The sequence below is a fragment of the Salmonella sp. NW645 genome (genome assembly GCF_051703725.1).
Lineage (GTDB): Bacteria > Pseudomonadota > Gammaproteobacteria > Enterobacterales > Enterobacteriaceae > Salmonella > Salmonella enterica.
Window position 1 is genome coordinate 1 of the sequence record NZ_JAMMKR010000014.1, and the last position, 40,871, is coordinate 40,871.

General features: G+C 52.4%; 31 protein-coding genes and 1 pseudogene. 20 read left to right on the forward strand and 12 right to left on the reverse strand.

Going from position 1 to position 40,871, the window contains the following annotated elements; genetic code table 11:
* Positions 1–172: 172 nt before the first annotated feature.
* From glpC to glpA, 3 genes are read right to left on the reverse strand one after another with little or no spacing between them, the layout of a single operon-like run.
* Positions 173–1,363, reverse strand: coding sequence for an anaerobic glycerol-3-phosphate dehydrogenase subunit GlpC (glpC, locus tag NA389_RS21020; RefSeq protein WP_001285726.1), 1,191 nt, complete (start codon positions 1,361–1,363; stop codon positions 173–175).
* Positions 1,360–2,619, reverse strand: a complete 1,260-nt coding sequence (gene glpB / locus NA389_RS21025; RefSeq protein ID WP_000667163.1) for a glycerol-3-phosphate dehydrogenase subunit GlpB — start codon at positions 2,617–2,619, stop codon at positions 1,360–1,362. The genes glpC and glpB overlap by 4 nt, the downstream gene beginning before the upstream one ends.
* Complete coding sequence (glpA, locus tag NA389_RS21030) at positions 2,609–4,237, reverse strand: anaerobic glycerol-3-phosphate dehydrogenase subunit A (RefSeq protein WP_000857205.1); 1,629 nt, start codon at positions 4,235–4,237, stop codon at positions 2,609–2,611. The genes glpB and glpA overlap by 11 nt, the downstream gene beginning before the upstream one ends.
* A gap of 272 nt (positions 4,238–4,509) precedes the next feature.
* Here glpA and glpT point away from each other — a divergent pair, with 272 nt between their 5' ends.
* Positions 4,510–5,868 carry a glycerol-3-phosphate transporter gene (gene glpT / locus NA389_RS21035; protein ID WP_000948739.1) on the forward strand — a complete coding sequence of 453 codons (1,359 nt, stop codon included), beginning with the start codon at positions 4,510–4,512 and terminating at the stop codon, positions 5,866–5,868.
* A 4-nt stretch (positions 5,869–5,872) separates the two neighbouring features.
* Positions 5,873–6,943 (forward strand): glycerophosphodiester phosphodiesterase, encoded by a 1,071-nt coding sequence (gene glpQ, locus NA389_RS21040; protein ID WP_000858944.1) that lies wholly within the window; start codon positions 5,873–5,875, stop codon positions 6,941–6,943.
* Positions 6,944–7,058: 115 nt separating this feature from the next.
* Here glpQ and NA389_RS21045 read toward each other — a convergent pair whose 3' ends face one another.
* Complete coding sequence (locus tag NA389_RS21045) at positions 7,059–7,937, reverse strand: LysR family transcriptional regulator (RefSeq protein ID WP_000176726.1); 879 nt, start codon at positions 7,935–7,937, stop codon at positions 7,059–7,061.
* Between the two features lie 161 nt (positions 7,938–8,098).
* On the opposite strand from NA389_RS21045, the gene NA389_RS21050 reads away from it, so the two are divergent.
* Positions 8,099–9,289 (forward strand): MFS transporter, encoded by a 1,191-nt coding sequence (locus NA389_RS21050; RefSeq protein WP_000660247.1) that lies wholly within the window; start codon positions 8,099–8,101, stop codon positions 9,287–9,289.
* Between the two features lies 1 nt (position 9,290).
* On the opposite strand, the gene yfaE is transcribed toward NA389_RS21050, so the two are convergent.
* The 5 genes from yfaE to NA389_RS21075 form a co-directional block, all read right to left on the reverse strand.
* Entirely contained in the window at positions 9,291–9,545 is a 255-nt protein-coding gene (yfaE, locus tag NA389_RS21055; protein WP_000533921.1) for a ferredoxin-like diferric-tyrosyl radical cofactor maintenance protein YfaE, read from the reverse strand.
* Complete coding sequence (nrdB, locus tag NA389_RS21060) at positions 9,545–10,675, reverse strand: class Ia ribonucleoside-diphosphate reductase subunit beta (RefSeq protein WP_000332026.1); 1,131 nt, start codon at positions 10,673–10,675, stop codon at positions 9,545–9,547. The genes yfaE and nrdB overlap by 1 nt, the downstream gene beginning before the upstream one ends.
* Positions 10,676–10,787: 112 nt before the next feature.
* Positions 10,788–13,073: a class 1a ribonucleoside-diphosphate reductase subunit alpha gene (nrdA, locus tag NA389_RS21065; RefSeq protein ID WP_001076491.1), complete on the reverse strand. Its 2,286-nt coding sequence runs from the start codon at positions 13,071–13,073 to the stop codon at positions 10,788–10,790.
* Between the two features lie 356 nt (positions 13,074–13,429).
* Positions 13,430–14,158, reverse strand: coding sequence for a bifunctional 2-polyprenyl-6-hydroxyphenol methylase/3-demethylubiquinol 3-O-methyltransferase UbiG (gene ubiG, locus NA389_RS21070; protein ID WP_001091009.1), 729 nt, complete (start codon positions 14,156–14,158; stop codon positions 13,430–13,432).
* An 82-nt stretch (positions 14,159–14,240) separates the two neighbouring features.
* Complete coding sequence (locus NA389_RS21075) at positions 14,241–15,125, reverse strand: GntR family transcriptional regulator (protein WP_000944714.1); 885 nt, start codon at positions 15,123–15,125, stop codon at positions 14,241–14,243.
* Positions 15,126–15,174: 49 nt separating this feature from the next.
* On the opposite strand from NA389_RS21075, the gene NA389_RS21080 reads away from it, so the two are divergent.
* From NA389_RS21080 to rcsC, 4 genes are all read left to right on the forward strand, one after another.
* A complete protein-coding gene (locus NA389_RS21080; RefSeq protein ID WP_000098077.1) occupies positions 15,175–16,500 on the forward strand; it encodes an MFS transporter in 1,326 nt (441 codons plus the stop codon).
* 14 nt (positions 16,501–16,514) lie between these two features.
* The gene (locus NA389_RS21085; protein WP_000705581.1) at positions 16,515–17,717 is read left to right on the forward strand and encodes a mandelate racemase/muconate lactonizing enzyme family protein; all 1,203 of its coding nucleotides are present in this window, start codon (positions 16,515–16,517) and stop codon (positions 17,715–17,717) included.
* Positions 17,718–18,126: 409 nt separating this feature from the next.
* Positions 18,127–20,763 (forward strand): DNA topoisomerase (ATP-hydrolyzing) subunit A, encoded by a 2,637-nt coding sequence (gene gyrA, locus NA389_RS21090; RefSeq protein WP_001281271.1) that lies wholly within the window; start codon positions 18,127–18,129, stop codon positions 20,761–20,763.
* A 117-nt stretch (positions 20,764–20,880) separates the two neighbouring features.
* Entirely contained in the window at positions 20,881–23,727 is a 2,847-nt protein-coding gene (gene rcsC, locus NA389_RS21095; protein WP_000876070.1) for a two-component system sensor histidine kinase RcsC, read from the forward strand.
* A 103-nt stretch (positions 23,728–23,830) separates the two neighbouring features.
* On the opposite strand, the gene rcsB is transcribed toward rcsC, so the two are convergent.
* Together rcsB and rcsD are read right to left on the reverse strand one after the other, a co-directional pair.
* Complete coding sequence (rcsB, locus tag NA389_RS21100) at positions 23,831–24,481, reverse strand: response regulator transcription factor RcsB (protein ID WP_001061919.1); 651 nt, start codon at positions 24,479–24,481, stop codon at positions 23,831–23,833.
* Between the two features lie 16 nt (positions 24,482–24,497).
* Positions 24,498–27,167 carry a phosphotransferase RcsD gene (rcsD, locus tag NA389_RS21105; protein WP_000083204.1) on the reverse strand — a complete coding sequence of 890 codons (2,670 nt, stop codon included), beginning with the start codon at positions 27,165–27,167 and terminating at the stop codon, positions 24,498–24,500.
* A gap of 727 nt (positions 27,168–27,894) precedes the next feature.
* Here rcsD and NA389_RS21110 point away from each other — a divergent pair.
* The 5 genes from NA389_RS21110 (at position 27,895) to NA389_RS21130 (ending at position 33,712) form a co-directional block, all read left to right on the forward strand.
* Complete coding sequence (locus tag NA389_RS21110; protein ID WP_000865520.1) at positions 27,895–29,031, forward strand: porin OmpC; 1,137 nt, start codon at positions 27,895–27,897, stop codon at positions 29,029–29,031.
* A gap of 114 nt (positions 29,032–29,145) precedes the next feature.
* Positions 29,146–30,198, forward strand: a complete 1,053-nt coding sequence (gene apbE / locus NA389_RS21115) for an FAD:protein FMN transferase ApbE (protein WP_000784297.1) — start codon at positions 29,146–29,148, stop codon at positions 30,196–30,198.
* 80 nt (positions 30,199–30,278) lie between these two features.
* A complete protein-coding gene (gene ada / locus NA389_RS21120) occupies positions 30,279–31,340 on the forward strand; it encodes a bifunctional DNA-binding transcriptional regulator/O6-methylguanine-DNA methyltransferase Ada (protein ID WP_000975971.1) in 1,062 nt (353 codons plus the stop codon).
* A gap of 2 nt (positions 31,341–31,342) precedes the next feature.
* Positions 31,343–31,993, forward strand: coding sequence for a DNA oxidative demethylase AlkB (gene alkB, locus NA389_RS21125; RefSeq protein WP_000884989.1), 651 nt, complete (start codon positions 31,343–31,345; stop codon positions 31,991–31,993).
* 75 nt (positions 31,994–32,068) lie between these two features.
* Complete coding sequence (locus tag NA389_RS21130) at positions 32,069–33,712, forward strand: multidrug ABC transporter permease/ATP-binding protein (protein WP_000421585.1); 1,644 nt, start codon at positions 32,069–32,071, stop codon at positions 33,710–33,712.
* 191 nt (positions 33,713–33,903) lie between these two features.
* Here the strand turns inward: NA389_RS21130 and eco are convergent, their stop codons facing one another.
* Positions 33,904–34,398, reverse strand: coding sequence for a serine protease inhibitor ecotin (eco, locus tag NA389_RS21135; protein ID WP_001542438.1), 495 nt, complete (start codon positions 34,396–34,398; stop codon positions 33,904–33,906).
* A 413-nt stretch (positions 34,399–34,811) separates the two neighbouring features.
* Here eco and napF point away from each other — a divergent pair, with 413 nt between their 5' ends.
* The 8 genes and pseudogenes from napF to NA389_RS21175 all read left to right on the forward strand — a co-directional run.
* Entirely contained in the window at positions 34,812–35,303 is a 492-nt protein-coding gene (gene napF / locus NA389_RS21140; protein WP_000228072.1) for a ferredoxin-type protein NapF, read from the forward strand.
* Positions 35,293–35,556: a chaperone NapD gene (gene napD / locus NA389_RS21145; RefSeq protein ID WP_001260056.1), complete on the forward strand. Its 264-nt coding sequence runs from the start codon at positions 35,293–35,295 to the stop codon at positions 35,554–35,556. The genes napF and napD overlap by 11 nt, the downstream gene beginning before the upstream one ends.
* Positions 35,553–38,039 carry a nitrate reductase catalytic subunit NapA gene (napA, locus tag NA389_RS21150; RefSeq protein ID WP_000778097.1) on the forward strand — a complete coding sequence of 829 codons (2,487 nt, stop codon included), beginning with the start codon at positions 35,553–35,555 and terminating at the stop codon, positions 38,037–38,039. Before napD ends, napA begins: the two co-directional genes overlap by 4 nt.
* 6 nt (positions 38,040–38,045) lie before the next feature.
* Complete coding sequence (gene napG, locus NA389_RS21155; protein ID WP_000091679.1) at positions 38,046–38,741, forward strand: ferredoxin-type protein NapG; 696 nt, start codon at positions 38,046–38,048, stop codon at positions 38,739–38,741.
* Entirely contained in the window at positions 38,728–39,597 is an 870-nt protein-coding gene (napH, locus tag NA389_RS21160) for a quinol dehydrogenase ferredoxin subunit NapH (protein WP_000013531.1), read from the forward strand. Before napG ends, napH begins: the two co-directional genes overlap by 14 nt.
* A gap of 115 nt (positions 39,598–39,712) precedes the next feature.
* Positions 39,713–40,162, forward strand: coding sequence for a nitrate reductase cytochrome c-type subunit (napB, locus tag NA389_RS21165; RefSeq protein WP_000835182.1), 450 nt, complete (start codon positions 39,713–39,715; stop codon positions 40,160–40,162).
* Positions 40,163–40,171: 9 nt separating this feature from the next.
* Positions 40,172–40,774 (forward strand): cytochrome c-type protein NapC, encoded by a 603-nt coding sequence (napC, locus tag NA389_RS21170; RefSeq protein ID WP_000431778.1) that lies wholly within the window; start codon positions 40,172–40,174, stop codon positions 40,772–40,774.
* 20 nt (positions 40,775–40,794) lie between these two features.
* Positions 40,795–40,871: pseudogene (locus tag NA389_RS21175) on the forward strand (cytochrome c biogenesis heme-transporting ATPase CcmA); the annotation flags it as partial.

The window sequence follows — 40,871 nt, forward strand, 5'->3', positions numbered from 1 at the left end:
CTGATAGAAACAGAAGCCACTGGAGCACCTCAAAAACACCATCATACACTAAATCAGTAAGTTGGCAGCATCACCCACATAAGCAACTTGAAGTATGAAGGGTATATGTCTGATGGAAAATCGGCCCTGGTGAGTAGGGTAATGGCGCCGGAGGGGCTCCGGCGCTTTTTACTTAGCCGAGCGCCTGGGCCAGTAGCGTAATGGGGTGTTCGCAGCGTTTGCTTGTAGACATCTCAATTTGCCACTTACAGGTTTCACAATCGGTGACGACAATGTCGGCGCCGCTCTCTTCAATCTGGCGGAACAGCGGCGCGCCGATGGACTGTGATGTCGGATAGTTTTCCTTTTTAAATCCATACGTACCGGCAATGCCGCAGCACTGTGAATCAAGTACCGTCAATTCAAGCCCCGGAATTTGCCGCAATAGTTCAAGCGTGTAAAGCGTCCAGCCCATTTTTTCCATATGACACGGCGTATGGTAGACCACTTTCAGCGGCAAAGGATTAAGCGGCAGCGTTTTCCCGGCATCCAGTTTGCGCCATAGCCAGCGGGTGGCCAACTCGATATGTTCGCGCAGCCCGGCGTTGTCCACGTCCAGCACTTCAGGATATTCATCGCGCAACGCAAACGTACAGGTGGATGACGTGGCGATGACCGGAATACCTTTGACGGCAATCGCCTCGCGTAGCGACTCCACATTGCTGATAGCCTGCTTGCGAGCTTTATCCGTAAAACCGTTAGCGATCAGCGGTACGCCGCAACACTTCTCTTTACTCAGTAACTGTACGCCGGTACCCATTGCGTTCAGCACCTTAATCAGATCTTTTCCGAGCTGCGGATGGTTGTAATTCACAAAACAGCCATGGAAAAAGGCGACCTGATCTTTGTATTTAGCCTGCTGCGCCGCCACGCTACGATACCAGCGGCGGAAGGTGCCGAAAGAGTATTTTGGTAAGGTGCGGCGATGATCGATTTTGAGCGCGTAATCAAGCAACTGGCGCACTGGCTTTAATGCGGTGGCGGTATTGACCACCGGCGCGAACGGCGTTGAAACGCTGCCCATCAGATCGGTATGGCTGAGAATAAAGTTACGCAATGACGGGCGCGTCGTATCGTATTTCGCGCGGGCGCGCTGGATGATATCGCCAATCTTCACGTCCGACGGACAGGCGACCTCACACCGTTTGCAGTTAATGCAATATTTCAGCGCCTCATCATACAGGGCGCCGTCTTTCAGACGCAGGCGTTCGCCATCCGGTCCGGCCTGTTTAGGGCCAGGGTAGCCAGGATTAACGCGGCTGACCGGGCACGCGGTGGTGCACACCGTACATTTAATACAACTTTCAAAACGTGTGTCGCTCATTGCTGTTCTCCTGCACGCTCAGCGATATGGTGCGCGGCCTGGAGGGCGCTGACTGCGCAGACGCCGCCGCCGCATCCCTCAGCTATAGGATCGAATCCCGCCAGCACAGAACCTATTGCATACAGATTTTCTACCGTGTTGCCCGCAAGGGAGGGGCGGAAAGCGTCATCCGTCACGACGCCAAACTGCTGCCAGGGCTGTGGGTCGAAGAAATGTTGTTGATACCATTCGGCGCGGGTGGCCGTTTGCTGTACGTCGAGCCCTAAAATAGGTTCGCGGATCCCTTCGCGCTCGGCAACCAGACCGCTACTAAAGAAGCTACCGCTGGCAAGTACGGCAAAACGCGGGCGCAGTGGGATATCGGCATGGTTGCGGGTCCATATTTCGCTCACGGTACCGCGACGGCAGGTGACTTTCTTCACTTCATCGCCCGGCATCCAGATGCCGCCCTGACGGACAAACTGGCGCTGGAGCTGATTGTGCAGACGAATACCGAGCACCGATGGCGGCAGCGTCGGCAGCAGCGTGAGCGCGCAGGGCAGACGTTCGTTAAGCCAGCGCCACAGCGTATCGTTCGCCAGCCCGAAACAGGCGGGCATGATGATCATGTCGCAGTTTGTCGCTATTGGCGACAGCGCGTCGTACAGCAGCGGCCATTTTTCTTCGTTATCAAGCAGACGCGCAATATTGACCGCGCGAAATTCCGTCGGGTTATCACGCAGTACGTCCAGTTCCGGAAGGTCGATTTCTGCGGTTTCCACGTTGAGAGCGCGTTGACGCAGCGACGCTGCCGCAAGGTGCGCCTGGAAATCCAGTAATCCGCTAACGCCGACGACGCAAATTCGCTGTGCGGATAACGGCCAGACCGGTACTTCCGGCGAGCTAAGCCAGGTTGAACGCAATGTGCCAAGCGGCGTGACACGCTGGTGCGCCTGCTGTACGTCGCCGTATAACTGCGCGCCGCTGGCGTTAAGTAGCGTTTGCGCCTGTTGCGCCAGCGTGAGGACTTTTTGCGTGCCTAAACGCGAATAAGGATGTTCAGGCGCCTGGCGGCGCAGTGCATCAAGCCCGGCGGTAATGTCGGTCACCGGTTGGCCGTCGGGCAGGGTGCTGAGTAGATCCAGCGAGCCGGAGGAAAAATGCAGCGCGCTTTGTCCGCGGGTGACGATGGCGCAGCGTAATCCATGCTGCTGGAGTTGCAGTCCGCACAGCAAACCGGCGAGACCGCCGCCCATAATAACCGTATCAAATTTCATCCTGGTGCTCCTTCTCCAGACCGCATAATCCCTGATAAACCCAGCGCGTGAATTCGCTTTCGCGCAGCGCGTCTCCCCAGGCGACAGGTTGTACGCCTTTCCAGCGCTCATTCAGAAATTCAGAGAGTTGCGTAATAGATTGCGCCGCGGTCGTCACATTAAAACGCTGCAATAGCCCGGCCGCGCGGCAGGCGCACAGCTCGCCCTGGCAAGTGCCCATCCCTACGCGGGTGCGACGACGCAGATCCAGCAGGCTATTCACGGTTAAGTTTTCGACGGCATACTGCACTTCTCCCGCCGTGACGGCCTCGCATTCACAGACCAGGCTACGGTGTTGGCGGCCTTCGCTCAGCCACCCCGGCGTGCGATCGCCATGCCGATAAACCGCCGATCCGCGTAGCGGCGCGGGAAGCGAGATAATGCGTTTCAGCGTATGTTCCGTAGACTCTTTTGAGCCAGGCAACGGCGTATCCGCCGTGATGCAGGGGCGAGTATTGCCCAACTTGCGGCACACGGCGTCGGTCGCCCATTCCGCCATCAGGCGGTAAGTCATTAGCTTCCCGCCGGTAATGGTAATGAAGCCATCAAGCCCGTCGCGTTCGGCGTGGTCGAACAACACAATACCGCGGCTGACGTTACGACCGCTGGGATCGTCATCGCTGGCCACCAGCGGGCGGACGCCGGAATACGCGCGCAGAATACGCGTCTTCGCCATGACAGGGGCCAGTTTTTCCCCTTCACGCAGCAGGATATCGACTTCATCTGCGGTGACGCGGTTGCTGTCTATCTCATTGTAATCAATATGGGTAGAGGTGGTGCCGATCAGTGAAATCGTATCGCCAGGTACCAGAATGTCGGCATCCGATGGTTTCCGGCAGCGGTTAATGACATGCTGGTTGATCCGATGGTCCATGATCAACAGCGAGCCTTTAGCCGGGAACATGCGAATACTCAGGTCGGCGTATTCGGCGATCCGTTGCCCCCAGATACCTGCCGCATTGACCACCACCGGCGCGTGAAGCGTCTGGGTTTCGCCAGTGAGATGGTTGCGCACATGGACGCCGCAGACCGTTGCGCCTTCACGAATGAGCCCGGTCACTTCATGCGCCGTTAACACGATTGCGCCATGTTCTCTGGCATCCAGCATATTGGCGGCGGTAAGGCGGAAAGGGTCCACGGTGCCATCCGGCACTTTTACCGCACCGATGAGCGCAGGGTTAACGGAAGGTTCGATGATGCGAGCCTGCTGCGGATCGATGGCTTCAGCGCGAATGCCTGCCGCTTCACAGGCGCGAATAAAGGTGGCCTGAAACGCAAGATCATCTTCCGGTAACGTAATAAACAGACCATCCGTCGGTTCGACGCAATGGCGGGCGATCCGTTTTAAAATCTGGTTTTCACTAATGCACTCGCGCGCGGATTCCGCGTCGGTAACCGCATAACGAGCGCCGCTGTGCAGCAGTCCGTGGTTACGCCCGGTCGCGCCGGTCGCTATATCATGCCGCTCCACCAGAATGACACGTAAACCGCGCAGCGCGCAGTCGCGGGCGATCCCTGCGCCTGTTGCTCCACCGCCAATGATAATCACGTCACTTGCTTGCGAGTCGCGAGTTTTCATTGTTTTTCCTCACAGTTCGTTTTTTATCATTTAGCCATACAAATCATATGGAATGTTTGATTTCGCGCATAATCGCTCATTATTCGAAAATGAAACGTGATTTCGTGCGCCTTTCTGAACATTAGTCATAAAACTGTAACAATATGTGCTGTAATTCACATTAACGTGACGTATCTTTACTTAACATCGCGGCCACACTGGGAGCAGCGGGGTTGTTTGAACAAACTGCGGTGTTTACCTCTAAATAAAATACGGGCCACGGAGGCTACAATATGTTGAGTATTTTTAAACCAGCGCCGCATAAAGCGCGCTTGCCAGCGGCGGAGATTGATCCGACCTATCGCCGATTACGCTGGCAGATTTTCCTGGGGATATTCTTTGGCTATGCCGCGTATTATCTGGTGCGCAAGAACTTTGCCCTCGCGATGCCCTACCTGGTAGAACAGGGTTTTTCACGCGGCGATCTGGGCTTTGCGCTGTCCGGGATTTCCATCGCTTATGGTTTTTCGAAATTTATAATGGGTTCGGTGTCCGATCGCTCGAATCCGCGCGTTTTCCTGCCGGCAGGGTTGATTCTGGCCGCAGCAGTCATGTTGTTTATGGGCTTTGTACCGTGGGCGACATCCAGCATCGCCGTGATGTTTGTACTGTTGTTCCTTTGCGGCTGGTTCCAGGGGATGGGGTGGCCGCCGTGCGGACGTACGATGGTTCACTGGTGGTCGCAGAAAGAACGCGGCGGCATTGTGTCGGTCTGGAACTGTGCGCATAACGTCGGCGGCGGGATCCCGCCACTGCTGTTCCTGCTGGGGATGGCGTGGTTTAACGACTGGAAAGCGGCGCTCTATATGCCAGCCTTTGGCGCGATTGTGGTGGCGCTGTTCGCTTTCGCAATGATGCGCGATACGCCGCAATCCTGCGGTCTGCCGCCTATCGAAGAGTATAAAAACGACTATCCGGATGACTACAACGAAAAAGCGGAAGAAGAGCTGACTGCGAAGCAAATCTTCATGCAGTACGTACTGCCGAACAAATTACTGTGGTATATCGCTATCGCCAACGTGTTCGTCTACCTGCTGCGTTACGGTATCCTCGACTGGTCGCCGACCTACCTGAAAGAAGTGAAGCATTTCGCACTGGATAAATCCTCCTGGGCATATTTCCTGTATGAATACGCGGGTATTCCGGGCACGCTGCTGTGTGGCTGGATGTCGGATAAAGTCTTCCGCGGCAACCGCGGTGCGACGGGCGTGTTCTTTATGACCCTGGTGACTATCGCGACCATCGTTTACTGGATGAACCCGGCAGGAAACCCGAACGTTGATATGGCTTGTATGATTATCATCGGCTTCCTGATCTACGGCCCGGTAATGTTGATCGGTCTGCACGCGCTGGAACTGGCGCCGAAAAAAGCGGCGGGTACGGCGGCGGGCTTCACCGGTCTGTTTGGTTACCTGGGCGGTTCTGTCGCTGCAAGCGCCATTGTGGGTTATACCGTTGACTTCTTCGGTTGGGATGGCGGCTTTATGGTGATGATTGGCGGCAGCATTCTGGCGGTAATCCTGCTGGTGGTCGTGATGATTGGCGAAAAACGCCATCATGATGAGCTGCAGTTAAAACGCAACGGAGGCTAATAACATGAAAACCACACTGAAAAACCTTAGCGTGGCGTTGATGTTGGCAGGAATGGCCATCGGAAGCTGTGCCGTGGCGGCTGAAAAAGTCGTTATCGCCCACCGTGGTGCCAGCGGTTATCTGCCGGAGCATACGCTACCGGCGAAAGCGATGGCGTATGCGCAAGGGGCAGATTATCTGGAACAAGATTTAGTGATGACAAAGGACGACCATCTGGTCGTCCTCCATGACCACTACCTTGATCGGGTGACTGACGTCGCTGACCGTTTTCCGAACCGGGCGCGTAAAGATGGGCGCTATTACGCTATCGATTTTACGCTGGATGAAATTAAATCCCTGAAGTTTACCGAAGGGTTTGATATTGAAAACGGCAAAAAAGTACAAACTTATCCGGGCCGTTTCCCGATGGGAAAATCTGATTTCCGCATTCATACCTTTGAAGAGGAAATTGAATTCGTTCAGGGATTAAATCACTCTACCGGTAAAAATATCGGTATTTATCCGGAAATTAAAGCGCCGTGGTTCCATCATCAGGAAGGGAAAGATATTGCCGCGAAAACGCTGGAAGTGCTGAAGAAGTATGGTTACACCGGCAAGCAGGACAATGTCTATTTGCAGTGTTTTGATGTCGCTGAACTGAAACGTATTAAGAATGAACTGGAACCCAAAATGGGGATGGATCTCAATCTGGTTCAGCTTATTGCGTATACCGACTGGAATGAAACACAGCAGAAACAGCCGGACGGTCGTTGGGTAAATTACAACTACGACTGGATGTTTAAGCCGGGCGCTATGAAGCAGGTGGCGGAATATGCGGACGGTATTGGTCCGGATTACCATATGCTGGTCGCGGAAGGCTCAACGAAAGGGAATATCAAGCTGACTGGAATGGTGCAAGACGCGCATCAGAATAAGATGGTAGTGCATCCTTACACTGTGCGTGCCGATCAATTGCCGGACTATGCCACAGACGTTAATCAGTTGTACGACATCCTGTATAACAAGGCGGGCGTCGACGGGCTGTTCACTGACTTCCCGGATAAGGCGGTCATGTTCCTGCAAAAAAATGACTAAAGGTTTGCCATAGTAGAAGTGACGCGCCGGATGAGGGCATAAACGCCTCATCCGGCCTGGCGCAACGTTTGCCAGCGTAAGTCTGGTAAACGCAATGCCATCGGGCGGTGTTGTTTTATAGCAACCTCTCATCGGTCAGTGTTTCCATACATTTTTGTAATAAAAATAGCGGGCTTCCTTCTACTGGCGGTTCTTTTGCTAACAGGGAAATTTGTCGATAAAAGGTGGGTTCCAGCGCCACGGAACATAATTTTCCTGTCGTGGCTTTTAAGGTTAATTCTGGCAATAAGGCGATACCTAATCCCTGGCGAATAAAATTCAGCGCAGTATCGGGATGGTTAAATTCATATTTAAATATCGGCTCAATACCCTTTTCTTTAAACAACGCCATAATGCTTAATTCATAACGACCTTTACTGACAATAAGGGGTTCGTCCATCAGTTCTTCAACCGTTACTGTACTATTGGCCGCCAGGGGATGATTTTCAGGCACCACTACGGTGAATTTATCCCGGTAAATGGGGACGCAATACATACCGTTGACCGGAAAAGGAACGAAACCGGCATCAATACTTCTGTCCTGCAGCGAATCAATAATAGCCGTACTGTTCTCTTCATAGGGGATAATTTTTACATTTGGATGATGGCTTTCAAAATAGCGAATGACGCCGGGTAAAATGCAGGCGCAGGCGCTGGGAAAACAGCCAATCCGTAGCGTACGGGCCGGGTTCTTTTTTTCTTGTTCGGCAATCTCTTTTACCGCGTTGACGTCGCGCTGGATCGCGCGTAAGTGCCTGACGATGCGGCTACCGGCGGCGGTAAGCTCAATCTCTTTACGACGCTCACGAATCAATATGTCAACGCCGAGCTCCTCCTCAAGCGCGGAGATGGCCTGGCTGACGGCGGATTGTGTCATGTATAGCCGTTTGCTGGCTTCGGTAAATCCGCCGTACTCCAGTACGGCAAGCAGGGCGTGGATTTGGGTTAGTGTCATTAGTAAAACCTAATTAATATAATTAAAACGATTAATTTTTCTAATAGAGTGCACTTGTTTATACTGCGATTCTATCGAATACATCACATTTTGACGCACCTGATAGGTGTTCAGTTGAGCTGAGCGTTGCCTGCGTGCGCCATCTGAGCGGGTCGTTAAGAATGAAAGAAAAATTATGGACGAAGGATTTTTGGGCAATCACCATAGTCAGTTTTATTATCTTTTTTGTTTTTTATGTACTGCTAACTTTATTACCCATTTATATCGCTGACCGCCTGCATGCTTCTGCAGATAAGGCCGGGCTGTTAGTGACATGTTTCCTGGCCGCGGCAATTGTTATTCGGCCGTTTGCCGGACAGTGGGTGGGAAAATATTCGAATAAAAAGATTCTGGTGCTCTCTTCTCTGGCTTTTTTGGTGATTACCGCGCTGTATCCGGTTTGCCATTCTATCGAGTCGCTGCTCTTTATCCGCGTACTTCATGGGATTACGTTTGGTGTTATTACCACGGTAAAAGGAACTATTTCAGCGCGGTTAATTCCGGCCTCCCGACGTGGAGAGGGCATCAGCTTTTTCTCTTTAGCGATGGGCCTGGCGATGGTCGTCGGACCGTGGATCGGTTTGAATATGGCCCGCTGGAACGCGTTCACTGCCGCATTCTGGCTTTGTTCCGCTGTAGCGGCGTTAGGGATTGTACTTTCCCTGATTGTGACGGTCCCTCCGGTAATTCGTCATGCCGATGGTTCGAAGCCGAATCTGGGTTTTGCCGCGATGTTTGACCGCGCCGCCTTGCCTTTTGCGCTGGTCACCTTTTTTATGACTTTCTCCTATGCCGGCGTATCGGCTTTCCTGGCGCTGTATGCGCGTGAGCTGGATTTAATGGCGGCGGCCAGTAATTTCCTGCTGTGCTACGCGATTTTCCTGATGATATGCCGTACCTTCACCGGGAATATTTGTGATAAAAAAGGGCCGAAATATGTTGTTTTCCCATGTCTGTTGGCTTTTACCATCGGTCTGGTGGCGCTGGGCTACACCAATGGCAGCATCATGATGATTATTTCCGGCGGTCTAATCGGTATCGGCTACGGTTCGGTCACGCCGGTTTTCCAGACGCAAATTATCAGCTCGGTTGAACCGCATAAAATCGGCGTGGCGAATTCACTGTTCTTTAACGCGATGGATGCCGGAATGGCGATTGGCGCCTTTATCATGGGAATGATGGTTGAGTCGGTTGGCTATCGTATGATTTATGTCGCTGGCGCGGTGCTGGTGGTACTCGCTGGCGCACTGTATGCCGTGCAGATGAAAAAACGTGGCGTGATGCCTTTGGTTTCCACCAGCGAGTTGCACTGAGTTACATCTCGATTTCGATATCGCCTTTTGCCCTGCAGCAGCAGGGCAAAATCTCTCCCGGCTGGATAAACGCTAAAGGTTCCGTAATCCAGTCAACCTGACCGGCAACCAGCCGGGTACGACAGGAGCCGCAATAACCTTCGCGGCACTGATACTCCACCTCAACGTTATGCGATTCCAGCGCGGCTAGCAGAGAAGGGTGTTCATCCTGGCACAGCAGTTGTGTGCCAGTGATACGCAGCGTGACGCGTCCCATCAGAGCTGGAAATTACTCAGATCGTCGGTATCGACTTCCGAATCGATTTGTCCGACCAGATAAGAGCTAACTTCCACTTCCTGTGGCGCGACCTGAACGTTATCGGACACCAGCCAGGTATTGATCCACGGGATTGGGTTGGAGCGGGTCTGGAACGGCAGATCCAGCCCTACCGCCTGCATACGAATATTAGTAATATATTCAACGTATTGACACAGGATATCTTTATTCAGGCCGATCATCGAACCGTCGCGGAACAGATAGTCCGCCCACTCTTTTTCCTGCTGCGCCGCCTGCACGAACAGGTCATAACATTCCTGTTTACACTCTTCGGCGATTTCCGCCATCTCCGGGTCGTCCACGCCGCTACGCAACAGGTTCAGCATATGTTGCGTGCCGGTCAGATGCAGAGCTTCGTCACGGGCGATCAGACGGATAATTTTGGCGTTGCCTTCCATCAGTTCACGCTCGGCAAATGCGAAAGAGCAGGCGAAGCTGACGTAGAAGCGGATGGCTTCCAGCGCGTTCACGCTCATCAGGCACAGATACAGTTTTTTCTTCAGCTCACGCAGATTCACGACAACCGTTTTGCCATTAACGGTATGGGTGCCTTCACCGAGCAGATGCCAGTAACTGGTCATCTCAATAAGTTCGTCGTAGTAGGCGGAGATCCCTTCGGCGCGCTTCTGAATTTGCTCATTGGTCACGATATCGTCAAACACGACCGCCGGATCGTTGACGATGTTACGAATAATATGGGTGTAGGATCGTGAGTGAATCGTCTCAGAAAACGCCCAGGTCTCTACCCACGTCTCCAGCTCCGGGATGGAAATGAGCGGCAGCAGGGCGACGTTCGGGCTACGTCCCTGAATGGAATCCAGCAGCGTCTGGTATTTGAGGTTGCTGATGAAGATATGTTTTTCGTGCTCCGGCAACGCCTGATAATCGATACGATCGCGGGAGACGTCGACCTCTTCCGGACGCCAGAAGAAAGAGAGCTGTTTTTCGATCAGTTTTTCGAAGATGTCATATTTCTGCTGGTCATAGCGTGCAACGTTGACCGGCTGGCCAAAGAACATGGGTTCCTTGAGCTGATCGTTTTTCGTCTGTGAAAAAGTGGTGTATGCCATTGAAGTGAATCCTTTATGGGATGAGCGCCGGATGGCGGCGCAAGCGCCTTATCCGGCCTACAAACCGTACAATCGTAGGCCGGGTAAGCATAGCGCTACCCGGCACTATTCATCAGATCTTACAAGCGCCGCTTTCGCAGCCATCGTCCTGAATAGAAGGCGCCAAATCGTCCTGCGCATCTTCTGCGCCGTCGCGGGTATTTTGATAGTACAGAGTTTTCACGCCAAACTTATACGCGGTGAGCAAATCTTTCAGCAGTTGCTGCATCGGCACTTTTCCTGACGGGAAACGTGACGGATCGTAGTTGGTATTGGCGGAAATCGACTGATCGATAAACTTCTGCATGATACCCACCAGTTGCAGATAACCGTCGTTGTTCGGCATCTCCCACAACAGTTCGTAAGCGTCTTTCAGATGCTCATAATCCGGCACGACCTGACGCAAAATACCGTCTTTCGAGGCCTTGATGCTGACGTAGCCGCGCGGTGGTTCGATACCGTTAGTGGCGTTGGAGATCTGGGAGGACGTTTCCGACGGCATTAGCGCCGATAGCGTGGAGTTACGCAGACCGTGGGTTTTGATCGATTCACGCAGCTGTTCCCAGTCGTAGTGCAGCGGTTCGTTGACGATCGCATCCAGATCTTTTTTGTAGGTGTCGATCGGCAGAATGCCTTTTGCATAGGTGGTTTCGTTGAACCATGGGCAGGCACCTTGCTCTTTCGCCAGTTCGTTGGACGCTTTAAGCAGATAGTATTGAATGGCTTCGAAGGTTTTATGCGTCAGATTATTGGCGCTGCCGTCGGAATAACGTTTACCGTTTTTCGCCAGCCAGTAGGCGAAGTTAATCACGCCAATGCCCAGCGTACGACGGCCCATTGCGCCGCGTTTGGCAGCCGGAATCGGGTAATCCTGATAATCGAGCAGAGCATCCAAAGCGCGTACTGCCAGAATAGCCAGTTCTTCCAGCTCGTCCAGAGTTTTAATGGCACCCAGGTTGAATGCAGACAGCGTACACAACGCAATTTCGCCGTTTTCATCGTTGACATCGTGCAGCGGTTTGGTCGGCAGGGCAATCTCCAGACACAGGTTAGACTGGCGTACCGGGGCGACAACCGGATCGAACGGACTGTGAGTATTGCAGTGGTCAACGTTCTGGATATAGATACGACCGGTAGAGGCGCGTTCCTGCATCATCAGCGAGAACAGTTCGACCGCTTTCACACGCTGTTTGCGGATGCTGTCGTCGTTTTCATATTTCACGTACAGGCGTTCGAATTCGTCCTGGTCGGCGAAGAACGCATCGTATAGTCCGGGTACATCAGACGGACTGAACAGCGTAATGTCGCCGCCCTTCAGCAGGCGGGTGTACATCAGTTTGTTGATCTGTACGCCGTAATCCATGTGACGTACGCGGTTGCCTTCCACGCCACGGTTGTTTTTCAGCACCAGCAGGCTTTCCACTTCCAGGTGCCACATCGGATAGAACAGTGTCGCCGCGCCGCCGCGCACGCCGCCCTGCGAACAGGATTTCACCGCCGTCTGGAAGTGCTTGTAGAACGGAATACAGCCGGTGTGGAAGGCTTCGCCGCCGCGAATCGGGCTGCCCAGCGCACGAATGCGTCCCGCGTTGATACCGATACCGGCGCGCTGAGAAACGTATTTCACGATAGCGCTGGAGGTGGCGTTGATGGAATCCAGACTGTCGCCACACTCGATCAGTACGCAGGAGCTGAACTGACGGGTTGGGGTACGCACGCCGGACATAATTGGCGTCGGCAGCGAGATTTTGAACGTAGAGACCGCATCGTAAAAACGTTTTACATAGTCAAGACGCGTTTCACGCGGATAGTTCGAGAACAGGCAGGCCGCTACCAGAATGTAGAGGAACTGCGCGCTTTCATAGATTTCGCCGGTCACGCGGTTTTGCACCAGATATTTCCCTTCCAGCTGCTTAACGGCAGCGTAGGAGAAGGTCATATCGCGATCGTGAACGATAAACGAATCCATCTGCTTGAACTCTTCTTCCGTGTAGTCTTCCAGCAGATGATTGTCGTATTTGCCAAGCTCAACCATTTTTACCACATGGTGGTAAAGTGCGGGCGGCTCAAACTGGCCGAAGGCTTTCTTACGCAGGTGGAAAATCGCCAGACGTGCAGCCAGGTATTGATAATCCGGCGCATCGCGAGAGATCAGGTCTGCGGCAGCCTTAATGATAGTTTCATGGATATCGGAGGTCTTAATCCCATCATAAAACTGAATATGCGAGCGTAGCTCGACCTGAGAAACCGATACGTTATTCAGTCCTTCTGCCGCCCAATCAAGCACGCGATGAATTTTGTCGAGATTGATGCGCTCAGTACGGCCGTCACGCTTTGTCACCAGCAGACTCTGATTCATGTGGTTTTCTACCTGTTTACCTGTCCGTGAAAGAAAAAATATCCCCCCGCTTATCCACAACGCCACGTTGTGACTAACTCTGTGGATAAATACTATATATAGGGGGTAATCGATAAGTGAAACGCTATATGGTGAGTATTCTAGTAGGGATTCTTTTGAGTACAAGAGTTGATTTTGGCGTTAAATTGCGGTTGTAAAAGAGTAAGAATCGCTAAATGCGCGTCTGATAAGGCCTGGAGAGGATGTCAACAATTCATAAAAAAAAATCAAAATTTGATCGAATGCTGATTTCTTCATCGAAGAGAAAGGTTGCGCCCGATGATCTAACGCAACCCTTATAGGAAAATTCTTTGATGTCAGGCTTTTTTAGCGCGGGTATGCAACATGTAGTTAACGTCTACTCCGGGACCGAGTTTGAAAGTATTGGTTATCGGGTTGTAGTGCAGCCCGGTGATATGTTGCTCTTTCAGGACGGTTTCATCTACCCAGCTTAACAGTTCAGCAGGCTTAATGAATTTCTTCACGTCGTGCGTGCCTTTTGGCACCATGCGCAGAATATACTCAGCGCCGACGACCGCCATCAGCCAGGATTTCCCATTGCGGTTCAACGTTGAGAAGAACACCTCACCGCCGGGTTTAACCAGTTGGGCGCAGGCGTGGACGACCGATTGCGGATCGGGAACGTGCTCCAGCATTTCCATACAGGTGACGACGTCGTATTGCTGGGCGTGTTTTGCCGCATGTTCCTCAACCGTCTCCTGCACGTACTCTACCTCGATGCCGCTTTCCAGCGCATGCAGTTTGGCGACCTGCAAAGGCTCAAAGCCCATATCCAGCCCGGTGACGGTTGCGCCTTCGCGTGCCATACTTTCCGCCAGAATGCCGCCGCCACAGCCGACGTCGAGTACCTTTTTGCCAAACAGGCCGCCTGAGCGCTCAGTAATGTAGCCAAGGCGTAGGGGGTTGATGCGATGCAATGGCTTGAATTCGCCCTCCAGATCCCACCAGCGCGACGCGACGGCTTCGAATTTGGCGATTTCATTATGGTCAACGTTGTGAGCTACCGACGGTTTTTCAGTGTTCATGAGTACATGAGATTCCGCTATTGATCTATCGGGGCAGTATAGCAGGTGCAAAGTCGCTGCGTTATATCTACTGCCGTCTTTATTACGCTTTCAGCGCAAGAAGTTTTCTTGCACGTTCTGTAAAACCGCTACCGATGTGGTGCGTGATAAAATTACAGACGCCCTCGACGTTGTTGTTTTTTAACATATCCAAAATAGTGGCATGTCCCCGGTTAGAGCTGGTGATATATTCAGCGGTAAAATCCAGTCTGTAGCGAATTGCCAATAAACGTGCTGAGATCAACAGGTGTGCTTGCGAAATGTATTTATTATCGGCATATTTCACAAAAACATAATGAAAATCATGATCCAGTTTGAGGTAAGCTTGCGTATCTCGCTCTGCATTAATTTTTGCTGACTTCGATAAAATATTGCTTAATTCGACTATGACATTGTTAGCATTTTTCTCCATCGCTTCACGAATTGCGCCCTGTTCAAGGATAACTCTCATTTTGATGAGATCATTGATATCCTCGTCGGTGACAGAAAAAACAAATGTCCCACTGCGGGGAATGATGTTGACCAGGTTTTCATTATAGCTCAGCCAAATAAAAGCTTCACGAATTGGTGTTTTACTTACCATCAGAATATTTGATAGTTCATTTTCACTGATCGCTTGCCCAAGATCGAAATCGCCATGGATAATCATCTCCCTTATTTTCTCTTTAATCACCTGGGTGATGGATTTGGGTATTTCAATTGATATGTGACTAAAGTCACGCTTTAATCTATTTTTCATTTTCTTCTCCTCCATGGTTAAACCCGGCTCCATTGTAATTAATTTATTCAAAATTAACGGATCTAATATATCAGATATAAGAAAATTTACATACTTTATTGTTGTTATTGTATATTTCATTAAGTTTGCTTGCTGATATATCAGATATGACACATTAGCTTTTGAATTGTATTGTTTTTTACGTAACATCGATTCCGGTCAATACCCTTATTCATTGAATCATAAAAGGTGATGCAAAATGAGTAGTCCACAAGAAAATTTATACGATGCAATTCGTATTGTAAAAAGGAAAATCATTCCTTTGGCCTTTATTCTTTACTTTTTTAACTATATGGATCGTGTCAATATTGGGTTTGCTGCATTACGTATGAATGAATCTCTCGGTATTACGCCTGAGGATTTCGCTAATATTTCTTCTATATTCTTCATATCATATTTAATCTTTCAAATTCCGAGTAGCATTGGCTTGCAAAAGCTTGGCGCAAGAAAATGGATTAGTTCCATTATTATCGGCTGGGGAGCGGTAACTGGGCTGATTTTTTTTGCTAAAGATACTCAACATATTTTGCTGGCTCGCATTTTTTTGGGGGTATTTGAAGCTGGCTTTTTTCCGGGCATGGTTTATTATCTTGCATGCTGGTTCCCGGCTCGTGAACGCGGAAAAGTCAATAGTTTCTTCATGTTATCTATTGCTGTAGCATCGGTATTGGCTGCACCGATGTCTGGTTGGATCATCGAGCATTTGAATACCCCGGATTATGAAGGCTGGCGCTGGCTTTTTGCTATTGAAGGTATCCCTACCGTATTCCTTGGCATCCTGACATTTTATTTACTGCCTGACAGTCCAGAAAAGGCTAAATGGCTTACGCCACAGCAGATATCGGCCTTAGTTAATAAATTACGCACTGACAATGAAACCGCAGCTGCATTAAATAAAAATACCAACTCATCCTTTCTTTCAGTAATCAAAAATCCAGTTTTGCTTCAGCTTTCTTTCGCCTACATGTTGATTCAGGCGGCTGCTCTGGCGGCAAACTACTGGTTGCCGGGGTTGGTGAAGGGATTTTCAGCTGATTTTACGGATACTGACGTTGGTTTAATCATGAGTATTCCGTTTATTTTCGCTATGTTCAGCATGCCCTGGTGGGGCTGGCATTCCGATAAAAAGAATGAACGAAAATGGCATGCTGCATTACCCATGTTTCTGGCGGGCTGTGGTTTTCTGATGATTGCTCTTGTCCCCTCAATGTCGTTGAGAATGCTGGGGCTAACGTTTTATGGTGTTGGGATCCTCAGCTATTACGGACCTTACTGGGCGCTGCCTTCTGCATTATTGTCGCCGTCAGGGTTGGCTATCAGCATTGCGTTTATTAACTCATGTTCAAGTCTTGGCGGATTCCTGATTAATAAATCACTGGGATTCGTTTCTACTCATTATGGTGCGACAGGAATATTTATTGTAGAGGCAATACTTTGCTTCGCTGCGGTAGCCGTTCTGGCGTTAATGAAAATTGATGTGAAAAAAGAAAAAAACCAACAAATAAATGTTGTATTACGAACCTGATAAATGGAGAAATTATGAAAATTACGTCTATTGAAGTTTTTGACTGTGAATTAAAAAAAAGAGATCAAACGATGTCCTCCTATAATCCAGTACTTATTCGGGTGAATACCGACTCAGGATTAAGTGGTATTGGCGAAGTAGGACTGGCCTATGGCGCAGGCGCTAAAGCTGGCGTAGGGATCATCAGAGATCTGGCGCCATTGATTGTGGGTGAAGATCCATTAAATATCGAAAAAATTTGGGAGTTCTTTTTCAGAAAGACTTTTTGGGGGATGGGGGGCGGGAACGTTTTTTATGCCGGAATGAGCGCTATTGATATTGCTCTTTGGGATATCAAAGGTAAATATTTAGGTGTACCTGTTTATCAGCTCCTTGGTGGGAAAACCAATGAAAAATTAAGAACCTATGCTAGTCAGTTACAATTTGGTTGGGGGGATAAACGCCAGATATTAGTGACACCTGATGAATATGCTGAGGCGGCGCGTGCGGCTCTTGACGATGGATATGATGCGATTAAAGTGGATCCACTCGAAATCGATCGTAATGGCGATGACTGTGTTTTTCAGAATAAAAATCGTAACTATTCAGGATTGTTACTGGCCGATCAATTAAAAATGGGGGAAGCGCGAATTGCCGCTATGCGTGAAGCAATGGGGGATGATGCTGATATTATCGTGGAAATCCATTCTCTTCTCGGTACCAACTCAGCTATTCAATTTGCGAAGGCGATAGAAAAGTATCGTATCTTTCTTTATGAAGAACCGATTCATCCATTAAATTCTGATAATATGCAGAAAGTTTCCCGTTCAACAACGATTCCAATCGCCACTGGCGAGCGTTCCTACACAAGATGGGGATACAGGGAATTACTGGAGAAGCAGTCTATTGCCGTAGCTCAACCTGATTTGTGTCTCTGCGGCGGAATTACCGAAGGAAAGAAAATCTGTGACTATGCTAATATTTATGACACCACTGTACAGGTGCATGTTTGCGGCGGTCCTGTTTCCACGGTAGCCGCGCTGCATATGGAAACAGCAATTCCCAACTTTATTATTCATGAGCATCATACTAATGCGATGAAAGCATCTATTCGGGAACTTTGTACCCACGATTATCAGCCGGAAAATGGCTATTATGTCGCGCCGGAACAGCCCGGATTGGGTCAGGAATTAAACGATGAGGTAGTGAAAGAATATCTGGCCTATGTGATTAAATAGCATCTGGTGATACTGATTATTGTTTATGCCTCCCGGCATATTCCCTAAATAATTCGAGTTGCAGGATAAAATGGTTAACCGTCTTGAACAGCGCTTGCGCTAACCCCGACGGGGCGAGGCCCAGGGATGGGCCGAGTAACTCGCTGCCAACGCACATGAAACTTGAAGTATGACGGGTATACACGGGAGGTATTGATTTTCTAACCTCTTCCTGGCCAGGCCCCGATCTCCCCTGTGTCGCCTCTGAAGCCGATCGCCAATAAACGCCGAGACCACGCTTATAAATGAAGAGAGCATGCGGCACCCGAATAAAGCATTGTCTGGCTGCATTCCGTTTACCAGTACGTGGGCGAATGTGTTATAATTTGCGACCTTTGAATCCGGGATACAGTAGAGGGATAGCGGTTAGATGAGCGACCTTGCGAGAGAAATTACACCGGTCAACATTGAGGAAGAGCTGAAGAGCTCCTATCTGGATTATGCGATGTCGGTCATTGTTGGCCGTGCGCTGCCGGATGTCCGAGATGGCCTGAAGCCGGTACACCGTCGCGTACTTTACGCCATGAACGTATTGGGCAATGACTGGAACAAAGCCTATAAAAAATCTGCCCGTGTCGTTGGTGACGTAATCGGTAAATACCATCCCCACGGCGATTCCGCAGTGTATGACACCATCGTTCGTATGGCGCAGCCATTCTCGCTGCGTTACATGCTGGTGGATGGTCAGGGTAACTTCGGTTCTATTGACGGCGACTCCGCGGCGGCAATGCGTTATACGGAGATCCGTCTGGCGAAAATCGCCCACGAACTGATGGCCGATCTCGAAAAAGAGACGGTGGATTTCGTGGATAACTATGACGGTACGGAAAAAATTCCGGACGTCATGCCGACCAAAATTCCGAATCTGCTGGTGAACGGTTCTTCCGGTATCGCAGTAGGTATGGCGACGAATATCCCGCCGCACAACCTGACGGAAGTGATTAACGGCTGCCTGGCGTATATCGACAACGAAGACATCAGCATTGAAGGGCTGATGGAACATATTCCGGGTCCGGACTTCCCGACCGCCGCGATCATCAACGGTCGTCGTGGTATCGAAGAAGCCTACCGTACCGGTCGTGGCAAAGTGTACATCCGCGCCCGCGCGGAAGTTGAAGCTGACGCCAAAACGGGCCGCGAAACCATCATCGTCCATGAAATTCCCTATCAGGTGAACAAAGCGCGCCTGATCGAGAAAATCGCCGAGCTGGTGAAAGATAAACGCGTGGAAGGCATCAGCGCGCTGCGTGACGAATCCGACAAAGACGGTATGCGCATCGTGATTGAAGTAAAACGCGATGCGGTGGGCGAGGTGGTGCTTAATAATCTCTACTCCCAGACCCAGCTACAGGTTTCCTTCGGTATTAACATGGTGGCGCTGCATCACGGCCAGCCGAAGATCATGAACCTGAAAGATATCATTTCAGCGTTCGTGCGCCACCGCCGTGAAGTGGTGACGCGTCGGACTATTTTTGAACTGCGTAAAGCCCGTGACCGTGCGCATATCCTTGAAGCTCTGGCGATTGCGTTGGCCAACATCGACCCGATTATCGAACTGATTCGCCGCGCGCCAACGCCGGCAGAAGCGAAAGCGGCGCTGATTTCGCGTCCGTGGGATCTGGGTAACGTTGCTGCGATGCTGGAGCGCGCCGGTGATGACGCCGCGCGTCCGGAATGGCTGGAGCCAGAATTTGGCGTGCGTGACGGTCAGTACTACCTGACTGAACAGCAGGCGCAGGCGATTCTGGATCTGCGTTTGCAGAAACTGACCGGCCTGGAGCATGAAAAACTGCTCGACGAATACAAAGAGTTGTTGGAGCAGATTGCTGAACTGCTGCACATTCTGGGCAGCGCCGATCGCCTGATGGAAGTGATCCGCGAAGAGATGGAGTTAATTCGCGATCAGTTCGGCGATGAGCGTCGTACCGAAATCACCGCCAACAGCGCCGATATTAATATCGAAGATCTGATTAGCCAGGAAGATGTTGTCGTGACGCTGTCTCACCAGGGTTACGTCAAGTATCAACCGCTGACGGATTACGAAGCGCAACGTCGTGGTGGGAAAGGTAAATCTGCCGCGCGTATTAAAGAAGAAGACTTTATCGACCGCCTGCTGGTGGCCAACACCCATGACACCATCCTCTGCTTCTCCAGCCGGGGCCGTCTGTACTGGATGAAGGTCTATCAGTTGCCGGAAGCCAGCCGTGGCGCGCGCGGTCGTCCGATCGTCAACCTGCTGCCGCTGGAAGCGAACGAACGTATCACCGCGATTCTGCCGGTTCGTGAGTACGAAGAGGGCGTCAACGTCTTTATGGCGACCGCCAGCGGTACCGTGAAGAAAACGGCGCTGACCGAATTCAGCCGTCCGCGTTCCGCCGGTATTATCGCGGTGAACCTCAACGACGGCGACGAGCTGATTGGCGTTGACCTGACTTCTGGTTCTGACGAAGTCATGCTGTTCTCGGCCGCGGGTAAAGTGGTGCGCTTCAAAGAAGACGCCGTCCGTGCGATGGGGCGTACCGCGACCGGTGTGCGCGGTATTAAGCTGGCGGGAGACGATAAAGTCGTCTCTCTGATCATCCCACGCGGCGAAGGCGCTATTCTGACCGTAACGCAAAACGGCTACGGGAAGCGTACCGCAGCGGACGAGTACCCGACCAAGTCTCGTGCGACGCAGGGCGTTATCTCTATCAAAGTGACCGAGCGCAACGGTTCCGTTGTCGGTGCGGTACAGGTAGACGATTGCGACCAGATCATGATGATCACGGACGCCGGTACTCTGGTGCGTACCCGTGTGTCCGAGATCAGCGTAGTGGGACGTAATACCCAGGGCGTTATCCTTATCCGCACGGCGGAAGATGAAAACGTGGTGGGTCTGCAACGCGTTGCTGAACCGGTAGATGACGAAGAACTCGACGCTATCGACGGCAGCGTGGCGGAAGGGGATGAGGATATCGCCCCGGAAGCGGAAAGCGATGACGACGTTGCGGATGACGCTGACGAGTAATGTTATTACTGTGCGAGGGCCGGATATCCGGCCCTTTTTCTTTGCCGTTGCGGGCTACGTCATTTACCGCTACCTTAGTCACACTCTATTTACATCCTGAGGCGGAGCTTCGCCCCTTTGAAATACCTTGCTTCCTTTCGAACTACGCTGAAAGTCTCGCGCTACTTATTCAGAGCGTTAGCGTTACTCATTTGGCTCTTAATCGCCTTTGTTTCGGTGTTTTACATCGTCAATGCCCTGCACCAGCGGGAGTCTGAAATTCGTCAGGAGTTCAACCTTAGCTCCGATCAGGCGCAGCGTTTTATCCAGCGCACATCGGATGTGATGAAAGAGCTCAAATATATTGCCGAGAACCGTTTAACGGCGGAAAACGGCGTTATGTCGTCGCGTGCGCGTGATGACAAAATGGTGGTGCCGGACTTTGAACCGCTATTCGCCGACTCAGACTGTGCGGCGATGGGCTCCGCATGGCGCGGATCGCTGGAGTCGCTGGCCTGGTTTATGCGTTACTGGCGCGACAACTTTTCAGCGGCGTATGATCTTAACCGCGTTTTCCTGATTGGCAGCGATAACCTCTGTATGGCGAATTTCGGCCTGCGTGAAATGCCCGTGGAGCGCGATGATGCGTTAAAAGCGTTACATGAGCGGATTATGAAATACCGCAACGCTCCGCAAGAAGAAAGTGGGAATAACCTTTTCTGGATAAGCCAAGGCGCGCGTCAGGGCGTGGGCTACTTTTATGCGCTGACGCCGGTGTATCTGGCCAACCGTCTGCAGGCGCTGCTGGGCGTCGAGCAGTCCATCCGCATGGAAAATTTTTTCACGCCGGGCAGTTTGCCGATGGGCGTCACCATTATTGATGAGAACGGCCATTCGCTGATTTCGTTGGCCGGTCCTGACGGCATTATTAAAGCGGAGCCGCGCTGGATGCAGGAGCGCTCCTGGTTTGGTTATACGCCAGGTTTTCGCGAACTGGTACTCAAAAAAAGCCTGCCGCCATCCTCGCTCAGTATTGTCTATTCTGTGCCTGTAGATTTAGTCCTGGAGCGTATTCGTATTCTTATCCTGAACGCTATCCTGCTGAACGTGCTGGTGGGCGCAGGGCTGTTTACGCTTGCGCGGATGTATGAGCGGCGAATTTTTATTCCGGCGGAGAGCGATGCCCAGCGTCTGGAAGAGCATGAACAGTTCAACCGTAAAATCGTCGCCTCCGCGCCGGTGGGGATCTGTATTCTGCGCACTATTGATGGCGTCAATATTCTGAGTAACGAACTGGCGCACACCTACCTGAACATGCTCACGCATGAAGACAGACAGCGCCTGACGCAAATCATTTGCGGCCAGCAGGTCAACTTTGTTGATGTATTGACCAGCAATAATACCAATTTGCAAATTAGCTTCGTCCATTCCCGCTATCGTAATGAAAACGTCGCGATTTGCGTGTTGGTAGATGTGAGTACGCGCGTCAAAATGGAAGAGTCGCTGCAGGAGATGGCGCAGGCGGCGGAACAGGCAAGCCAGTCTAAATCCATGTTCCTTGCGACGGTCAGCCATGAATTGCGCACACCGCTGTACGGTATCATCGGCAATCTCGATCTGCTGCAAACCAAAGAGCTGCCAAAAGGCGTGGATCGTCTGGTCACGGCGATGAATAACTCCTCCAGTCTGTTGCTGAAAATTATCAGCGACATTCTCGACTTCTCGAAAATTGAGTCGGAACAGCTAAAGATTGAGCCGCGCGAATTTTCACCGCGAGAGGTGATGAACCATATCACCGCCAATTATCTGCCGCTGGTGGTGCGTAAGCAGCTCGGCCTGTATTGTTTTATTGAGCCTGACGTGCCGGTATCGCTGAACGGCGACCCGATGCGTTTACAGCAGGTCATTTCAAACCTGTTGAGCAACGCCATTAAGTTTACCGATATTGGCTGCATCGTGCTGCATGTGCGCTGTGATGGGGATTATCTCAGCATTCGCGTGCGGGATACCGGGGTTGGTATTCCGGCAAAAGAGGTGGTTCGCCTGTTCGATCCCTTCTTCCAGGTGGGAACCGGCGTACAGCGTAACTTTCAGGGGACCGGTCTGGGGCTGGCGATTTGCGAAAAATTGATCAGCATGATGGACGGCGATATTTCCGTCGATTCGGAGCCGGGCATGGGAAGCCAGTTTACGCTGCGCATCCCGCTTTATGGCGCGCAATACCCTGTGAAAAAGAGCGTGGAAGGACTCGCCGGAACCTGCTGTTGGCTGGCGGTGCGCAATACTTCTTTGTGCCAGTTTATTGAGACCAGTCTGGCGCGTAGCGGCGTTCATACACAGCGTTATGAAGGGCAAGAACCCGCCGCGGACGATATTTTGATTGTCGATGACGCGCTGGAGCATACCTGGCAGGGGAGGGCGGCGGTCGTCTTTTGCCGCCGTCATATCGGGATTCCATTGGAAAGAGCGCCGGGCGAGTGGGTGCATAGTGTGGCGTCGGTGCATGAGTTGCCCGCACTGTTGGCGCGTATTTATAGTATTGAGCTGGATAGTGAAGCGCTTTCCAGCGCATTGCCGACGACGGATAAAACCGCAGATTCAAATGACGATATGATGATTCTGGTCGTTGACGATCATCCTATCAATCGCCGCTTGCTGGCCGATCAATTGGGATCGCTGGGGTATCAGTGTAAGACAGCCAATGATGGCGTGGACGCTCTGAATGTGCTGAGTAAAAATGCTATCGATATTGTTCTGAGCGATGTGAACATGCCGAACATGGACGGCTACCGCCTGACGCAGCGTATCCGTCAGCTTGGGCTGACGCTGCCGGTCGTCGGCGTGACGGCGAACGCGCTGGCGGAAGAGAAACAACGTTGCCTGGAGTCCGGTATGGACAGCTGTTTGTCGAAGCCTGTGACGCTGGACGTGTTGAAACAGACGCTGGCGGTGTATGCCGAGCGGGTACGTAAAACGCGGGCATAAAAAATGCCGGATGGCGGCGTCGCCTGATCCGGCCTGCAAAAGATGAGTCGACTGGTAGGCCTGATAAGCGTAGCGCCATCAGGCTGGGTAACATAAAAGCGATTTATTCTTTGTCTGTCGGACTCAGGGTGACGGAAGAGAGATAGTTGAGCAGCGCGATATCATTCTCTACGCCCAGTTTCATCATCGCCGATTTCTTCTGGCTGCTGATGGTCTTAATGCTGCGGTTGAGCTTCTTGGCGATTTCGGTGACCAGGAAGCCCTCGGCGAACAGGCGTAATACTTCGCTCTCTTTTGGCGACAGGCGCTTGTCGCCGTAACCGCCTGCGCTGATTTTCTCCAGCAGACGAGAAACGCTTTCTGGGGTGAATTTTTTGCCTTTTTGCAGCGCGGCCAGCGCCTTAGGCAGATCGGTTGGCGCACCCTGCTTGAGTACGATCCCTTCAATATCAAGATCCAACACGGCGCTCAGGATCGCCGGATTGTTGTTCATGGTCAGAACGATAATAGACAGGCTCGGAAAATGACGCTTGATGTACTTGATCAAGGTGATCCCATCGCCGTATTTATCTCCCGGCATGGAGAGGTCAGTGATCAACACATGCGCATCTAATTTCGGCAGGTTGTTGATCAATGCTGTGGAATCTTCAAATTCGCCGACAACATTCACCCACTCGATTTGTTCAAGTGATTTGCGAATACCGAACAGTACAATCGGGTGGTCATCGGCAATAATTACGTTCATATTGTTCATGTATTGGGCTACCTTGCTACAGCAAGCTTTTGACGTAGGCGTCAATGTCGCTGATATATTTTTCTATACCTGGAGCATCTTTCTCACGAATCAGATGTTCCAGCGTTTCACATAACTGCTTGCCGGGTACCAGATTAAGCATGGCAAACACCCCTTTCAGGCGGTGGGCCGTTTGGGCCAGCGCAGCGAAATCGCTGGTTGCCGCCTCAGTATACAACCTCTTAACATCATCCGGTACTGTGTCTACAAATAGCGCATAATAGCCGCTGGCATGAAGCTCGGCATTTTCATCTCCGCCGAGCGGGGAGGCGGGAATCTCTTCCTGCGCCAGCTGCTCTTCGATAAGTTGTAGTACAGCTTCCTGCATAGCATTGCTCATATTAAAGTTGACGCGCAACTGACCCGGGCCAATTTTCCGCACGCCTGACTCATCATCGCTTAAAAGCAAGCCCGAGGCAGTAAGATTAGACGGATTATCCGTTAAAAAGAGATCATATTCTTGACTTATCTGCCTTTCATCCGGCGTGATGCAGGTGGCGCCCCAGTTTTCTAACTGACGCAGCACAATCGCGCGAACCTCGTTGGACGTCACATCGACCATCACGCTCACGTCGTCCAGCAGGCGCTCTTCGACCTGGGTATGCTGATCGTGAGGAAGCATTTTGACATGAACGGTATAGCGCGTGCCCAGCGTTTCCCGCGCTTTAATGTTGAGATGACCGCCCAGTTTGCGCGCCAGTTGATTGCACAGCCAGAAGGTGAGCGGATTCGCTTTGCCGTAACGGTCGCCCTGCGTTTCATTCATATACGGGAAATGCAGATTATCAATCTCGTTTAACGTTACGCCTTCGCCCGTATCCAGAATACGGAAAGTCAGACGCTCCGCGATAGATTCATCTTGCTCGACTTCAAGCGTAATTTTACCTATAGCGGTCGTTGTGACGGCATACTGAATCAACAGCAGCAAAATCCGGCGCAGGGCGTCGCGATCGCCCCAGCGTTCATCGTTGCCGCTAAGATGGTTATTAATCAGCAGTTGCAGCCCTTTACGCTTAATGGCGGGCAGCACTTCCGGCACGACTTCGTCAATAAGATCCTGCAGGGAGAACAGCGTTGCTTCGCTTTTCCATGCGTCATTTTCCAGCATATTCGCCAGTTGGATTTCATCGATCATACGTACCAATACATCCGCCTGATCCGCCAGTTTCAGGCTTTCCGGCGTGGTGACTGCCGCGGCGTTAACCGCCAGTTGGCGTACGGGCTCTTTAAGCGTGTTGCTGATATTTTGCATAAAGGCGGCGCGGCCCTGCTGATTCTTCTCATACAAACGCTGCGCCTGTTTAAGCTTCTTATTCACCAGCACTTCCCGGTCCTGATCGCGAATAATAAAGATCTGCGTGCGGGGGGCGATCTGGCTGCGAAACAGACGGATCTCATACAGTTCGTTATTAATTGTCGCCTGAATCACGCCCTGATGCTGTTCCGCCATGCTGGTAATATTTTGCAGGTTAAGATGCGGCAACAGATGATCGGCGATTTTATTGCTGATCACGGTGCGGTTTCCTTCCTGATCGTAGACCAGCAGACCCAGCGGCAGCAGAGAAACGATCTCTTCATTAATGGCGCGTAAGACGCGAAGCTCGTTATTCGCCGCGTTGCCGGATGTCGATTCCGTCGTCCGTCCCGGCTGATGACGGAACGTAGCGTAGCCAAATAACGCCAACGCCAGCAGCCCGATGTTCAGCAGTAAAGGCAGCAGAATATTTTGCAACGTATCAAGCAAAAGCGTACCAAACGGTACCTGCCAGATCAGGCGCATTCCGGTAGAGTTAAGCGCTGAGGAGATCTCAATTTTTGAACCGTTAAAGCTAATCGTGACGCTATCAGGCGCTTCCTTTTCACTGCTTCGCCCCGTCGCCTGGGTTGCGTCAGGCTCTATCCGAAAACTGTCCAGCGGCATTCCCGGCGGGATTAAATCATTAATGGGCAGATCAAACGCCACCACGGTCGCCAGATGTCCTGGCTGATTGAAGGTCGTGCGTAGCGTAAAATAGTGACCGTTTTGCCAGGCCAGTTTTCGCAATGAGGAGAAACTTTCGCGCTCATCCAGCGCATTCGCCTGCTGCAACATCTCTGCCCGGCGGGAATCGACGATATTGCCAATAGTGGACTCTTTAAAGCCGGAAGAGAGATCTTTCAACGGTAGGGTAGAGATAAGAATCAGGCTGTTATCCTGTCCGTTGAGGTAATACATTGACCACGGCACGTTTTCCGCGCCCCACAGCGTATCCAGATAGGTTGACATACGCTGCGTCATTTCCAGCGTGGCGCTGTCATGGGAACCGAAAATCAGCGCTTCAGTTTTACGTCGCGGCTTTTCAAGATAATACACATCCTGCTTCAGACGCGTTTCCTGAAGTCCTTCACCTGTCGATGGCGTAGTGGTCGCGGCGATGTTGTCATAAATTTGCCAGGTAACATACCGCCAGGTATCCACGCGTTTATGAATAGCGTGGGTGATATCGACAATTTGATAGCTTTTGTCTTTCAACCAGGCGTTGACGGCGCTCTGTACCATAACGCCCATCGTTACCAGCAGCACAATGATCAGCAATAAGAAGAAACGGGTAATGCTTCCCGGTAGAAGGGAGAATCGGGTAGAGACCGTTGTGTCAGACTGACTCATTTATGTTTACGACCTGTAAAAGCAACGCTGAAGGTGAAGGGCAGTATAAAGGGTAATGAATGAATTTCCAGACTCTTACGTCATGCCGGGCAACTTAACACGCGCTCCGTCGGCGGGACGGGAAAAGCGTACAACCTTCGTAGAACGGTACAAATATAAAGACTACTTATAAATGTTTAGCACTAAATATCAAGAAATTATTTGCTAATGTCTTACGAACGGTAGACCAGCGAGGGTAGTGAATAACCGTGATAATTTTAGGCAGGTAGCATAAATCTGCCGGGTGTGTCTGAAAAAGGGTAAAAAAAACCGAATGCGAAGCATTCGGTTGAAATAGGGGTAAACAGACATTCAGAAGTGAATGACGGTAATAAATAAAGTTAATGATGATAGCGGTCACTATTTTAGTTGCGAATGAAAATTCTGTTTTATCATTCAGTGCTATGAATTTCATCAATTTAACCCATTGATTTTAAAAGTCTCGTGAATATATTTTGTCTATTTGTGCTTATTTTTACTTGATTTTTGCTTTAAAAAAGTTCCGTAAAATTCATATTTTGAAACATCTATGTAGATAACTGTAACATCTTAAAAGTTTTAGTATCATATTCGTGTTGGATTATTCTGTATTTTTGCGGAGAATGGACTTGCCGACTGGTTAATGAGGGTTAACCAGTAAGCAGTGGCATAAAAAAGCAATAAAGGCATATAACAGAGGGTTAATAACATGAAAGTTAAAGTACTGTCCCTCCTGGTACCAGCTCTGCTGGTGGCAGGCGCAGCGAATGCGGCTGAAATTTATAATAAAGACGGCAACAAATTAGACCTGTTTGGTAAAGTTGATGGCCTGCACTACTTCTCTGACGACAAAGGCAGCGACGGCGACCAGACCTACATGCGTATCGGCTTCAAAGGCGAAACGCAGGTTAACGATCAGCTGACCGGTTATGGCCAGTGGGAATATCAGATTCAGGGCAACCAGACTGAAGGCAGCAACGACTCCTGGACGCGTGTGGCGTTTGCGGGTCTGAAATTCGCTGACGCAGGTTCCTTCGATTATGGTCGTAACTACGGCGTAACCTATGATGTGACCTCCTGGACCGACGTTCTGCCGGAGTTCGGCGGCGACACCTACGGCGCTGACAACTTTATGCAGCAACGTGGTAACGGCTATGCCACTTACCGTAACACCGACTTCTTCGGCCTGGTGGATGGTCTGGACTTCGCGTTACAGTATCAGGGCAAAAACGGCAGCGTGAGCGGTGAAAACACCAACGGTCGCAGCCTGCTGAACCAGAACGGCGACGGTTACGGCGGATCGCTGACTTATGCAATCGGCGAAGGCTTCTCTGTCGGTGGCGCTATCACCACGTCTAAACGTACTGCCGATCAGAACAACACCGCTGACGCTCGCCTGTATGGTAACGGTGATCGCGCTACGGTCTACACCGGCGGCCTGAAATACGATGCGAACAACATCTATCTGGCAGCGCAGTATTCTCAGACCTATAACGCAACCCGTTTTGGTACCTCTAACGGCAACAATAAGTCCGACTCTTACGGTTTTGCCAACAAAGCGCAGAACTTTGAAGTGGTTGCTCAGTACCAGTTCGACTTTGGTCTGCGTCCGTCTGTGGCTTACCTGCAGTCTAAAGGTAAGGACATCAGCAACGGCTACGGCGCCAGCTATGGCGACCAGGACATCGTAAAATACGTTGATGTCGGCGCGACTTACTACTTCAACAAAAACATGTCCACCTATGTTGATTACAAAATCAACCTGCTGGATAAAAACGACTTTACCCGCGATGCGGGCATCAACACCGACGACATCGTAGCGCTGGGTCTGGTTTACCAGTTCTAATCAGCAAAAGATGTTGCTAAAGGGCCTGCGGGCCCTTTTTTCATGCCTTATTCCGGCGTACAAATACGACGTTTTGATATACGCTTGCGTCCATTCGAATGAGGATAAACAGCGATGAAAATGACTTTTTGCCGGGCCGTGTGTCTGGCGGCGGCTTTTTTACTTATGGGCTGCGATGAGGCTCCCGAAACGACAACAGCGTCACCTGCCGCTCAGGTGCTGGAAGGTAAGACGATGGGGACTATCTGGCGGGTGAGCGTGGTTGGCATCGATGCGAAACGCGCCGCAGAGCTACAGACTAAAATCCAGACTCAGCTTGATGCTGATGATTGGTTGCTTTCTACCTATAAAAATGACTCCGCGCTGATGCGTTTTAACCATTCACGCAGTCTTGCGCCCTGGCCGGTCAGCGAAGCCATGGCGGATATCGTGACCTCGGCGCTGCGTATTGGCGCGAAGACGGATGGCGCGATGGATATCACCGTGGGCCCGCTGGTCAATCTGTGGGGGTTTGGACCGGATCGGCAGCCGCTGCATATCCCAACACCAGCACAAATCGATGCGGCAAAAGCGAAAACAGGCCTGCAACATTTGCAGGTTATCGACAGGGCTGGACATCAGTTTTTGCAAAAAGATCTTCCGGATCTTTATGTCGATCTCTCCACGGTCGGGGAGGGCTATGCGGCGGATCATCTGGCGCGTCTGATGGAGCAGGAGGGCATTGCGCGTTATCTGGTCTCGGTGGGCGGCGCATTAAGCAGTCGCGGGATGAATGCGCAAGGGCTGCCGTGGCGCGTCGCGATTCAGAAGCCGACCGACCGGGAAAACGCGGTGCAGGCGATTGTGGATATCAACGGGTATGGCATCAGCACCTCCGGCAGCTACCGTAACTATTATGAGCTGGATGGCAAGCGTGTCTCGCACGTTATCGATCCGCAAACGGGGCGCCCCATTGAACACAACCTGGTATCGGTTACGGTCATTGCGCCAACGGCGCTGGAAGCGGACGGCTGGGACACCGGCCTGATGGTGCTCGGTACGCAAAAGGCGCAAGAGGTCGTGCGGCGGGAAGGGCTGGCGGTCTTTATGATCATGAAAGAAGGTGAGGGCTTTAAAACCTGGATGTCGCCGCAGTTCAAAACGTTCCTGGTGAGCGATAAGAATTAAAACGCAAGATTACGGGTTTTTGTGGGCGGATTTACGGACACACTGCATGTAAGCAAGCACTATGCTTAATGAAGGAGTCTATGATGAAAAAAGCGTTACTTACCGATGATGAATGCTGGCTGCGGGTGCAGGCGCGCGATGCCAGCGCGGATGGGCGTTTCGTTTTTGCGGTGCGAACCACCGGCGTTTTTTGCCGCCCTTCTTGTCGCTCGAAGCGGGCGTTACGTAAAAATGTTCGCTTTTTTGCCAACGCGCAGCAGGCGCTGGACGCCGGTTTTCGCCCCTGCAAGCGCTGTCAGCCGGATAATGCGCGCGCGCAGCAACGGCGGTTGGATAAGATTGCCTGCGCCTGCCGTTTACTTGAGCAGGAGACGCCGGTAACGCTGGCGTCTCTGGCGCAGGCGGTGGCGATGAGCCCGTTTCATCTGCACCGCCTGTTTAAAGCGAGCACCGGAATGACGCCGAAAGGGTGGCAGCAGGCGTGGCGCGCCCGGCGGCTGCGTGAGGCGTTGGCGAAAGGAGAGCCGATCACGGCGGCTATTTACCGCGCCGGCTTCCCGGATAGCAGTAGCTACTACCGTCATGCCGACCAGACGCTGGGCATGACGGCAAAACAGTTTCGCAAAGGCGGCGATAATGTCTCCGTTCGCTATGCGCTGACGGACTGGGTTTACGGACGGTGCCTGGTGGCGGAGAGCGAGCGGGGGATTTGCGCGATTCTCCCCGGTGATAGCGACGACGCGCTACTGGCTGAATTACACACCCTGTTCCCGGCGGCCCGCCACGAACCTGCTGACGCGTCTTTTCAGCAACGGGTGCGGCAGGTTGTCGCGGCTATCAACACACGCGATGTGCTGCTCTCGTTGCCGCTGGATATTCAGGGAACCGCGTTTCAACAGCAGGTCTGGCAGGCGTTATGCGCGATTCCCTGCGGCGAAACCGTAAGCTATCAACAGCTTGCCGCGACTATCGGCAAACCCACGGCAGTACGCGCGGTCGCCAGCGCGTGCGGCGCGAATAAACTGGCGATGGTGATCCCGTGTCATCGGGTCGTGCGTCGTGATGGCGCGCTCTCCGGTTATCGTTGGGGCGTGCGTCGAAAAGCGCAGCTATTAAAGCGAGAAGCGCAAAAAGAGGAGTAGCAATGCTGGATCTATTTGCTGATGAAGCGCCCTGGCAAGAGCCCCTGGCGCCTGGCGCGGTGGTGTTGCGCCGCTTTGCGTTTCGCGCGGCGCAGTCGCTATTAGACGATATCGGGTTTGTCGCCAGTCAGTCTCCGTTTCGTCAGATGGTGACGCCGGGCGGCTACACCATGTCGGTGGCGATGACCAACTGCGGCGCGTTAGGGTGGACCACCGATCGTCACGGTTATTGTTATGCCGTGCGCGATCCGTTGACCGATAAACCCTGGCCTGCGCTGCCGTTATCGTTTGCCAGCGTATGTCGTCAGGCGGCAATCGCGGCAGGGTATGCGAGCTTCCAACCGGACGCCTGCCTGATCAATCGCTACGCGCCCGGCGCAAAACTGTCGCTGCATCAGGATAAAGACGAGCCGGATCTGCGTGCGCCTATCGTCTCAGTTTCGTTGGGGGTGCCGGCGATTTTTCAGTTTGGCGGCCTGCGTCGCAGCGATCCGCTCCAGCGGATCTTACTGGAGCATGGCGATATCGTGGTCTGGGGCGGCGAGTCCCGGCTGTTTTATCATGGTATCCAGCCGCTTAAAGCGGGCTTTCATCCCATGACCGGTGAATTTCGTTACAATCTCACCTTCCGTCAGGCGGCTGAAAAAGAATAAAAATAAGAATTATTATTGCTGTGCAGGTGGAGTTAGTTAAACTGCGGGCTGTTATTATCGGTCCGGGTTGTATGCATGGAACTTCTTATTCTTGTCTGGCGGCAGTACCGCTGGCCATTTATTAGCGTGATGGCGCTGAGCCTCGCCAGCGCGGCGCTGGGGATTGGCCTGATCGCGTTTATCAATCAGCGCCTGATTGAAACGGTGGACACCACCGTCATGGTGCTGCCGGAATTTCTCGGTCTGCTCCTGTTGCTAATGGTCGTCACATTAGGTTCCCAACTGGCGCTTACCACTCTGGGACACCATTTCGTTTACCGCCTGCGCAGCGAATTTATCAAGCGCATTCTGGATACGCACGTTGAACGCATTGAGCAACTGGGCAGCGCCTCTTTACTGGCCGGTCTGACCAGCGATATTCGCAATATTACTATCGCCTTTGTGCGTCTGCCTGAGCTGGTGCAGGGCATTATCCTCACCGTCGGCTCGGCGGCGTATCTGGCGATGCTATCGACAAAAATGCTGCTGGTTACGGCTATCTGGATGGCGGTCACTATCTGGGGCGGATTCGTGCTGGTGGCGCGGGTTTACCAGCATATGGCGACCCTGCGCGAGACCGAAGATAAGCTGTACAACGACTATCAGACGGTGCTGGAAGGACGCAAAGAGCTGACGCTAAACCGCGAGCGTGCGGAGCAGATTTTTCAGCAATGCTATATCCCGGACGCCAAAGAGTATCGTCATCACATTATCCGTGCCGATACTTTTCACCTGAGCGCCGTCAACTGGTCGAATATCATGATGCTGGGGGCGATAGGCCTGGTTTTCTGGATGGCGAATAGTCTCGGCTGGGCGGATACCAACGTCGCGGCGACTTATTCACTGACGTTGCTGTTCCTGCGCACGCCGCTGCTGTCTGCGGTAGGGGCGTTGCCAACGCTACTGACCGCCCAGGTGGCGTTTAATAAACTGAATAAATTCGCGCTAGCTCCGTATAAGCCTGTTTTTCCGCAGCCGAAAGCCTTTCCCGACTGGAAGACGCTGGAGCTGCGCAACGTGGTTTTCCACTATCAGGATAACGCGTTTTCCGTGGGGCCCATCAACCTGACGATTCACCGCGGCGAACTGCTGTTTTTAATTGGCGGCAACGGTAGCGGGAAATCGACGCTGGCCATGTTATTGACCGGTTTATACCAGCCGCAATCGGGAACGATTTTACTTGATGGTCAACCTATTGCCGCCGGGCAGCCGGAAGATTATCGCAAACTGTTTTCTGCGGTGTTCACCGATGTGTGGTTATTCGACCGCCTGCTGGGGCCGCAGGGGAAACCCGCCAATCCCGCTCTGGTCGAAAAGTGGCTTGAGCACCTGAAAATGACGCACAAGCTGGAGCTAAACGATGGGCGCATTTTGAATCTTAAACTGTCGAAAGGGCAAAAAAAGCGCATTGCGCTGCTGCTGGCGCTGGCGGAAGAGCGCGATATTATTTTGCTGGATGAGTGGGCCGCCGATCAGGACCCGCATTTCCGCCGGGAGTTTTATCAGGTGCTGTTGCCGTTAATGCAGGAAATGGGCAAAACCATTTTCGCCATCAGCCATGATGATCACTATTTTATTCACGCTGATCGTCTGCTTGAAATGCGTAACGGACAGCTAACCGAACTCACCGGCGACGAACGTGACGCCGCCTCGCGTGATGCGGTTGCGCGTACTGCGTAATGGACTATGGCGCCGGATGAACCACCTGATAGCAGCCCTACGTCCGCACGCGGGTAGGCCTGATAAGATGCCACGCGTCGCCACCAGGCATCGGGCGAGCGGATTTCCAGACGTGTTTTGAAAAAAAAACCGGAGCGCTGCGTGAGCCGGCGTGTTCAGATGCCCGGTAAGTGTGACCGGGCAGCGTAACGTTATCGCGTGACGGCGTTCTGTACGTTAGCGTCCGCTTTCCAGATGCGGTATTTCACGTCCACATTCGCCGGGGTATACACCACGATCGGCAGCTTGCTGTTGTAGCGCAGCATCCCGTCTTCACCCAGCCAGGCGGTGACGAATTTTTGCTCTTTCTTACCGTCAGGGCAGGCCATCATGGTTGATACCGGAGAAGTGACGTTATCAAAGACATAATAGTCATAGCCCCAGCCTTCCAGCGTTTTTGTTTCCAGCGTGCCGCCGAGGCGATGCTGGTTACAATCCACATTCAGCGTTTGGCCAATCAACAGTTCCACTTTGAGGGTAGATTCATCCTGCTGAGGGGCAAGGGTTATCACTTGCCGCTTCATTCCTTTTTCCGCCTGCGGATAGGGGGCGATTTTCTCCAGCGGCTGGGCGGTATCGCTATTGTTAGCCCAGGCAGAGGCGCTGGCGAGGGCGGCGAAGACGACGGCAGGGACAAACATCTTCATTTGATTGTTCACAGTATTTCCTTTCTGCTGTTTTCGGTATGCACGGACAACAGATTAACACATTCATATTATCTATTAATCTGTATTTACTCATATTTTCAAGATTATTAATAAAATAGCGTCTTTTTATATAGTGGAATATTCCGATATTGATAATGTAAATGGAATTATCAGCTATTAGTGGTTTTCGTTATATAGATAGCTATATAACTCATTGAAATGTGAGAAAAAGCACGTTTACGGGTCTTTACCCGGCACTCTTTTGATCCGGCAACAGCATTTACCTCTATCGGGGTATGCATCTCTTACACATCCTGAAATATCTTATTTACAAAAATAACTACTCATAAATTGTACGGTTTTTATTGGCATTCACTCCCTATGGAAGCGTGTCGTTATGGAAGGGCGATATCATGGTTGATTTATCCCGTCGAAGCATGTTGACCGGCAGTTGGCGCAACGCCAGCAATGGGATTCTTCCGCCGTGGGCCAGAGAAACAACCTATTTTCTCGCACATTGTCTGCGTTGCGACGCCTGCATCCAGGCGTGTGAGGCCGACATCCTGCAGCGAGGGACGGGGGGATATCCGAGCGTAGATTTCAAACGGGGCGAGTGCAGCTTTTGTTATGCCTGCGCGCAGGCCTGTACTGAATCGCTTTTTCTTCCGCGCCACACCAGGGCCTGGGATCTGATTTTTACACTCACGGAAAACTGCCTCGCCAGGCAATCGGTTGAATGCCATCGTTGCCAGGACAGTTGTGAACCTATGGCCATTACCTTTCGTCCCACGCTATCCGGCATTTACCAGCCGCAGCTTGACTCGCAGGCCTGTAACGGATGCGGGGCGTGTGTGGCTATCTGTCCCGTGTCAGCCATCAAAGCGGAGAACCACCATGCGCACTAACTGGCAGGTCTGTAGCCTGGTCGTGCAGGCCAAAAGTCAGAACATCGCCGCCATTGGCCCACAGTTGAACACGTTGCCGGGTTGCGAAGTCGCGTTAAGCGACGTTGAAAGCGGGCAACTGATCGTGGTGGCGGAAGCAGATCAGAGTGAAACGCTGATGCAAACAATTGAGTCAGTACGCAATGTCGAGGGCGTACTGGCGGTGTCGCTGGTTTATCACCAGCAGGATGAGCAAGGTGAGGAAACACCATGAAACTCAGTCGTCGTAGCTTTATGAAAGCTAACGCCGTTGCGGCCGCTGCGGCGGCTGCCGGTCTGAGCGTGCCGGGCGTCGCCCGCGCCGTTGTCGGGCAGCAGGAAGCCATCAAATGGGATAAAGCGCCGTGCCGTTTTTGCGGAACGGGTTGCGGTGTGTTAGTGGGCACGCAGCAGGGCCGTGTGGTCGCCTGCCAGGGCGACCCCGACGCGCCGGTCAACCGTGGTCTGAACTGCATTAAAGGCTACTTCCTGCCCAAAATCATGTACGGTAAAGATCGTCTGACGCAGCCGATGCTGCGCATGAAAGACGGCAGCTATCACAAAGACGGCGAGTTTACGCCGGTGAGCTGGGAACAGGCCTTCGATGTGATGGAAGAGAAGTTTAAAACCTCTCTGAAAGAGAAAGGACCAGAAGCGATCGGCATGTTTGGATCGGGTCAATGGACTATCTGGGAAGGCTATGCCGCCGCGAAACTGTTCAAGGCTGGTTTCCGCTCTAACAACATCGACCCGAATGCGCGTCACTGCATGGCCTCGGCGGTGGTGGGCTTTATGCGCACCTTTGGCATGGATGAACCGATGGGCTGCTACGACGATATTGAGCAGGCCGATGCGTTTGTGCTGTGGGGTTCCAACATGGCGGAGATGCACCCGATTTTATGGTCGCGCATCACTAACCGCCGTTTGTCCGACCCGAATGTGAAAGTCGCTGTCCTCTCCACCTTCCAGCACCGTAGCTTTGAGCTGGCGGACAACGGTATTGTCTTTACCCCGCAAAGCGATCTGGTGATCCTTAACTATATCGCGAATTACATTATTCAGAACAACGCGGTAAATCAGGATTTCTTCACAAAGCATGTGAATCTGCGTAAAGGGGCGACGGATATCGGCTACGGCTTACGCCCGACGCACCCGCTGGAAAAAGCGGCGAAGAATCCGGGCTCCGACGCTTCCGAACCGATGAGCTTCGACGAGTATAAAGCCTTCGTGGCGGAATATACGCTGGACAAGACTGCTGAAATGACCGGCGTGCCGAAAGATCAGCTGGAACAGTTGGCGCAGCTCTACGCCGATCCGAATAAGCGCGTGATCTCTTACTGGACGATGGGTTTTAACCAGCATACCCGTGGCGTGTGGGCGAATAACCTGGTTTACAACCTCCATCTGCTGACCGGAAAAATCTCCCAGCCTGGCTGTGGTCCTTTCTCGCTGACCGGCCAGCCTTCCGCCTGCGGTACGGCGCGTGAAGTGGGAACCTTCTCACACCGTCTGCCCGCAGACATGGTCGTGACGAACGAAAAACACCGTGATATCTGCGAAAAACACTGGCAGATCCCTGCTGGCACTATTCCGGCAAAAGTGGGTTTACACGCGGTGGCGCAGGATCGCGCGTTGAAAGACGGTAAGCTGAACGTCTACTGGGTAATGTGTAATAACAATATGCAGGCCGGGCCGAACATCAATGAAGATCGGATGCCGGGCTGGCGCGATCCGCGTAACTTCATCATTGTCTCCGATCCTTACCCGACGGTGAGCGCTCTGTCTGCGGATCTGATCCTGCCGACCGCCATGTGGGTTGAGAAAGAAGGCGCTTACGGCAACGCCGAACGCCGCACGCAGTTCTGGCGTCAGCAAATTAAAGCGCCGGGCGAAGCTAAATCCGACCTCTGGCAACTGGTGCAGTTCTCCCGTCGTTTTAAAACTGAGGAGGTCTGGCCGGAGGCGTTGCTGGCCCAGAAGCCGGAGCTGCGCGGTAAAACGCTGTATGACGTTCTGTTCGCTACGCCGGCGGTCAGCAAATTCCCGCTGAGCGAGCTGAAAGAGGATCAGTTAAACGATGAGTCTCGTGAACTGGGCTTCTATCTGCAAAAAGGGTTGTTTGAAGAATACGCCTGGTTTGGACGTGGCCACGGGCACGATCTGGCGCCGTTCGACGATTACCACAACGCGCGCGGTCTGCGCTGGCCGGTCGTCGAAGGCAAAGAGACGCAATGGCGTTACAGCGAAGGCAACGACCCGTATGTAAAAGCGGGGGAAGGGTACAAATTCTACGGTAAACCGGATGGCAAAGCGGTGATCTTCGCGCTGCCATTTGAACCCGCGGCGGAGTCGCCGGACAACGAGTACGATCTGTGGCTTTCCACCGGTCGCGTGCTGGAACACTGGCATACCGGCAGTATGACGCGCCGCGTGCCTGAATTGCATCGCGCCTTCCCGGAAGCGGTGGTCTTTATTCACCCGCTGGATGCGAAAGCGCGCGATCTGCGTCGTGGGGATAAGGTTAAAGTGTCGTCCCGCCGCGGCGAAGTGATTTCGATTGTCGAAACGCGTGGACGTAACCGTCCGCCGCAGGGACTGGTGTATATGCCGTTCTTCGATGCCGCTCAGCTAGTGAACAACCTGACGCTGGATGCGACGGACCCGCTCTCTAAAGAGACGGACTTCAAGAAGTGCGCCGTTAAGCTGGCGAAGGTGTAACGCGTTATGTCCCGTACAGCGAAACCCCAAAATGGCCGCCGCCGCTTTCTGCGTGATGTTGTGCGCACTGCGGGCGGGCTGGCGGCGGTTGGCGTGGCGCTGGGCTTGCAACAGCAAACCGCGCGCGCAACGGGCGTGCGGCTGCGTCCGCCTGGCGCGCTGAATGAAAATGTCTTCGCCAGCGCCTGTGTGCGCTGCGGGCAGTGCGTTCAGGCGTGTCCATACGACACGCTAAAACTGGCGACGCTGGCCTCCGGGCTATCGGCAGGTACGCCCTATTTTGTCGCTCGCGACATCCCCTGCGAAATGTGTGAAGACATTCCGTGCGCCAAAGTCTGCCCCAGCGGGGCGCTGAATAAAGATATCGCCTCCATTGATGACTCGCGTATGGGGCTGGCGGTGCTGCTGGATCAGGAAAACTGCCTCAACTTTCAGGGGCTGCGCTGCGACGTTTGCTATCGCGAATGCCCGAAAATCGATGAGGCCATCACGCTGGAGCTGGATCGCAACATGCGCACCGGCAAACATGCGCGCTTTCTGCCCACCGTACACAGCGACGCCTGTACCGGCTGCGGCAAATGCGAAAAAGTCTGCGTACTGGAGCAACCAGCGATAAAAGTGTTGCCGTTGTCATTGGCGAAAGGGGAGTTAGGACACCATTACCGCTTCGGCTGGCTGGAGGGGAAAGATGGCAAATCGTAAACGCGACGCCGGGCGAGAAGCGCGGGCGAAAAAAGGCTGGTGGCGTAGCCACCGCTGGCTGGTGTTACGGCGTATCAGCCAGTTTATGGTGCTGGGGATGTTTCTCAGCGGCCCATGGCTGGGCTTTTGGGTTTTGCATGGCAACTACAGCAGTAGTTTGCTGTTCGATACCCTCCCGTTGACCGATCCGCTGATTACCCTGGAAAGTCTCGCCAGTGGGCATCTTCCCGCTACCGTGGCGCTGACGGGAGCAGTGATTATCGCTGTGCTGTATGCGCTGGCGGGAAAGCGATTATTTTGCAGTTGGGTTTGCCCGCTAAACCCCGTTACCGATTTGGCTAACTGGATGCGCAGGAAATTTGACCTGAACCAGTCTGCGACGATTCCACGCCATATACGGTACGTCCTTCTGGTGGTGGTGTTAATCGGTTCGGCATTGACCGGCACGCTGCTGTGGGAATGGATTAATCCCGTGTCGCTGTTAGGCCGTAGTCTGGTTATGGGATTTAGTAGCGGCGCGTTGCTGATTATTGCTTTGTTTTTATTTGATTTATTAGTCGTTGAGCACGGTTGGTGCGGCCATATTTGCCCGATGGGCGCGCTGTATGGCGTGCTGGGCAGTAAAGGCATAGTGACCGTGACGGCCAAAAAACGTGAGAAATGTAATCGCTGTATGGATTGTTTTCATGTTTGCCCGGAACCGCATGTGCTACGTGCGCCGGTGCTGGATGAGCAAAGCCCGGCGCAGGTCACTCACCGCGACTGCATGACCTGCGGTCGCTGTGTGGATGTCTGTTCTGAGGATGTTTTTACAATAACGATACACAACATCATTCGGGATGCATCGCGGCGGTAAGCGAGGAAATCCCCAGGAGCATAGATAACGATGTGACTGGGATTTTCGAGCGCAGCCAACAAAGAGGCAGCTCGAAGGATGAAGTGTAAATGCGATGGAGTTCGGGAGCGAAACAATGAAAAGCCATGACCTGATGAAAGCGCTGTGTCAATGGATGGCCACGCTTGCCCTGGTGGTAAGTGGTGCGGTTTGGGCGGCAAACGGAGTGGATCTGAGCCAGTCGCCGGAAGTATCCGGGACGCAGGAAGGGGCGATTCGTATGCCGAAAGAGCAGGAACGTATGCCGCTAAATTACGTCAACCAGCCGCCGATGATCCCGCACAGCGTCGAGGGCTACCAGGTGACGACCAATACCAACCGCTGTCTGCAATGCCACGGCGTGGAAAGTTATCGTACGACGGGCGCGCCGCGTATCAGCCCGACGCACTTTATGGACAGCGACGGTAAAGTGTCGGGCAATGTCGCGCCGCGTCGTTATTTCTGCCTGCAGTGCCACGTACCGCAGTCTGATACCGCGCCGATTATCGACAATACCTTTACCCCCTCGCAAGGTTACGGGAAATAAGAGGTCATTATGGAAAATTCTAACCGTAAACCCGGCTGGATAAAGCGCGTCTGGCGATGGTGGCGCAGCCCCAGCCGCCTGGCGTTGGGGACGCTGCTGTTAATCGGTTTTATCGGCGGCATCATCTTCTGGGGCGGCTTCAATACCGGAATGGAAAAGGCTAACACCGAAGAGTTTTGTATTAGCTGCCATGAAATGCGCAACACGGTGTATGAGGAGTATATGGAAACCGTCCACTACAACAACCGTAGTGGCGTTCGCGCCACCTGTCCTGACTGCCATGTGCCGCATGAGTGGGGGCCGAAGATGATCCGTAAGATCAAAGCCAGTAAAGAGCTGTATGCGAAGGTATTTGGGCTGATAGATACACCGCAGAAATTTGAAGCTCATCGCCTGACAATGGCACAAAATGAGTGGCGGCGCATGAAAGACAACAACTCGCAGGAATGCCGTAACTGCCACAATTTCGACTTTATGGATTTGACCGCGCAAAAAGGCGTCGCGGCGAAAATGCACGATCAGGCGGTCAAAGACGGACAGACCTGTATCGATTGCCACAAAGGGATCGCGCATAAACTGCCGGATATGCGTGATGTTAAACCAGGTTTCTGACAGGACGTTGATGAGTGGGAATGCTTGAAGCCAGAGATCTGTACTGCGAGCGGGACGAGAGGACGCTGTTTCGCGGGCTGTCGTTCACCGTGGACGC

Bases quoted from the DNA above. Each gene is read 5' to 3' on its own strand.
- napF (WP_000228072.1), top strand. From the start codon at position 34,812: ATGGTTGATTTATCCCGTCGAAGCATGTTGACCGGCAGTTGGCGCAAC.
- napA (WP_000778097.1), top strand. From the start codon at position 35,553: ATGAAACTCAGTCGTCGTAGCTTTATGAAAGCTAACGCCGTTGCGGCC.
- ubiG (WP_001091009.1), bottom strand. From the start codon at position 14,158: ATGAACACTGAAAAACCGTCGGTAGCTCACAACGTTGACCATAATGAA.
- glpC (WP_001285726.1), bottom strand. From the start codon at position 1,363: ATGAGCGACACACGTTTTGAAAGTTGTATTAAATGTACGGTGTGCACC.
- apbE (WP_000784297.1), top strand. From the start codon at position 29,146: ATGAAAATGACTTTTTGCCGGGCCGTGTGTCTGGCGGCGGCTTTTTTA.
- glpQ (WP_000858944.1), top strand. From the start codon at position 5,873: ATGAAAACCACACTGAAAAACCTTAGCGTGGCGTTGATGTTGGCAGGA.
- glpB (WP_000667163.1), bottom strand. From the start codon at position 2,619: ATGAAATTTGATACGGTTATTATGGGCGGCGGTCTCGCCGGTTTGCTG.
- rcsB (WP_001061919.1), bottom strand. From the start codon at position 24,481: ATGAACAATATGAACGTAATTATTGCCGATGACCACCCGATTGTACTG.
- NA389_RS21110 (WP_000865520.1), top strand. From the start codon at position 27,895: ATGAAAGTTAAAGTACTGTCCCTCCTGGTACCAGCTCTGCTGGTGGCA.
- NA389_RS21080 (WP_000098077.1), top strand. From the start codon at position 15,175: ATGAGTAGTCCACAAGAAAATTTATACGATGCAATTCGTATTGTAAAA.
- rcsD (WP_000083204.1), bottom strand. From the start codon at position 27,167: ATGAGTCAGTCTGACACAACGGTCTCTACCCGATTCTCCCTTCTACCG.
- nrdB (WP_000332026.1), bottom strand. From the start codon at position 10,675: ATGGCATACACCACTTTTTCACAGACGAAAAACGATCAGCTCAAGGAA.
- napG (WP_000091679.1), top strand. From the start codon at position 38,046: ATGTCCCGTACAGCGAAACCCCAAAATGGCCGCCGCCGCTTTCTGCGT.
- nrdA (WP_001076491.1), bottom strand. From the start codon at position 13,073: ATGAATCAGAGTCTGCTGGTGACAAAGCGTGACGGCCGTACTGAGCGC.
- alkB (WP_000884989.1), top strand. From the start codon at position 31,343: ATGCTGGATCTATTTGCTGATGAAGCGCCCTGGCAAGAGCCCCTGGCG.
- napC (WP_000431778.1), top strand. From the start codon at position 40,172: ATGGAAAATTCTAACCGTAAACCCGGCTGGATAAAGCGCGTCTGGCGA.
- NA389_RS21045 (WP_000176726.1), bottom strand. From the start codon at position 7,937: ATGACACTAACCCAAATCCACGCCCTGCTTGCCGTACTGGAGTACGGC.
- napH (WP_000013531.1), top strand. From the start codon at position 38,728: ATGGCAAATCGTAAACGCGACGCCGGGCGAGAAGCGCGGGCGAAAAAA.
- gyrA (WP_001281271.1), top strand. From the start codon at position 18,127: ATGAGCGACCTTGCGAGAGAAATTACACCGGTCAACATTGAGGAAGAG.
- NA389_RS21075 (WP_000944714.1), bottom strand. From the start codon at position 15,125: ATGTTACGTAAAAAACAATACAATTCAAAAGCTAATGTGTCATATCTG.
- napB (WP_000835182.1), top strand. From the start codon at position 39,713: ATGAAAAGCCATGACCTGATGAAAGCGCTGTGTCAATGGATGGCCACG.
- glpA (WP_000857205.1), bottom strand. From the start codon at position 4,237: ATGAAAACTCGCGACTCGCAAGCAAGTGACGTGATTATCATTGGCGGT.
- NA389_RS21050 (WP_000660247.1), top strand. From the start codon at position 8,099: ATGAAAGAAAAATTATGGACGAAGGATTTTTGGGCAATCACCATAGTC.
- yfaE (WP_000533921.1), bottom strand. From the start codon at position 9,545: ATGGGACGCGTCACGCTGCGTATCACTGGCACACAACTGCTGTGCCAG.
- glpT (WP_000948739.1), top strand. From the start codon at position 4,510: ATGTTGAGTATTTTTAAACCAGCGCCGCATAAAGCGCGCTTGCCAGCG.
- NA389_RS21085 (WP_000705581.1), top strand. From the start codon at position 16,515: ATGAAAATTACGTCTATTGAAGTTTTTGACTGTGAATTAAAAAAAAGA.
- NA389_RS21130 (WP_000421585.1), top strand. From the start codon at position 32,069: ATGGAACTTCTTATTCTTGTCTGGCGGCAGTACCGCTGGCCATTTATT.
- napD (WP_001260056.1), top strand. From the start codon at position 35,293: ATGCGCACTAACTGGCAGGTCTGTAGCCTGGTCGTGCAGGCCAAAAGT.
- eco (WP_001542438.1), bottom strand. From the start codon at position 34,398: ATGAAGATGTTTGTCCCTGCCGTCGTCTTCGCCGCCCTCGCCAGCGCC.
- ada (WP_000975971.1), top strand. From the start codon at position 30,279: ATGATGAAAAAAGCGTTACTTACCGATGATGAATGCTGGCTGCGGGTG.